A 55,209-nucleotide genomic window follows, 5' to 3' on the forward strand; every position below is an offset into this window, starting at 1 on the left:
CGCTTGCAGACGTCCAGGATCGAGTAGAATCAACGCCATGCGCTTCGTCCAATAAATTTAAACCGGACAGCCGTGGGACAAGCCCGGGCATCCACGTAATAGGCGATCGTTGAGAAGCAAGACGTGGATGGCCGGGACAAGCCCGGCCATGACGAGGATAGCGCCAGATTGACGACTGGAATCCGCACATGCCACATCCGCTCGATAGCTTCTTCGCACCGGCAAGCATCGCGCTGATCGGCGCTTCCCGCGACCACGAGAAGATTCCGGGCCGCCTGCTCGCGATGCTGCGCAGGAACGAGTATCCCGGAAGGATCTATCCGGTGAACCCGAACTGTGCCGATATCGATGGCCTCGCCTGCTACAAGTCGGTCGCGGAGATCGGCGCGCCGGTCGATCTCGCCGTCATCATCATCCCGGCCCGCGCTGTGCTGTCTGCGCTCGAGCAATGCGCCGCCGCTGAGGTCAAGAACGCCGTGATCATCTCCTCCGGCTTTGCCGAAGAAGGCGGCGACAGCGCGGCGATGCAGGATGCAATCGCGGCGCTGGCGAAGCGCACCGGCATGCGGATTTCGGGGCCGAACGCCGAGGGATTTTTCAGCCAGGCGCAGCGGGTGGCGGCGACGTTTAGTCCCGCGGTCGATGTCAAGCCGGGCGTGGTGCCGCTGGTGGCAACGACAAAGCGGATCGGCATCGTCGCGCAGAGTGGCGGCATCGGCTTTGCCTATTATCATCGTGCCAGAGCGTTGGGCGTCGCTGTCAGCTATGTCGTCAGCGCCGGCAATGAATCCGATCTCGGTGCCGGCGAGTTCCTGGACTATATGATCCAGGACGCCTCGACGGATGTGGTCCTGCTGTTCATCGAAGGCATCCGCGACGTCGATCAGTTTCTTGCCGCCGCGCGGCGCGCTGCCGAGTTGAAGAAGCCGGTCGTCGTGACCAAAGTCGGCCGCTCCGGCGCCGGCGAGCGTGCAGCCGCCTCGCACACGGCGAGCATGGCCGGCTGGTCGGCGGCCTATGACGCGGTGTTCGCGAAATATGGCTTCATCGTCTCCAACGATCTCGACGAGGCGCTGACAATCGCGGCGGTGCTGGTGAGCAATCCGCTGCCGAAAGGTGATCGTGTTGCGGTCGTGACCGTCTCGGGGGGCGCCGGCATCTTGGGGGCAGATACGGTGGCGCTGCAGGGCTTGCGGGTACCGGAGCTTTCGGACGCCATCCAGACGGATATCAAAGAGCTGATGCCATCGTACGGCACCGCGCGCAATCCGATCGATGTCACGGCGCAAGGCGTCACATCGGGCGGTTTGCAAAAAAGCGTCGATCTGTTGACGGCCTCCGACGAGGTCGATGCGGTCCTGGTCCTGCTGTCGCTGTCGAGTGAGGTGCGCAGGCCCTTCAAGGAAGCCGAGCTGAAGCCGGTGCTGGCAGCGCAGAAGAAGCCGGTGCTGTTCTATTCCTACACGGTGCCGTCGGATTTCGCCCGGCACGACCTGGCGAAGTCCGGCGTTGTGGTGCTCTCGGGCCTCACGCATGCCGGGGTCGCGTTGCGGCAGATCGTCGACTACGCGAAGTTCAGTCTGCCGAAGCCCGCGGACGACGCACGGCCGCCGGCGCGCGATCTCTCCGCGCACCTGATCTCGCCGGTCTTGTCTGAAGCCGACAGCAAGGCACTGCTCCGCGCCGCTGGAATTGTGCTGCCGGACGAAATGCTGGTGAAGGACAAGAGCGAGCTGGACGCCGCGGTTGGCCGCGTCGGCTTCCCGCTTGTGATGAAGATCCAGTCGCCCGATATCGCGCACAAGAGCGAAGTCGGCGGCGTGCGGGTCAACATCAACACCAAGGGCGAGGTGTTCTTGGCGTTCGAGGCATTGTTGAACAATGCGCGCAAGCACCGGCCGGAGGCGACGATTCAGGGCGTGCTCGTCGGTCCCATGGCGGGGCGCGGCGTCGAGATCATCATCGGTACGATGACGGACAAGACGTTCGGCCCGATGGTGATGGTGGGACTTGGCGGCGTCACCACGGAGCTGTTTCGCGATGTCGCCTATCGCCCGGCGCCGGTGAGTGCGGAGGAGGCCGGCGCGATGCTGGCGGGCCTGAAGGCTGCACCGCTGCTGAACGGGTTTCGCGGAGCAGCGAAGGCAGATGTCGTGGCGCTGGCGCAGTTGATCGCGGATGTCTCAGTGCTCGCTGCGCGGCATGCAAGTGAGATCGCGGAGATCGAGCTCAATCCGGTGCTGGTGCATCAGGAGGGACAGGGCGTGACGATCGTCGACGCGCTGGTGGTGGGAAGGAAGTAAGCCGCCACAACCACTGCCGTCGTCCCGGACAAGCGCAGCGCAGATCCGGGACCCATAACTACAGGGAGTGATTTGGCGAAGGCTCGTGGCGACCGGCTGCGCGCTACAACTTCTCCCTGAGGGTATGGGTCCCGGCCTTCGCCGGGACGACGCGGGAGTTTGTGGAAGCACTAGAGTGACACGGCGAGACGCAGCCGCGATCACCGCCCCCTAAAATTCGCCGCGCGCCGCTCTTCCGTGGCTTTCACGCCTTCCTTGAAATCCTCCGTCGCACGCAGGCGGGTCTGTTCGGCGAGCTCGTGATTGGTCGCGGCCATGACGCGGTCGGCGAGGCCGGCGCGCATCGTGGCGCGGGTGGAGAGGAGGCCGAGCGGCGAGCATTCGGCGATTTCGCCAGCGAGCTTCATTGCGGCAGATTTCACCTGATCCTGCGGCACCAGCTCGTTGGCGAGGCCCCACTTATAGGCCTCTTCGCCTGTGACGCGGCGGCTGGTGTAGAACATCAGTTCGGCGTTGTTCTTGCCGATCAGCTCGGGCAGCGTCGTCGTCAGGCCGAAGCCGGGGTGAAAGCCGAGCTTGGTGAAGTTTGCGGAGAAGCGCGCTTCGGGGCAGGTGACGCGGAAATCCGCCGACACGGCAAGTCCGAGGCCGCCTCCGATGGCGGCACCCTGCACGGCGGCCACGATCGGCTTCTTGGCACGGAAGATGCGCACGGCCTGGATGTAGAGATGGTTGATCGGGCCGAGGCTGTCGGCCGGATCGCCCTTTGCCTTGTTCTGCGCCTCTTGCGCCTCCTGCGCCTGCCGCGCCGGGTCCTGGAAATTGGCGCCGGCGCAGAACGCCTTGCCCTGGGCCGAGAGAACGGAAGCACGGATCTCGATGTCGCGGTCGAACTCGTCGAGCGCATCCGCGATCTGGTTGATGAGCGAGATGTCGAAGAAGTTCAGCGGCGGGCGGCGGATCTCGATGGTGCCGACATGTCCGACCTTCTCGACGCCGATATCGCTATAAGTGCTCATTCTTGTCTCCAGTATCTCAGTAGCGAAGAACCACCTCTCCCATGGGTAGAGGTCGATTTGCGCCGGCGAATCCTGGCGAGGGGATCAGCTCTATCGTGAGATCCTAACCCCTCACCCGGCGCTACGCGCCGACCTCTCCCCATGGGAGAAGAAACGGAGCGCGACGCCAGGATTGCGATCCCATCTAGCGGAGTCCAAGCCCGCGCGCGATGATGCCGCGCAGCACTTCGGTGGTGCCGCCCTGGATGGTGAGTTTCGGCGCGGTCTTGATGGCGAAGTCGAGCTGTCGCTCCAGCGTCTCGCGGTTGGTCGCGGTCTCCTCGACGAAGGCGGCGAGATCGCGCACCCGGTGCGGAAGCTGCTGCTCCCACACCGTGCCGATGTCCTTGACGATGGACGCTTCCACCACCGGCTCCTTGCCGGCCTGCAGCATGCCCGCAACCGAAACCGACATGCGCCGCATGGTGTGGAGCTGTGCAACAAGGCGGCCGATGCCTTCGGCGCTGCGCGTGTCCGGGTTGGGACCAACCGCGCGGACCAGCTCGGTCAGCACGTAATAGGTTTCGAGGAAGCGCTCGGGACCCGAGCGTTCATAGGCGAGCTCGCTCGTCGCCTGCTTCCAGGCGCCGTCGACCTCGCCGAGCACGTGATCGTCCGGAATGAAATGGTCGGTGAACACGACCTCGTTGAACTCGTATTGGCCGGTGATCTGCCCGATCGGATTCACCTTGATGCCGGGCTGCTTCATCTTGACCAGAAACTGCGTCAGCCCGTGGCGGCGGTTTTCCTTGGTCGGTGGCGAGGTCCGGAAGATTGCGATCATGTAGTCGGCGATATGCGCCGACGAGGTCCAGATTTTCGTTCCGTTGATGAGATAGCCGCCATCGGTCTTGGTCGCGCGTGTCTTCGCCGCGAACAGGTCCGAACCCGAGTTCGGCTCGCTCATGCCGATGGCAAAGCAGATCTCGCCGCGACAGATGCGCGGCAGGATGTCCATCTTGATGTGCTCGGGCGCGTATTTCAGCAGCACCGGCCCGCTCTGGCGATCGGCGACGAAGAAGCGCCGGGTCGGCGCATTCGCGACGCGCATCTCCTCGGTCACCACGTAGCGCTCGAGGAAGGAACGCTCCTGACCGCCATATTTCTTTGGCCAGGTCATGCCCAACCAACCCCTGGCGCCGACCTTGCGGGAAAATTCCGGCACGTCGGTGTCTTCGCGGTTGGGTTTGTGCGGATCGAAGGTGCCGCCCGCGATTTCCTCGGCGAGGAAGGCGCGCACTTCCTTGCGCAATTGCTCGCATTTCTCGGGCAGGCGGATCGGATCGAAACGGAGGGCTGCGGTCATGTGTTTCGTTCCCTGATCAGCGCGACGCCACGAGCGGCCACAATTCATCGGCGCCCCTGACGGCGACGAGCTTGCCGAGCTCGACGGCCCAGTAGCTCTCCGAGCCAAAATCGTCGCGCCAGGCGAGCGCCCGCAGCGAATAGCGATGCAGGATGTGCTCAATGGTGAAGCCGATGGCGCCGTGAACCTGGTGCGCGATGCCGCCGCCTTTCTCTGCAGCTTCCGCGCAGCGAATCTTTGCGGACGCGGCTTCGAGATAGACCTCGTCGCCGAAGGATTTTGCATTCGCGATGGCGTCGGCCGCCGATGTCGCGGCCGCAAGCGCGGCGGCGGATTCGCCGGCAAGGCGGGCGAGATTGTGCTGCACGGCCTGGAATTTCGAGATCTTCTTCTCGAAGGCCACGCGCTCGTTGGAATAGCGCACGGAAATGTCGAGCATGGATTCCAGCGCGCCCGCAATCTGAAGGCTGCGCGCAACGCCGCCCATCAGCATCAGCGTGGTCTGGTCAACGCCCTTCGGCGCGGGCTTGACGGTGACGGGCTGGACCTTGTCCAGCGTCACGGTGTCGCTGTGGTCGTAGCCGACATTGAGGCCGGGTTCGGTTCGCACCTTGCTCGCATCGACCAGCGCGATCGAGACGCCGTCCTTGCCATGCGCCAGCACCGCAAAGTGCTTCGCTGCCTTGGCAAAGGGCACGCCGCGGGCGCGGCCAGAGAGCGCGCCGTCGCCGTCAATCGTGATGCGATCCTTGGGAGAGGCCGGTACCACCGTCATCTCGCCTTCGGGCGAGGCGATCCTGGCCTGAGCGAGCAGCCAGCCTGCGAGCATGGTCTCGGCGAGGGGAACCGCGACAGCGAAGCGGCCGGCGGCGTTCAGCAAGGCAAAACCGTCGGCCAGGCTCGCGCCGGAGCCGCCGAGATCGTCAGGCACCCAGGACAGCGGCAGACCGGCTTCGCTCAGCGCCTGCCACAGCGGCGCCTGCCACGAATTCTTCTTGTCGTTGTTGATGGTTTGCGGATCGGCGAGGTCGGCGAAAATCTTCTCCGCGGTCTCGACGACGATGTTGTCACTCTCCACCACAGCGTTCCCCGTGTTTTTCCATTGGCGCGTCCGGTCCCATGGGCGGCGCGCGGTCTCTTTCTTGCGCCCGATGATCTGAAAAAGCCATGGCCCTGACAAGCGTTGATCGCAGGTCAACCTGCGGCGCGGGCATGGGCGGCAAGCTAAATCCGCTTAGCGGAGTTTGCTCGATTTGCAGGGCGCAGCAAACTCGCTAAACAGGGCCGGCTCCAAGAGCCTGCATTCAATCAAGGGGAAGGAAATCCGGATGGCCAAGGACACTTTGTGCGCAATCGTGACGGGGTCCGCATCCGGCCTCGGTGCTGCGACCGCGGAGATTCTCGCTCGGAATGGGGCGCGGCTCGTCATCAACTATTCGTCGAGTCAGAAGGAAGCAGAGGCCACGGCACAGCTCTGCCGCGAGGCCGGCGCGGGGGAAGTGCTGGTCGTGCAGGGCGACGTCTCGAAGGACGAGGATTGCCGTAGAATCGTGGCGGTCGCGAGCAACTGGAGCAAGCTCGACATCCTCGTCAACAATGCCGGCACCACCAAGCATGTCGCCCATGCCGATCTCGACGGATTATCGGCGGAAGATTTTCAGCGTGTCTACGGTGTCAACACTATTGGACCGTTCCAGATGGTGCGTGCGGCGCGCGGCCTGCTCGAAGCCGGTGCGAAGGCTTCGGGGCGTCCATCGGCCGTGGTCAACGTCTCATCCGTCGCTGGCATCAGCGGCGTCGGCTCGTCGATCGCCTATGCCGCGAGCAAGGGTGCGCTCAACACCATGACGCTGTCGCTGTCGCGCGCGCTGGCGCCGCTGATCCGCGTCAACACGGTGTGCCCCGGCTATATCGACACGCCCTGGTTCACCAAGGGCCGCGGCGAAGCACAGGCAAAGCAGGTCCGCGACAGCGTGGTGGCGAGGGTGCCGCTGAAGGTCGCCTCCTCCGCCGAGGATATCGCGCAACTCGTCTGCTTCCTCGCGATGCCGGCTTCCAGCAACATGACCGGCGAGGTCGTGCGCATGGATGCGGGGATGCATTTGCTTACGTGATACTGCACGACGTCATTCCGGGTTCGCGCTTTGCGCGCCCCGGAATGACGGTGGCTACCCCTTGATCACGCCGCTCGCGACCAGCCGGTGCCAGATGAACAGCACCACCACGGCACCGATCGTGGCCATGATGAATCCCGCGCCCTGGTCCGGACCATAATGGCCGATGGCCTGGCCGATGAAGGTCGCGAGAAATGCGCCGACGATGCCGAGGATGGTCGTCAGGATGAAACCTGACGGATTGTTCGGCCCTGGCGCAAGCCAGCGCGCGATGAGGCCGGCGACGAAGCCGACCACGATGATCCACAACAGGCCACCCATGCTCATGTCAGTGCTCCCCTTGCCTGGTCCACGTCAACTCGATTGCGACTAAATTCGTCCCGAGATTTCGTTCTCGGTCGGCAGCCGTCCGTCCGGCGTCAAATGATCGACCACCTGCGGCAGGTACTGGCTGAGGCCGGAAAGCAGTTCGTCGCGCGACAGGCCGCTCTGGGCGGACAGGCTCTCGATCTGGTCCGCGCCGAGCGCATTGGCGAGATCGCCAGGAGCGATCGGCTTGTTCTGACCCTTGCCGACCCAGGTGTTCGCGGTCTCGCCGTGGCCGCCCTGCTGGAGCTGATTGAGGAGATCGCCGAGGCCGCCGCTCAGAACGCTGCCCGCTGCGCCGCCCGCGAGCAGGCCGCCAAGTCCGCCCTTGAGGACATCGCCGAGGCCGCCACCACCGCCCGGCCCCGCATTCACCGGCGGAGGCACAGATGCCGGCGCGGACTGCGGCGTGGCGCCCGGTTGGCCAGCCGTCAGATGCTTGAATGCCTTCCAGGCGAGCAAGCCAAGGATCGCCATGGTCATCGGCGACATGCCGCCGGAGGATTGCTGTGAGCTCGGCGTGCTCGGGCCGCGGGGCCCGTTCTGCATGCCGTTGAGGACGTCGAGTAGACCCATGGTGCTCTCCTTTGGCGTTCTCGTCGGCGAGCTCTCGCCGGTGACAAGCCCCCGGGCAAAAACATATGGGGCTCTCATGACGGTTACAAGGCAGATGCGCCCTGGCCGCGATGGGCCGCCGGCCTCGCCTCTGTCCTTTGCCTCTGCTATCGAAAGCGGGTTTTGAGGGAGCAGTTCAGGTGGTGACGGATCGACCGATCGTGGTGGCCGGCGCGGGCGCCATCGGCTGTTTTGTTGGGGGCCAGCTGGCGGCCGCCGATCGTCGCGTCGCCCTTCTGGCGCGGTCGCGGGTGAAGACCGAGATCGAGCGGTTCGGCCTGCGGCTCACGGATTTTGACGGCTCCGAGAAGAAGCTGGATGCGGGCCGGCTCGCGCTGTCGGAGGATCCCGCCATCTTCCACAGCGCCGGTATCATCCTGGTCACGGTGAAGAGCGCCGACACGGCCGACGTCGCGGATCAGATTGCGCAACACGCGCCTCAGGATGCGGTCATCGTGTCGCTGCAGAACGGTGTCGGCAATGTCGCTGCGCTGAATGAACGGCTCGGCGGCCGGCGCGTGCTCGCCGGCATGGTGCCGTTCAACGTCATCGCGATGGGCGAGGGGCGTTTTCACCGCTCCACGTCCGGCGATATTCATGTCGGTGCTGACGACGCGAATACGGCGGCAGCGCTTTCGGTGCCGGGCCTCGCCATGCGCGCGAGCCGCGACATCACCGGCGTGCAATGGGGCAAGCTGATCATCAATCTCAACAACGCCCTCAGTGCGCTGTCCGACATGCCGCTCGCCGCGCAGCTGGCGAACCGCAACTGGCGACGGCTGTTCGCCGATCAGATGGCCGAAGGCCTGGCCGCGCTGAACGCTGCCGGCATCACGCCGGTCTCTGCAACGCCGATCCCGATGAGCTGGACGCCGACCTTGCTGAGATTGCCCGATATGATCTTCAACGCGATTCTCGGACGCACGATGAAGATCGATCCGGAGGCGCGTTCCTCGATGTGGCAAGATCTGAAGCAGGGCCGCAAGACCGAGATCGACTATCTCCAGGGCGCTGTCATCGCTCTGGCCGAACAAAACGGAGTGGCGGTGCCGCTGATGCGCCGCATTGTTGCGCTGATCAAGGAGGCGGAGATCGCCGGCAAGGGGCCACCAGGGCTTTCGCCGCAGCAGATCCGTGGTGCGGCTTGAGTGTCGACGGTCGATGGAGGAGCGCGATGAAAAAATACATGATGATCGCTTTCACGCTGGCCGCACTCTGCGGCGCCTCCACCCTCGCTGAGGCCCGGCCGCCGACCGTCATGAACTCCCCAGGCTATGATGCGCGCTTGCAGGAGAGCCGCAAGGCGTTGGGCAATTCACAGACGGCAACGGCGCCGGCAAATGCAACGGTGCTCAAACCGAAGCATAGTAAGAAGAAGCAGCCGAACTGACACGGTGCGTGTGCGCCGGTGGTGCCACGTTCTCAGTCGTCGTCCCGGATCTGCGCTTACGCTTGTCCGGGACAACAGCGGAGGGCGTGGTCAGCTCTTCCTCGCCGGCTTGCTTGGTGTCGGGCTGAACAGCTTCTTCAAATCGTTCAGGCTTTCCGACAGCCGCGGCCATTCGCAGGAGAACGAGCCCTTGGTGCAGGGCGTGCCCTTGGCTCGCGCGCCTATGGTCTTCGGCCGCTCGACTGGAACGGGGACACGCTCGACCTCGGTTCGCAGCGCGACCTGCTGGAGCTGCTGAGCTTGCTGTTCCTGCTGTTCGCGCTGCTGGCGCGCCATCGCCTGGGCCGCTTCATTGCTGCGGCGCTGATCGGCGAGATAGGCGGTGTAGGATTCGTCGATCTTCTTCTGTTCTTCCGGCGTCGGGTTGGGACCTGCGATATTGAAAGTGCGATCCTGGAGGAAGTCGTAATAGGTGTAGCCGCCGCCCGGCTTGCGACGGCCGGCGAACTTTGCGTTACAGTCCGCAAGGGCTGACGTTTTCTCGGCTTTGGTCGCGGATTTTTCCGCCGCGTCGGCGCATTCCTCGAAGTCGACCGGCGCGCGCTTCCACCATTGTGCGTGGGCATGCGCCGAGGTCAGCAGAAAAAATCCTGCTGCGGCAACGAGTAGCGGCGCCGCACGACGCGATGGAACTACGTCCGACATTCTACGATAGCATTCCCTGCGAGACTCAACCCGAACCGAGTCGAAACAGATTTTTGCTCCATTATCGCCAATTTGTCACCCATGGAACTCGGGAATTTCATGACTGATTTGCTGACATTTTTTGCTTGACGTGGCTCCGGAGTCACAGCCGCGCGGCACATGATGCGATTAGAGTTTTATCGATTTGGACGTGAGGAGAAATATTGGTCATGAGGGCGCTGAGCTGCTTGGCCGCAATCGGGTTGGCGCTGATCTGCGGCCGCGCGCTCGCCGCAGAGGACGATGCCCCCAACAACAAGCCGGTGAAGGTCGTTGCCGATGCGCGGCTCTCGGTCGGCGGGCAGGGACTCCTGCCGCTCTATCTCTCCAGCGACTGGTCGATGCCGCTGCCGGCGATCTCGCGCGCCGTCATCGTGCTGCATGGCCGCCTGCGCAACGCCGACGAATATTACATCTCGGCTCACACCGCGCAGGTCGCAGCCGGCGACGACGGCAAGAGCGCGCTCATGATCGTTCCGCAGTTCCTGGCCGAAGTCGATATCGAAGCGCACAAGCTTCCCGCCGAGATGCTGCGCTGGACGCCGGAGGGATGGGAGGGCGGCGATGCCGCGCTTGCGCCGAACCCGGTCTCCTCCTTCGAGGCGCTCGATGCGATCCTGGCAAAGCTCTCCGACCGGCGCGTCTTCCCGAACCTGAAGCAGGTTGTGGTCGCCGGTCATTCCGGCGGCGGCCAGGTCGCGCAGCGCTATGCCATTGCCGGCAAGGGCGAGGCGGCGCTGTCGCGCCAGCACATCGATGTTCGTTATGTCGTCGCCAACCCCGCGTCGTATGCGTATTTCAACGCCGAGCGGCCCGCACCCAAGATCGCCGCGTCCTGCCCGGGCTACAACAATTGGAAATATGGCATGGACCAGCGGCCGCCCTATCTCGCGGACGCGGCACCAGCCGCACTGGAGCAACGCTATGTCGAGCGTGACGTGATTTATCTGCTCGGCACGCTCGACACCAAGCCCGCAGCGGACAAGAGCTGCATGGGCGAGGCGCAAGGCCCCAATCGCTACGCCCGCGGCCACGCTTATGCCGATGCGATGGCGAGACGCAATCACGGCACGCCCGGTCACAGGGTGTGGGACGTCGCCGGCGTCGGTCGTGACGGCGACAGGATGATGACCTCGAAATGCGGCCTCGCGGCGCTGTTCGATAGTCCGGGCTGCGGCGCAGAGCGCTGATGCGAGCGCCCTGAAAGCTTGCGCCTTGAAGGTCCAGCCCCGGCTGTTACACTTCGTCCCGCGAAGACCTCATCCTGGGGCGACGCCAAGAAGACGAAGTGGAAATGCCTGATGCTACTGCCCCTGTCGGATGTGCCGCGCTGGTACGCTCAACGTAAACCCGAAGGCACGATCGCCGTCAAACATGGGCAGAATGCGCTGACCTGGGATCAGCTCGAGCGCGGCGCCAACCGGCGCGCACGCGCCTTTGCGGCGAAGGGCGTCAAGCCCGGCGATTTCGTCGCCATCGGATTGCCCAACGGCAATGCGTTTTTCGAGACCACCTTTGCGGTGTGGAAATGCGGCGCGACGCCGACCTCGTTGTCATGGCGGCTGCCGCGCGGTGAAGCTGCAGCCGTGCTCGACATTCTCAAGCCGGCGCTGGTGGTCGGCGGCGAGGCCGATTGGAATGCGCCGAATCGGCTGCCGGCGGATTTCGTGCCGGAAGGGTTTTCCGATGAACAGCTCGACCCGCCGGTCGCGCGCTACTGGAAGGCCATGACATCAGGCGGCTCGACCGGCCGTCCCAAGGTGATCCTCGATCACAATCCCGCCGTCACCGACACGGCCGCAGCGCCACCGCTCAACATGCCCTTCGGAGCCTCGCTGCTGAATCCTGGTCCACTCTACCACAATGCGCCGTTCATCGTGTCGCACTACGCCCTGTTTGGCGGCGGCAAGCTCACCGGCCTCGTCAAGTTCGACGCCGAGGAGACGCTGCGGCAGATCGAGCGCGAGCGCGTGCAATGGGTCAATTTCGTTCCGACCATGATGCACCGGATCTGGGCGCTGCCGGACAACGTTCGCAATGCCTACGATCTGTCGAGCCTGCAGACCGTGTTTCACATGGCAGCGCCGATGCCGCCCTGGCTGAAAGAGAATTGGATCGCCTGGCTGGGGCCGGAGCGGGTCTGGGAGCTCTATGGCGGCACCGAGCGGCAGGGCGCCTGCATCATCTCCGGCACGGAATGGCTGACGCACAAGGGCTCGGTCGGCAAGATCGGCGAGACCGCGAAGCTCCGCATCATCGGCGAGGACGGCAACGACGTCGCGCCGGGCGAGACCGGTGAGATCTACTTCCTCAACAATGACGGCAAGGACGCCACCTATCACTATCTCGGCGCCGAGCCGAAGCGTCGTGCCGACGGCTGGGAGTCGCTCGGCGATATCGGCAGGTTGGACGCCGAAGGCTATCTCTATCTCGGTGACCGCCTCGCCGACATGGTGCTGCGCGGCGGCGCCAACATCTATCCGGCCGAAGTCGAGGCTGCGGTCTCGGAGTGTCCCGGCGTGCGCTCCTGCGTCGTCGTTGGCTTGCCCGATCCGGAGCTCGGCCAGCGCGTGCACGCCATCATCGAACCGGAGGCGAACGCGGATGGACAGGCTATCGCGGACAGCATGGCGGACTTCTTGAAGGACAGGCTCAGCCGCTACAAGCACCCGGAGAGTTTTGAGTTCGTCAGCGCATCGCCGCGCGACGATTCCGGCAAGGTTCGCCGCACCCTGTTACGCGACGAGCGCGCGGCGTGGATGAGGGAAGGCCGCCGGTTTCGCATCGTGCCGAAGGTACAGGCTCACGCCGAGTAGGAATTGACGGAAGGACTGAAATTCATGACGATCACCATCGCAGCGAACAGCGTGCCGAAGCCACCTGCGGATATCATCGAGGGCTTCCGGAATGCCCCAACCTCGATCATTTCAGACAATCTCGGCCGGCTGCCGGGCGCGGTCGGGCTCAAACCCTATCATCGCAGCGGCAGGCTGATCGGCGCGGCCTTCACAGTGCGCACCCGGCCTGGCGACAACCTCGCCATCCACCGCGCGCTCGAACTGGTCGGCCCCGGCGATGTCATCGTGGTCGATGGCGGCGGCGACGAGACCCGGGCGCTGGTCGGCGAGATCATGAAGAACATCGCGCAATGGCGCAAAGCGGAAGGCTACGTCATCGACGGCGCGATTCGCGACGTCGCGGCCTTCGCCGCCGACGACTTTCCCTGCTTCGCCCGCGCGGTGATCCATCGCGGCCCCTACAAGAACGGCCCCGGCGAGATCAATGTGCCCGTGACGATCGGCGGCAGCGTGATCTCGCCCGGCGACATCGTGGTCGGCGACGAGGACGGCGTGGTGTCGTTTCCCGCCGTCGGCGCCGCGGCGTTGCTGGAGGCCGTGCGCGTCCAGATCAAGCGGGAGGACGATACGCTGAAGGCGATCCGCGAGGGCCGCTACCAGGGGGCCTATGGCAAGTCCTGATCGCCCACTTGTTGGTGAGCGAAGGGCTTCCGATTCGGCCTCCGCTTTGATATGTACTGCTCCAGGCAACCCGCCCTATTTGCGGGTTCCGCGGTCCCGTAGCTCAGCCGGATAGAGCGGCGGTTTCCTAAACCGTAGGTCGCATGTTCGAGTCATGCCGGGATCGCCATTCCAAAATGCGGCTTTTCAGAAGCCTCCGCTTGCTCTTTCCTGATCGGACGTCAAGCCCCCAATAAAAAAAGATCGGCTCTGCTTTGCGCGCCATCGTGCTTGCGGAGCAGGGGGCGTATTCACATCTCCGCTCCCGCAATTCTGGGCTGTGGCCTTGGTTAACAAGGCCGCCCGGTTGCGAATTGTGGAGATGAACTATGAACCTCAATGGTTTTGACGGCGCCTGGCTGATCCAGCCGGCGCTGTGGGCCGCGGCAGCGATCGCGTTTGTCATCCTGCTGCGGATGGCCAATATCTTTCGTTACATCCCGAACAACCAGGTCGGCATCGTCGAGAAACTGTGGTCGACGAGAGGATCGATCGACGAAGGCTTCATCGCGCTCAACGGCGAAGCCGGCTACGAGCCGGAAGTGCTGCGCGGCGGCCTGCACGTGTTCTTTCCGTTCATGTACCGGATCCACAAATCGGATCTCGTCACGGTCGGACAGGGCAAGATCGCCTATGTCTTCGCGCGCGACGGCGCGCCGCTCGGCGCCTCGCAGGTGCTTGGCGCCAATGATAGCGACGACAAGTCGGACTTCCAGGACGCGCGGCGTTTTTTGCTCGGCGGCGGGCAGAAGGGGCCGCAGCGCAAGATCCTGCGGGAAGGCACCTATGCGATCAACACGACGCAGTTCGCGATCATCACCGACGATCGCGTCTACGGCCATGCCCTGAGCGAGCAGGAGCGCGGTGTGCTCGACGCCATGCAGCTCACGATCTCCGAACGCTGGGGGTTCACGCCCGTCGTGCTCGCAGCCGATCATGATCTGGTCGGCGTTGTCACCGTGCATGACGGCCCGTCGCTGCCGCCAGGCGAGATCATCGCGCCGGAAGTCGGCACCGATCTGCGCGATGCCGAGATCTTTCACAACAATTTCCAGGAGCCCGAGAAATTCTTAGGCGCCGGCGGCTATCGCGGCCGGCAGCTCCAGATCATCGTCGAGGGCACCTGGTACATCAACCGCCTGTTTGCGACCGTCGAGGCGGTGCCGAAGACCGTGATCCCGGTCGGCAATGTCGGCGTCGTCATCTTCTACACCGGACCGCACAGCGACGACGTCTCGGGTGAGCAATATCGCCACGGCGAGCTGGTCGTGAACGGCGGCCGCGGTGTCTGGAAGGATCCGCTGCTGCCTGGCAAATACGCGTTCAACACCTATGCCGGCAAGATCGAGATCATCCCGACCGTCAACTTCATCCTGAAATGGGTGCGTGGCGAGGTCGGCGCGATGAAGCTCGACGAAAACCTCTCGGAGATCTCGCTGATCACCCGCGATGCGTTCGAGCCGACGCTGCCGCTCTCGGTGGTGATGCATATCGACTACAAGAAGGCGCCGATGATCATCCAGCGTTTCGGCGACGTGAAGAAGCTCGTCGAGCAGACGCTCGACCCCATGGTCAGCGCGTTCTTCAAGAACATCGCGCAGAAGATGACCCTGATCGAGCTGCTGCAGAACCGGGCACAGGTCCAGGAGGAATCGGCTGCCCAGATGAAGGCGAAGTTCGAGAGCTATTCGCTCGACCTCCAGGAGGTCCTGATCGGCACGCCGCGCGCAGCAAGCGGCGACCACACGATCGAGAATATCTTGATCCAGCTCCGCTCGCGCCAGATCGCGCGTGAGCAGATCGAGACCTACCAGGAGCAGGAGAAAGCCGCCGTTCAGGAGCGTGCGCTGAACGAGGCCAAGGCGACGGCGGCGGCGCAATCGGCGCTGACGCAGTCGCTCATCCAGATCAAGGTGAACGAAAACGAAGGCGCGGCGGCGCTGGCCCGCGCGCAGAAGGATGCGGAGACCAGGAAAGTGACGGCCGCCGCCGTCGGCGAGCAATCGCGGCTCGAGGGACAGGGCGAAGCTGATCGCGTGCTTGCGGTCGGCACCGCCAATGCCCAGTCGACCAAACTCTCGGTCGACGCCTATGGCGGCCCCGAGTTCAGGCTGGCCGAGCAGAACTTTGCGAAGTTCGCGGATGCACTGACCAGGATCAATCAGCCCTTGGTGCCGCAATTCCTGATGTCGGGCGCGCAAGGCGCGGAGAGCAACAATGCGGGTCTGATCCCGACTGCGATGCTGAGCTCGATGTTCGGCCGCATGATGCCCGATGCGCTGGAGCGTCTGAAAGAAGAGGCGCCTCGGGCGGACCGCAAGTCCAACGGGCATTGATCACGCGCGCGAATGGGGGCGGGCGGACACGGCCAGCCCCCATTCCCGATCAGAAGCGGGCGTCGATATCGACCACGTCGATCAGCTTGTGGTTGACGAATTCCTTGAGTCCGAGCCCGAGGAGTTCACGGCCATAGCCCGATCGCTTGATGCCGCCGAACGGCAGGTCCGCTTCCACCTTGGTCGGGTGATTGACGAACACCATGCCGGTCGAGATTTTTCGCGCGACTTCCGCGCCGTGTTTAGTGTCCGACGTGAACACCGACCCGCCAAGGCCGAACGGGGAATCGTTTGCGATGCGCACCGCGTCCGCCTCGTTCTTGGCGCGGAACAGCATGGAGACCGGGCCGAAGAACTCCCAATAGCGGGCTGGGTTGTCCTCGCTGACCTCGGTGAGAATCGTGGGCTGAACGAATGCGCCCTGGTTGGGCACCGACGGGCCGATCTCCTCGGCTTTCGCACCCTGCTTCACGGCCTGCTGGATCCTGTCCCGGATCTCGTCGGCAGCGTGTTGTGACGAGAGCGGCGCCAGCGTGGTGTCGGGATCGAATGGGTCGCCCGCTTTGAGAGCGGCAACGCCCTTGCGATAGCGGGCCAGGAATTCGTCGTATACTTCGTCGACGATGATCATCCGCTTGGAGGAAACGCAGACCTGGCCGCCGTTCCAGTGCCGGCCGAAGACCGCCCATTTGACGGTCTTTTCGAGGTCTGCATCGGCCAGGACGACGAACGCGTCGGCGCCGCCAAGCTCCATCGTCGATTTCTTCAGTGCCTTGCCGGCCTGCGCGGCGACGATCGCGCCGGCATCCTCGGAGCCGGTGAGCGCGACGCCATGGACCCTGGGATCGTTGATGATCATCTCGACCTGCGAACGGGTGGCGTAGAGCTTGGTGAAGCATCCTTCCGGCAGGCCGGCCTCACGCATGATGCGTTCGAAGGCTGCCGCGCTTTGCGGTACGTTCGAGGCGTGTTTCAGCAGGATGGTGTTTCCGGCAGACAGTTGCGGCGCGATGATGCGCGCGATCTGGTAGTAAGGAAAGTTCCACGGTTCAATGGCGAGGATCACGCCGAGCGGGTCGTGAACGATCATCGCCTCACCCTCTGCCGGGTCTGCCACCGGCAGCTTCTCCGGCCGCAGCAGATGTTCAGCGTTGAGAACGTAGTATTCGAAGATGCGCGCGCAAAGTTCGACTTCGGCCTTGGCCTCGGCATAGAGCTTGCCCATTTCGAGCGTCAGCAATCTCGCATAGGCATCGCTGTCCCGCCGTAGAATGTCGGCCGCTTTCTGCAGAATCGCCGTACGTGCCGAGACCGGTACCTCGCGCCAGGCGCGAAAGGCTGCGTCGGCCCTGTCGATGGCCGTGCTGACCTCGGCGTCACTTGCGTTTGGAAAGGTCCTCAGAGTCTCGCCAGTATATGGATTGACGGTGGCGTAGCTCATGTCAGCATTCCTTTGGAGCGAGCATGTTGTTGGAAGGCCAGATCACTGCCGGCTTTCCGGTCGATCGGATCATATGGTTGGGCCCGGCTCGGACATTGACATGAATCATGTCGTGATTATCGATGTGCAGGGGGATGCCTGCCTGTCCGAACGATTGATCCCGCCTGCATGTGACCGCGACATCCGGAGACAATGATGCCCTTCGACCTGATCTTGCGCGGCGGCCGTGTGGTTGACCCGTCCCAAAAGCTTGATGCCGTCACGGATGTCGGCTTTGCTGGTGGCAAGGTGGCGGCGGTGGGCAATGGATTGAAGGCGGATCCGGCGACTGAGGTTCGCGACGTCTCGCAGCTCATCGTGACCCCGGGGCTGATCGATCTTCACACCCATGTCTATTGGGGCGGCACCTCGCTCGGCATCGATGCCGAGGAGTTCTGCCGCACCTCCGGCGTCACCACCTCGGTCGATACCGGAAGCGCCGGGCCCGGCAATTTCGCGGGCTTCCGCAAGCACGTGATCGAGCCGAGCCAGGTCCGCATCCTCGCGTATTTGCACGTCTCGCACGCCGGCATCTTCGGCTTCTCGCACCGGATCATGGTCGGCGAGAGCGAGGAGTTGCGGCTGATGAATCCGATCGATGCGGCCAAGGTCGCCGATGCCAACCGCGATCTCATCGTCGGCATCAAGGTGCGCGTCGGCCTGCACTCCTCGGGTACGTCGGGGACCGTTCCGCTCGACATCGCGCTTCAGGTTGCCGACGAAGTCGGCATGCCCCTGATGGCGCATATCGACCATCCGCCGCCGAGCTATGAGGAGGTGCTGGCCCGCCTTCGCCCCGGCGACGTGCTGACCCATGCGTTCCGTCCCTTCCCGAACACGCCGGCGACCGCACAGGGCACGGTGAAGAAGGCGGTGCTGGACGCGCGCGAGCGCGGCGTGCTGTTCGATATCGGCCACGGCAAGGGCTCGTTCGCATTCAAGACCGCGCGTGCGATGCTCGCCAACGGCTTCTATCCGGACACCATCTCGTCGGACATCCATCAGCTCTGCATCGACGGCCCGGCATTCGACCAGGTGACGACCATGTCGAAATTCCTTTGCATGGGCATGTCGCTGTCGAACGTGATCGCGGCGTCGACGGAGAATTCCGCGATGGCACTGCGGCGTCCCGAGCTCGGCAGCCTCAAGCCGGGCAGCGTCGGCGACGCCACGCTGATCTCCGTCAAGCAAGGCCAGTTCGACTACGAGGACGTTGTCGGCGAGCACCTCATCGGTGACAAGAAGATCGTGTCGGAGGGCGTCGTCATCGGTGGCCGCTGGTGGCATCCGAACTGAGCGGATCAAGCCTGCTCGCGATAGAATTGCAGCAGCCGCGCGCCTGCGGGTGAGAGCCAGTCGGGCGCACCGGCGATGTAGCCTTCGACGCGACTGCTCGTTCCGACGAGATAGGTGATGGGCATGCCGATGATTGGGAACATCTCGGTCGATGCTTGCGCGGCTGCCCCATAGGCATCGACATAGCAGGCGAGGTCCTTCACGGTGAGGCTGCCCAGAAACGCGCGAACCTTGCGCAGATCCTTGGTGTCCGTGCAGATCGCGACGATGTCGAGCCGGTCGGACCGCGATCCAGCAAGGCGCGCCAGCGTGGGCAGATCGAGCCGGCAGGCCGGACACCAGGTGGCCCAGAAGTTCACCAATGTGATGCGGCCCGGCTTCGGCGTCACGACGGCATCCCGGCCGTTCGGGTCCTGAAGCCTGAGCTGCGGCATCGGCGCCTGTGGACGCACCACCGTGAACTGGCTGCGGCCGGCTTCGAACACCGGCGGCCAGCCATCTAGCGCACAGATCGCGCGCGTCGAGGCTAGAAGTGCCGGCGCGGCCATCAGGAACGATCGCCGCGACAACGCACGAGACCTCTCACGCATGAATATAGGCCCAGCCCTTGAGTTGCAGATCGACGACGCGTCCGATGCCGAACGGCACGAGGCTCGCGCCTGAGACCAGCGGGATCGAGACCTGCTCCTTGGCTTCTGCGATCGCCTTCGACGACGCGCACATGCTGTAGGTGAGGTTGGGCAGCGAGTGACGCAGCGTCGCAAGCGGCTCGATCAGCGGCGTTTTGTCCGCGCGGAAGACGTCGATGCCCTTGCCGTTGGCGACGACCTCGATCAGCAACCGCGCGCCCTTGTCGGCAAAGTGTCTTGCCAGGTTGGCCGAATAGCTGATGGCGTGTCCCATCACATAAGGCTCGTTGCTGTCGATCAGGATCACGACGCCGTCAGCGAGGCGATCCTCCTTGGCGGCGGCTGCGCCGCCGGCCGTGAGGATCGCGGTGCCGGCAAGCAGGCCTCTGCGGGACCATCCGTTGCCAGAGATCATGGCCGCGGCATTCCGCGGGTCAGAGCTGACGCGGCGCGATCGGCGCCTTGCTATTGCGCCCCCACAGCACGAACAGGCTGAGAGCCAGCAGGACCACGTTCAGCGGCGTCACCTCGGCCTCGCCGCGCGAGAGGTGGAAAGCGAGCGCAAGCACCTGCAGCACGGAGCAGCCCAACGCGGCCAGCACGGTCAGCCGCGGCAGGATCCGCGTCAGGGCGGGCAGGAGAATGCCGATTCCGCCGGCGAGATCGATCAGCGCGATGGAGCGAACGAAGGTTTCGGAATACTGCCCGGCCCACGGCATCATCGCGGCAAGCTGGGGAATGGGTGTGGTGAGCTTGACCAGCCCCGCCCCGATGAAGGCAAAGGCGATGAGGAACTGCGCGGTCCAGAGGCCGATCCGAAGGGTGCGGCCGGGTGCGGCGGTTTCGAAGGTGGTGGTCGACATGGTGGTTCTCCAAAATGTGAGGGTTGCCACCATTTGATAGTTTCTCCATTTTTGATCATTATCGGTTTCGGGATTAGTTCATTTCCTGAATGTTGATGATCGCATGGATTCCTTGGTCAGCATGAGGGTGTTTTGCCTGGTTGCCGAGCTGAAGAGCTTCGCAACCGCGGCGCAGCGCCTACGCATCTCGCCCGCGATGGTGAGCAAGCACGTGATGCAACTCGAGAAGCGGCTCGGCACGCGGCTGCTCAACCGGACCAGCCGGCGCGTCAGCCTGAGCGAGAGCGGCGCAATCTATTTCGAGCAGGCGCGGCAGATGCTCGATTCGCTCGACGAGATCGAGGCCGCCGTCGGTAACGCGACCGTCGTGCCGCATGGCACCCTGCGACTCACGGCGCCGGTGTGGATGGCGAATACGATGTTCGCGGGCGTGCTGGCGGATTATCAGGCGCGCTATCCGGAGGTGCGGCTCGACGTCGATCTCAGTGGACGGCTGGTCAATCTGGTCGAGGAGGGGTTCGATCTCGCCCTGCGTGCGACCGGCGCGCCGGACGAGGCGTTGATCGCGCGCCCCATCACCAGCGTCCCGTTCTACATGGTGGCCGCTCCCGCCTTCATCAAACGCGCGGGCCGCCCGGCGACCTTCGCCGATCTCGCTGGCCAGGCCCTGTTGCACTACGCGCTCTATCCCGGCGAAAGCTTCTCCTTCACCGGTGAGCACGGTCCCGAGACCGTCAAGCTCAATCCGGTGCTGCGCAGCGGCAACGAAACGCTGCTGCACATGGCCGCGCTCGAGGGCATGGGCCTTGCCTTCCTGCCGAAATGGCTGGTCGCCGAGGACATCGCCAGCGGACGGCTCGAGCACGTCATGCCCGAGCACATCATATTCGTTGGAAAGCTGTTCGCGGTCTATCCCAGCCGCAAATATCTCTCCGCGAAGGTGCGGACCTTCATCGACTTCATCGCCGCCGACAAGCGGATGAAATAGCCCTCAGCCCGACGCGCGCGAGCTAGTCACGTCCTGCCTCCATGATCGCTTCGGCGAGACGCGCCGGATCGGAAAAGCACAACTCGTGGCTTCCCCGCACCTGCACCAGGCGGAACAAGCCAAGCTTCTCCGACAGCCGCGGATGCCAGCTATAGCTGTGCGGCAGTGCAGTGTCCTCGGTGCAGTTGATATAGGACTTCGCCAGCTGCATCTCGGCCGGATTGGCCTTGAGCGCGATCTTGTCGCTGAAGGTCGCCAGCGGATGCGGATTAAGGACGTCATAGGCCCGCTGCGCCGTTTCGAGATCGGCATCGTTGATGAAGGCCTCACGCCAGATCGGAAACGGCAGCACCACCGAGCCGTCGCCGCGCTCGGCCGCGATCGCGTCGAACAGCCCGACATAGTGCGGCGGCACCATGTCGTTGAGGCTCTCGCCGTTGTTGGGCACGAAGGCATTCCAATAGACCAGGCGGCGGATGCGCTCGGGTACGAGGTCGGCGACACCGGTGATGATCATGCCGCCATAGGAATGGCCGAGCAGGATGACGTCCTTCAGGTTGTTCTCGGCGAGATAATCGGCGATCGACTGGATCGCTTCCTTCAGTCCCGTCGTCTTGGCATCACCCGGGCGGTTACCCCGGATCGTCGGCGTGTAGACCTGATGGCCGGCGGCGCGGATCGGGGCGGCGACGGGCTCGAACTCGGCACCGGTGTGCCAGGCGCCATGGACGAGAACGTAGGTCGACATGTTGTGGCTCCTCCCGGGGGTGTGGTTAGATCGGCGCAGGGGCGTATCGCCGCGGGGCCAATCTGGACCACCGACGGATTTGGCGCTTGGCTGGAAGTGAACCGGATTGGTCTCGGAGTGAACCGATGCAGGAAATCGCGCGCCCCGCTCCGCCACGGCAATCGGCTTGGCACACGGCGGATACGCGAACGAGCGAGCAGTTCGCCTACTACCGCGAGGCGATCTGCCAGGCCTTCATGAACCTGACGCCGGAGCCGGCGGCGGCCTCAGGCTTTGCCGCCAGCGTCGAACACATCCGCCTCGGCGAGGCCGCGATCAACCGCGTCAGCTTTCCCGAGCATGTGGTGCGCCGCTCCGCGGCCGATATCGCTGCATCGGACCGCAGCTGCTTCTATCTCAATCTGAAGCTGGCCGGCCGTTGCCGCATCCGGCAGGATGACCGCGAGATCAGCCTGTCGCCCGGACAGGTCGGCATCTTCGACAGCGATCGGCAATTCGCGCTTCTGCATGATCGCGGCCGGCAGTTGCAGGTGGCGTCGTTCTGGGTGCCGGCGGAGGCCTTACGTGAGCGGTTGCCGGCGTCGTTCGACGTCACCGCGGCGCGCGTCTCGGACGATCCATTCGTCGGCCACCTCATTGTCGAGACGGCGCGTACGCTCAGCGACGGAGCGCTGCGCATGACCGAAGACGACGGCGTGCATCTGTTCCGGGCGTTGATCGAGCTGGTCGCGATGAGCCTGTCGCGGCAAAGCCGCGCGCGCACCGTAGAGGCCGACAGCCTGACCGATGCGACCCTGCTGGCGCTTAAGCGGGCCATTCACCGGCGGCTGCGCGAGCCGGGCCTTGCGGTTGTCGATGTGGCCGAGGCCGTCGGCATCAGCGAGCGCTATGTGCACAAGCTGCTGGCGCGGTCGGGATCTTGCTTTACCGATTATGTGATCGAGCGCCGCCTCGATGGCATCGCCAGGGATCTGAGTGAGCCCGCAATGGCGGATCGTGCGATTGGCTCTATCGCCTTCGACTGGGGTTTTTCGGACCTCTCCCACTTCACGCGGCGCTTCAAGCAGCGTTTTGGCTGCCGGCCGCGGGATTGGAGGGGGCGGTAGCGACGCCCCTACAGCGACCGCGCGATCAGCAGCTTCATGATCTCGTTGGTGCCGCCGTAGATCTTCTGGATGCGGGAATCGATGAAGATGCGCGAGATCGGATATTCCTGCATGTAGCCGTAGCCGCCGAACAGCTGGAGGCATTCGTCGGCGGTCTGCACCTGCTTGTCCGAGCACCAGTATTTCGCCATCGACGCGGTGACGGTGTCGAGATCCCCGGCGACGAGGCGCTCGATGCACCAGTCGACGAAGACGCGCGCGATCATGGCTTCGGTCTTGCGCTCGGCGAGCGTGAAGGCGGTGTTCTGGAAATCCATCAGCGGCTTGCCGAACGCTTTCCGCTCCTTGGTGTACTCGGTGGTAAGCTTGACCGCGCGCTCCATCGAGGCCACGGCGCCGACTGCCAGCGCGAGCCGCTCCTGCGGCAATTGCTGCATCAGCTGCACAAACCCCTGGCCTTCCTCCTTGCCCAGCAGGTTTTCCGGCGGCACGGTCACGTTGTCGAAGAACAGTTCTGACGTGTCGGAGGCATGCAGGCCGATCTTGTCGAGGTTGCGCCCGCGCTTGTAGCCATCAGCGCTTTCAGTCTCGACCACGATCAGCGAAATGCCTTTGGCGCCGGCTTCGCCGGTGCGCGCCACCACGATGACGAGATCGGCGGCCTGGCCGTTGGTGATAAAGGTCTTCTGGCCGTTGATGACGTAGGAATTGCCCTGCTTCTTCGCCGTAGTCTTGACCGCCTGCAGGTCCGAGCCGGTGCCGGGCTCGGTCATGGCGATGGCTCCGACCATCTCGCCCGAGGCCATCTTCGGCAGCCAGCGCTTCTTCTGCTCCTCCGAGCCGTAATTGAGGATGTAATGCGCGACGATGGCGCTGTGCACGGAGACGCCAGTCGTCAGCTCCGGCACCGTGCTCTCGAGATCGTCCAGCACCGCCGCGTCATAGGCAAAGGTCGCGCCCAGCCCGCCATATTCCTCCGGCACGCTCGCCAGCAGTGCCCCCATCTCGCCGAGCCCGCGCCAGGCGAAGCGGTCGACCATCTTCTGCTCGCGCCATTTCTCGGCGTGCGGCGCCAGATCCTTGGCGAGATATTTCCGGAACTGATCGCGGAAGACGTCGAGCTCTTCGGTCATCCAGGAGGAGCGATAGGACATGGGTATACCTCGGTTGATGCGGCTTGCCGGCTTGGTAAGCCAGGCGGGCGCAGCAATTATTGTGTTTTCAGGCTGCGCCGGTGACGCTACCAAGGCGGCCGGAAACGCGTCTGTAGGGATGTCTGATTGTGGCCGTCAAAACCAAAGAGCTCAAGCTCGACATCAACAACATCGGCACGGTCTCGGCGATCCTGACGCAGCCGGACAGCGCGCGCGCCTGCTACGTCCTGGCGCATGGCGCCGGCGCCGGGATGCGGCATGCATCCATGGACAAGATCGCGGAAGGGCTAGCGAAGCGCGGCATCGCGACGTTCCGCTTCAATTTTCCCTACATGGAAAACAAGCAGGGACGTCCCGATCAGCCAGCGGTGGCGCATGCCGCCGTCCGCGCGGCAGTCGAGGAGGCGGCACGGCTGTGCCCGGGATTGAAGGTTGTCGCCGGCGGAAAATCGTTCGGCGGACGCATGACATCGCAGGCGCAGTCGAAGGCACCGTTGCCTGGAGTCAAAGGGCTCGCTTTTCTCGGCTTTCCCCTGCATGCCGCCAAGAAGCCGTCGTCCGAGCGTGCCGAGCACCTTGGTAGCGTCGCTATTCCAATGTTGTTTCTCCAGGGAACCCGAGACGGACTCGCCGACCTCAGTCTTCTCAAGCCCGTCGTCGCGGCACTCGGGGAGAAAGCGACGCTGCATGAGATCGAAGGCGGCGACCACTCCTTCGCGGTGCTGAAGAAGTCGGGCCGCACCAACGACGAGGCGCTTGCAGAGGTGCTCGACACGCTTGCGGGCTGGATCGATCAACGCGCCTGAGGCTCAGGCCGAATACAGCCCCTTGTCGCGCGCCTTCTGGATCGCGAGCGCCGCAATCAGGTCGAGCGTCGGCGTCGACAGACCGGCGGCGCGCGCGAAGGCGGCGGGCGCCTTCACCAGCACGTCGATCTCCATGGCGCGGCCGAGCTCGTAGTCCTGCAGCAGCGACGGCTTGTGGTTGGGCGCGGGACCGCTGCGCGTCACGCGCTTGACCTCGGGGATGAAGTGCTGGGCGATGTCGTTGGCCTCGTTCAGCATGCGCGGAATGACCTCGGCAAACGCGGGATCGTCACGCACGCCGCGCGCGGTCTGGCCGGTGAGCAGGCACAAAACCGATAGCGACATGTTCGTCAGCAGCTTCGACCAAATCGCCTCACGGATCTCGGCCACCGGCGGTGATTCCAGCCGCGCGTCGTTGAAGATGCCACGAAGCTTCGTGATGCGCTCGCAATTGCGGTCGTCGCATTCGCCGATCAGGAGGCGGTTTCGGTCCGGGGTGACGTTCTGCACCACGCCGGGCGCGGTGACCTCGTTGGAGGAGAAGATGACGCCGCCGATGATCCGTTCCTTCGGGATGCACGCGCGCAGGCGACCGCCCGGATCGAGGAAGGAAATGTCCGGCGGCGCCGGGTGTCGCGGCGGCAGGCCGATATCGTACCACCAGGGAATGCCGTTTTGCGCGAATACGATGGCGGTATCGCCCTGAAGCAGCGGCTTGATGCTGGCGAGCAGCCCGGTGAGCGCCGTGGCCTTCAGCGTCGAGATCACCACGTCCTGCGGCCCGAGCTGCGCCGGATCGCCCGAGGCGTTCACCTTGGCGGAGACCTCGGAATCGCCGACCCGCAGCTTGAGACCATGGGCTCTGACCGCCTCGAGATGTGCCCCCCGCATCACGCACGAAACGTCATGACCGGCGCGCGCCAGCCGTACCGCAAGATGGCTGCCGACGGCGCCCGCGCCGAAAATGCAGATGCGCATAATGATTCCGTCCCTGAACTGGAAGTGCCGCCCGGCGCCAGCATGACACAAGCCGCCATGCGATGGGCGCGACCGCCCCACGCCGGAAAGATATGGATCGCGGTGCGTCGCCTCGTCCATAGTACGAGGTAATCAATCTGACCGGAGGAACGCCGATGACTGCCAGCCCCGTCCTATGGACCCTTGATGAGCGTGGGGTTGCGACCGTCACGTTGAACCGGCCGGAGGTGAACAACGCCTATGACGGGGCCTTGATCGCGGGCGTGCTCGCGGCCATGGACGAGCTCGGAAAGAGGCCCAACCTTCGTGTCGTCGTGCTCAGGGGCAATGGCAAGCATTTCCAGGCCGGCGCCGACCTCAAATGGATCAACGGCGTGCGGCCGCAATCCGCCGAGGCCAACGAGGCGGCGTCGCGGGCGACGTTCGAGGCCGTGCAGCGGCTCAATACCTTGCCCATTCCGACCGTGGCGCTGGTGCAGGGCGGCTGCTTTGGTGGCGGCACCGGCGTGATCGCGGCCTGCGATGTGGTGATCGCCGCCGACAACGCCCTGTTTTCCATCACCGAAGTGCGCTGGGGCCTGACCGCCGCCATCATCATTCCCCAGCTCTGCGACGCCATTGGTGTACGGCAAGTCCGCCGCTACGCACTTACCGGGGAACGCTTCGGCGCCGAAGAGGCCCGCCGCATCGGGCTCGTGCATGACGTGGTCCCGCTCGCCGATCTCGAAGCCGCCGGAGCCAAGGTGGTCGAGCAGCTGCTCGCCAATGGCCCGGAGGCCTTGGCCGAGACCAAGCGGTTGGCGCTGGAGAGCTCGTTCGGCGGCATGGCGGTGGACGATGCGGCGTACACGCGGCTCGTCCAGCTGCATTCGCTCAAGCGGCAGAGCGCGGAGGCGGCGGAGGGTCTGGCCTCGTTTGCCGAGAAGCGGGCGGCGAAGTGGGGAGCGGGGAAGGGCTGAGCGTCAGCAGCCGCGGCAGATGCCGTGGATGCTGCGATAAACGGCGTCGTCGTCCTGCCGCATCTGGCGTAGCGATTCGAGTGACTTGCTCTCGTCAGTTGCCACTGGCTTAGGCTTGTTACGCTTCGCAGCCAGCTCTTCTTCCTGCTTCTCGTAGCAGGCTTCGCGATCGGCCTTGGCTTGGATGAAGCGGCAGTTCTGCTCGAGAGCTGCGGCGGGGGCCGCTGAGATCGCGAGGGCAGCCAGGGTGGCGAGAGCGAATTTAACGGGCATCGAATCCATCGCGGCCCTTCTCTCAGGTCCGCTGATCGAGGGCAACCGTCATGTTGTGGCTTACAGCGACGACGCGAGCGACGTTTTTAGCAAAGTCAGCAGCGCCTGCACCGCGGCGGCGTTGCGCCGCCGCTCGGGAATCGCCGCCTTCACCCATAATTCCGGAATCGGAAAGTCGCGCAGCACCGGCTTCAGCGTGCCGTCGCGCAAGGCATCCGCGACGAGATAATGCGAGATCAGCGTGATGCCGTTGCCCGCGATCGCACTGCGCGTCAGCACATGTCCCTCGTTCGACGATAGCAGTGGACTGACCTGGATGCTGACGCGGCCGCGCGGCCCGTCAAAGATCCATTCGGGGCCGGTCGGCATGAAGCTGAGGCAGCGATGCTCGACGAGGTCGCGCGGATGCTTTGGCGTGCCGTGCTTCTTCAGGTACGCGGGCGAGGCGCAGAGCAGCCGTTTCAGCGAACATAGCGGCTCGTCGATCACGCCGCCGAAGGAATGCGGGAAGGCGCCGATCGCGATATCAAAACCTTCCGTGACGGGATCGACCGGTCGATCGATCAGCACGATCTCGAGTTTTAGCCGCGGGTTCTGGGTTTGGAATACGCTGAAGGCATCTGCAAGCCGCGCCACCGTCAGCGAGGTCGGCGCCTTGATGCGGAGGTGATCGACCAGATCGTGACCCTTCTCGCCCATGCGCGACAGCAGGTCCGTTGCGTCAGTGACGACGCCGCGAGCGCGATGCACGTAGCGTTGGCCGGCCTCGGTCAACCGCAATTGCCGGGTCGAGCGATGAAACAGCGGCGTGCCGATCCGTGCCTCCAGCTGCGTGACGCGTTTTGCCACGACCGAGGTCGAGACATTGAGTTGTCGCGCGGCGGCGGAGAAGCCGGCCGCGTCTGCGGTGGCGAGGAAGGCCTGAAGGTTCACCAGGATGTCCATGTTGATCTTTCTCGATTCGCGAAAGCTGATCGCGTATTTTGGTGGATTGTAGCTCAGGCCGCGTTAATTCATAGTCGCCCCAATCAAGGGAAACCGGGAAGGACGCGCCATGCGGGCCACGACGATCGATGAACCAGCGCGCCAGGTGCCGCTTTACGGCGAATATGAAGTCGTGGTGCTCGGCGGCGGCCCGGCCGGCATTGTCGCGGCCGCGTCAGCAGCACGGGCCGGGCGGAAGACGCTACTGATCGAGCGCTACGGCTTTCTCGGCGGCATGGGGACCGCCGCCGGTGTCACCAATTTCTGTGGCTTGCATGGCAATGTTTATGGCGAGGCCGTGCGGCTGGTGCAGGGTCTGGCGTCAGACCTGCTGGCGCGGATCGATCATCTGAATGGGCTTAATTCGCCGCATCTGATCCTCGGCAAGGTCTTTGCGCAGGCCTATGACACCGCCGCCTACAAGATCGCGGCCGACGAACTTTTGGCCAGCCACAAGGTGCATATCCTTTTCCATGCCCTCGGCGCCGGCGTCGTGATGGGCGATGACCGCCGCATCGATGCGCTGATGGTCGAGACCAAAGCCGGCCGGCAGGCGGTGCGATCGGAGATCTTCATCGATTGCTCCGGCGACGGCGATCTCGCAGTCTGGGCCGGCGCGCCCTTTGAAATCGGCGATGAACACGGCCATCCGATGTACCCGTCGATGATGCTCCGCCTCAACGGCATCGATCCCGCAAAGGCGGGCGACGCCTGGCGCACCATCCCGCAATTGATGGAAGCGGCCCTAGCGGCCGGCACGCACACATTCCCGCGCAAAAGCGCGATCGTGCGCCCGCAGAAATCCGGCATCGAATGGCGGGTGAATTTTACCCAGGTGGCGCGCGAGGACGGCCACGCCATCAACGGCGTCGAGCCCGACGACCTCACCCGTGGCGAAATCGAGGGGCGCAAGCAGGCGCTCGCGGCCTTCGAGTTCCTGCGCACCGTGCCCGGCTTCGAAAAGTCCTACATTGTCGACCTGCCACCGCAACTCGGCATCCGCGAGACCCGCCGAATCAAGGGCGGCTACCAGCTCAGCGGCGAGGACGTGCTCGGCTGCGCCTCGTTCGAGGATTCCATCGGCGTCAATGGTTGGCCGATCGAGGCCCATGTTGCCGGCGATGTCATCTTCACCTTCCCGCCGATCCCGGAATCGCGCGGCTATAACGAGCTGCCGTACCGGATGCTGGTGCCCGAGGGCGTCGACAATCTCCTGGTCGCCGGCCGCTGCGCCTCGATGACTCATGAAGGGCAGTCGGCGGCACGGGTTTCCGGGGCCTGTTTCGCGATGGGGGAGGCCGCCGGTTCCGCGGCTGCCCTGGCGCTATCCGGAAACCGGATCCCGCGTGACATCCCCATTGAAAAATTGCAGGAAACGTTGAAACAACAGGGCGCCTTCATCGGACGGGATCAACCCGTGCCAAAGGGCCTGTAACGGACTGCAAAAAGCGAATTATTGGAGGAAGCGGGATGATCGGGATTGCGCGGGTCGCGGCACTTAGCCTTTTGGCTATGATGGCGATGGGCACGGCCAGGGCCGAGGATGCGCTGAAGGCCAAGGTCGGCGTGCTCCGGCTGTCGTCCTCCGCGCCGGTCTTCATCGCGCAGGACAAGGGCTATTTCCGCGAGGCCGGTCTCGACATCGAGCTGAAATTCTTCGACGCCGCGCAGCCGATCGCGGTCGCCACCACTTCGGGCGATGTCGATTTCGGCGTCACGGCCTTCACTGCGGGCCTCTACAATCTCGCCGGCAAGGGGGTGTTGAAGGTGATCGGCGGCATGAGCCGCGAGAAGGCCGGCTATCCCCTGATCGGCTATTTCGCCAGCAACAATGCCTATGCTGCTGGCTTGAAGACACCGAAGGATCTTGCGGGCAAGCGCATTGCGATGACCCAGGTCGGATCGAGCTTCCATTATTCGCTCGGTCTGCTCGCCGACAAATACGGCTTCAAGCTCTCCGAGGTGAAGATCGTGCCGCTGCAATCGCTGTCGAATGCGGCCGCTGCGCTGAAGGGCGAGACCGTCGATGCCGCGCTGCTGCCGATCTCCACCGCGCGAAAGCTGATGGACGACGGCGGAGCGAAGTTTCTGGGCTGGGTTGGCGATGAGACGCCCTGGCAATTGGGTGCGGTGTTCGCCGCGCCGAAGACGCTGACCAACAAGGCGCTGGTGACGAAATTCCTCGGTGTGCTCGCGAAGGCCGATCGCGAATATCACGACGTCATCCTGGCTTCGATGAAGGACGGCGTCGCCCCGATCAACGACAAGACCAAGCCGTTGCTCGAAATCATCGCCAAATACACCAACCTGCCGGTCGAGCAGGTGGTCGGCAACTGCGCCTATATCGATCCGGACGGCAAGCTCGACGTCAAGAATGTCGACAACCAGATCAAATGGCTCCAGGAGCAGGGTTTTGCCGACAAGGGCTTTGATGCCGATACGATCATCGCCAAGGATTATGTGAAGGCTGATTGATGCGGCGCGCACCCCTCGCACTCCGTCATCCCCGCGCAACGGCGAAGCCGTTGTCGCTGGCAGTGCTCGCGAAGCGAGCCTCGAAGGATGCTCGGTCCGGATGGAGCGGGGCCGTCGCTGTTGCCAGGCCCCCAGCGTCGTCCCGGCGGAGGCCGGGACCCATGCGCCGGGTGGGAGTTGTGGCGCAAGGTGATTGTTGCCTGTCTTCGCCAAATTCAGTTCGGTGGTTATGGGTCCCGGCCTTCGCCGGGACGACGCTGAGGTCGTAGTATGGACCTGATCGCCAACCACATCAGTCACCACTTCGGCGATCTCGCCGTGCTGGACGACGTCTCGTTCACGGTGAGCGCGGGCGAGGTGGTGGCGATCGTGGGGCCCTCCGGCTGCGGCAAGAGCACTTTGCTGTCCATCCTTGGCGGGCTGTTGCAGCCGACCTCCGGCGCGCCCGAGCTGCGCGGTGCGCCGCCGGCGGACAGTTTCAATCCGCTGACATACGTGTTCCAGGACTTTGCGTTGCTGCCTTGGGCGACGGTCGAGGAGAACGTCGAATTCCCGCTGCTGCACACCCAGCTCTCGACCGCGCAGCGCCGCGCGCTGGTCGATGATGCCCTGCGCCGCACGGGCCTGACCGATTTCAGCAAAACCTATCCAAAGCAGCTGTCCGGCGGCATGCGCCAGCGCGTCGGCATTTCGCGCGCGCTGGCGGTCAAGCCCGCCATCCTGCTGATGGACGAGCCGCTCTCGGCGCTGGATTCGCAGACGCGTGAGCTGCTGATGGAGGATTTCGTCCGCCTGCTCGCCGATGGCGGCATGGGCGCGGTCTATGTCACCCACAATCTCGAAGAGGCCGCGCGCCTTGCCGACCGCATCGTGGTGCTGTCGCGCCGGCCCGGTCGCATTCGCGAGGTCGTCTCTGTGCCGATGACGCGCGCTGAACGTGGCGAGGTGGCCGCACGCGAGAAGCTGCTGGCGCTCCAGAACCAGATCTGGTCGCTGATCCGCAACGAGGCGATCGACGCCGAGCGCGAGGTCCAGCATGCTTGATCGCGCGGTGGACACATCAGCCAAAGCTGAGGCGACGCGGCGCGTCCGCTTCCGCGGCGCAGGCTTCGTACCTGCGTCCAGCCGCTTCGGCGGCTGGATTGCACTCGCACTCGTCATCGCGCTCTGGCAGGCGGCCGGCAGCACGGGCCTTGTCAATCCGCTGTTCCTGCCGGCGCCGTCGGCGATCGTGCGGGCGATCTATGAGCTCGCGATGTCGGGTGCGCTTTGGCAGCACTTGTCCGCCTCGCTGCTGCGCATCGGCGTCGGCTGGCTGCTTGGCACTGCGGCCGGCGTGGTGGTCGGCTTTGCCATCGGTCTGTCGCGGCTCGCGCGCAGCGTCGGCATCACCTTCATCTCGGCGCTGTTCCCGATACCGAAGATCGCGCTGCTCCCGCTCTTGATCCTCTGGCTCGGCATCGGCGAAGAGCCGAAGATCGCGACCATCGGGCTCGGGGTGTTCTTCTCGACCGCGATCTCGGTCTATAGCGGCGTCGATGCCGTGCCGCGCAATCTCATCCGCATGGCGCAGAGTTTTAATGTTCCGTTCGCGACCATCGTGCACAAGGTGGTTTGGCCTGGCGCGCTGCCCGCGATCCTCGCCGGCTTTCGCATCACCGCCTCCGTCGCGCTGCTGCTCGTCGTCAGCGCCGAGATGATCGGCGCCCAATATGGCATCGGCGCGTTCGTGCTGCAGGCCGGTAATCTCATGCAGACCGATCAGCTGCTCGCGGGCGTGGTGATCCTGTCGGTGTTCGGGCTTGTGGTGGGGAAGGTGATCGGCTGGCTGGAGACGCGGTTGCTGCACTGGCGATAAATTCCGCTGTCGTCCCGGCGAAGGCCGGGACTCACCGCGTGATCTATCGAGGAGGGGCGCTCTTCGTACCAACGAAGATAACGACGTGTCTTCGTCAGACTCCTCCCTGGGGGTATGGGCCCCGGATCTGCGCTTCGCTTGTCAGGGACGACACCGAGTGTGAGGCCAATACCCGTCGCTTCACGCGTTGCCGCGATCCTCTCGGAACAGATCGAGCTTCTGCTGCACCGGCCGGTCCGAGAAGCTGAACAGCACGGCATCCTCATCCGCTTCGTGCGTCACCCATTGCCAGCTCGGCACCACGAACAGATCGCGTGGGCCCCATTCGAAAACGGTGTCGCCGATCCGGCTGCGGCCCTTGCCCTCGATCGGGCAGAACACCGTCGCGTCCGTCGCGCGATAGCGCGCGGTCTTGAAACCCTTCGGCAGCAGCTGGATGAAGGTGCCGATGGTCGGCATCGCGAAGTCGCCGGTCTCGGGGTTGCTGAACTTCAGCTTCAGCCCGTGGCAGGCGTCCCATTCCTGGCCCGTCCTGGCTTTCTCCAGTGCTTCGCGGGTGTAGGCATAGGGATAGCTGAAGATCGGCGAGGTCTTCGATGACCGCTTCGCGTCGACCGGCAGCAGATTGTGGCCGTAGCGGGCAAAGCTGTCGCCCGCCGGTTTTGTGATCTTCTGCTGGTCCTCCTTGGAGCCTTCCGCAAACGAGCAGTCGAAGAACTGCACCAGGGGAATGTCGAGGCCGTCGAGCCAGAACATCGGCTCGCTGGTCTCGTTGGAATGATCGTGCCAGGTCATCGACGGCGTGATGATGAAGTCGCCGGGCTCCATCGCGGTGCGCTCGCCGTTGACGGCGGTGTGGGCGCCCTTGCCTTCGAGCACGAAGCGTAGCGCCGACTGGCTGTGCCGGTGCGCGGGTGCGACGTCGCCGGGCACCACCATCTGCACGCCGGCATAGAGCGATGTCGTGATCTTGGACTGGCCGCGCAGGCCGGGATTCTCCAGCACCAGCACGCGCCGCTCGGCTTCCTTGGCGGTGATCAGCTTGCCGGCTTCCGTCATGTAGTCGCGGATGATGTCGAACTTCCAGAGGTGAGGGCGGCACGCGCTCTTCGGTTCCGGCGTGATCAGGTCGCTCATCACCGTCCATAGGGCAGTGAGATTTTCGCCGTCGATCTTCCGGTAGAACGCCTCGCGTTCCGGTGTCTTGGTCACGGCTTCCATGGTGCGGCTCCCGATCGTTTTGTTGATTGACAGTATACTTACGATCTAGGTAGCGTCAACGTGGCAGGCGACAATCATTGTCGTCATTCCGGGGCGATGCGATAGCATCGAACTATGGTGCGTACTTGCGCGCCTGGGATCTCGAGATTCCGGGTTCTCGCTTTGCGAGCCCCGAAACGACAAAATGAGGGAGGGTTTCGATGAAGCTGCACGGCTATTTCCGCTCCAGCGCCGCTTACCGCGTGCGTATCGCGCTCAATCTCAAAGGCCTTGGCGCCGAGCATCTGCCGCATCATTTGCGCAAGGGCGAGCAATGCGCGCCCGCTTATCTCGCCATCAATCCGCAGGGCCTGGTGCCTGCGCTGGAAAGTGACACGGGAGTGGTGCTGACCCAATCGGTCGCGATCATCGAGTGGCTCGATGAAACACACCCCAATCCGCCATTGCTGCCAAAAGATCCGTTGCAGCGCGCCAGGGTGCGAGCCTTCGCGCTGGCGATCGCCTGCGACACCCATCCCGTGCAGAATTTGAAGGTACTGGCGCGGCTGCGTGAGCTTGGTCTGCCCGAGGAGAAAGTCCAGGAGTGGGCCGCCTGGGTCAATCGCGAAGGGCTGTCGGCCTGCGAGACGCTGGTCAAGGACGAGCCGGGGCCGTTCTGCTTCGGCGATACGCCGACGCTCGCCGATCTCTGCTTGGTGCCGCAGCTTGCGAACGCGCGCCGCTTCGGCGTCGATGTTGCGGCCTACCCGCGCTTGCTCAAGGCAGAAGCCGCCGCGAAGGCGTTGCCCCCCTTCGCCAATGCGGCACCGGAGAAGCAGCCTGATGCCGAGTAAGGCTCTTCCCCCGATCACGATGGAGGCGGTCTATGCCGCGCCGGGCTATCTGTTCCGGCGCATGCAGCAGATCGCGGTCTCGATCTTCATGGAGGAGTGCAAGGCGTTCGACCTGACGCCGGTGCAATATGCGGCGCTGATCGCGATCCACACCCACCCCGGCATCGATGCGACGCGGCTGTCGGCCGTGATCGCGTTCGACCGCTCCACGCTCGGCAGCGTGATCGAGCGTCTTCAGGCAAAGGATCTCGTCGAGCGCAAGCCGGCGCCCGAGGACAAGCGAATCAAGCTGCTCTATCTGACCAAGCAAGGCGCCGTGATCCTGCGCGACATTATCCCAGTGGTCGAACGCGCCCAGGCGCGCATGCTGGAGCCGCTCAAGCCTGCCGAGCGCAAGGCGCTGATGGGGTTGATGACGCAGCTCGTGGATCTCAACAACGAAGCGTCACGCGTGCCGCTGCGGGCCGAGGATGCGCTGGAGCATTTGGGGAAGGCGGGGTGAGCGGGTGAGGCGGTGCGCCACTCTCCGCCGTCGTCCCGGACAAGCGAAGCGCAGATCCGGGACCCATACGCCGCAGCAGCAGTTTGACGAAGACAGGCAATGACCATCGCGTGCAATGATTAGTGCTGCGGTGTATGGGTCCCGGCCTTCGCCGGGACGACACCTATTTTGTAGCCCCGTCCTCGCCTTAGATCCGCAGCAGCGCCTGCCGGTCGATCTTCCCCGTGCCCGTCTTCGGCAATTCGTCGATGAAGATCACCTCGCGCGGATATTTGTAGGGCAGCAGCTTGCCCTTGACGTAGTCCTGCAGCCGCCGCGTCGCCTCGCTCTGGTCGGTGGCGCGGGTGTTCATCACCACCACCGCCTTCAGCGTCATGCGTCGGTCCGGCAACTCGGCCGCGAACACGGCGCATTCTCGGATGTCGGGGTGATCGGCGAGGCATAGCTCGACCTCGAGCGGGTAGACCCACTGGCCCGAGATTTTTATGAGATCATCAGCGCGGCCGCGGAAGAAGTGGAAGCCGTCGCCATCGCGGACGAAGCGGTCGCCGGTGTAGATCCAGCCGCCCTCGCGAATGGTCTCGGCGGATTTGTCGGGTCGGTTCCAGTATAGCGGCGTGTTGGAATCGCCGCGTACCCACAGAATGCCCTCCTCGTTGTCGCCGACGTCGCGGCCCTCCTTGTCGCGCAGCGCGACCTCGTAGCCGGGCACGCGCAGGCCAGCGGCGCCGAGCTTCTTCTGCTCGGGACGGTTGGAGAGATAAATGTGCAGCACCTCGGTCGAGCCGAGGCCTTCGACGATCTCCAGCCCGGTGAGCGTCTTCCAGCCGTTGAAGACTTCGGCCGAGAGAACCTCGGCGGCCGAGAGCGCCATGCGCAGAGACGAGAAGCTTGTCTTGGCTGCGCCCTCCGCCTTGGTCAGCGAGGTGTAGAGCGTCGGCAGGCCAAAGAAGACCGTCGGCCTGTACTGCTCGATCGCAGCGAAGATCGACGCTGGCTTCGGCTGGCCCGGCAGCAGCAGCGTTGCCGCGCCGGCCGAGAATGGGAAGGTGACGGAATTGCCAAAGCCATAGGCGAAGAAGATCTTCGGCACGGAGAAGCAGATGTCATCGGGTGTCAGCTTCAGCACGTTCCGCGCAAAGGCGAGCTCGCTATAGACCATGTCGTGCTGGAGATGCACGATGCCCTTGGGCCGGCCGGTCGAGCCGGAGGAGTACATCCAGAACGCCATCTCGTCGCGATGCGTCGGAGCTTCCGCCAACTCGGTCGAGAATTGCGTTAGCCAGTTTGCAGCGGCGAAGGCCTCCGGTGCCGCGTGATCGCGGGCGTCGCCATTGACGACGATCAGCGTGTGCAGCTGCGTGTCCTTGCAGGCCTCGGCATTGAAACGCGCGCAGAACTCGGCATCAGCCACAGCAACGGCCGCGCCGGAATCGGCGAGATAGAATTGCAGCAGGTCCGGCGGCGTCAGCGTGTTGATCAAGAGCGGCACGAAGCCGGCACGCACGGCGCCAAAGAAGGCGGCGGGATAGGCCGGGGTATCGTCGAGGAACAGCAGCACACGGTCGCCGCGCGTCAGTCCCAATGAGGCAAATCCGTTGCCCCAGCGGCAAGCTTCCGCACAGAGCTCGGCATAGGTCCGCGACCCCGCCGGGCCAATCAGCGCGAGCTTGTCGCCGTATCCCTTGCGGAGATTGTCGAACAGCATACGGCTGGCGTTGTATTGTTGCGGAACGGCAAAGCCGATCTCGCGTGCCCCAGGACTGTCCGCGGGCACCTGGTCGCGAATCTCGTTGCTCATGCCGTCGCCTCGCCGATCGCGTCTCCGCCGTTCTTCTCGGCTTCGTAGCGGGCCATGAAGACCGGCGACATCGCGCGCAGCCGGGAATCGTCGATGCGGCCGGAGCGGGTGATGTAGCTATAGGCGAAGTCCATCAGGTCGAGCTGCATGTGCTGGGCAAAATGCTCGTACCAGAACGCGCTGGTGCGTGCGGCATTGACGAGCTTCTGCACCACGGGCTTTCGCGCGGCCTGGTAGCGGTGCAGTGCGGTCGACAGATGCGCATCCGATTCCAGCGCCTTGACCAGCGCGATCGCGTCCTCGATCGCAAGCCGCGTGCCGGAGCCGATCGAGAAATGCGCCGAGTGCAGAGCGTCGCCGATCAGCACCATGTTCTTGAACGACCAGTGCTCGTTCCAGACCCAGGGAAAGTTGCGCCAGACCGATTTGTTCGAGACCAGCGAGCGGCCGCCGAGCGTGTCCGCGAACACCTCCTCGCAGACGCCCTTGGACTGCTCGACATCCTTATAGGCAAAGCCATAGGCCTGCCAGGTCGCGTGGTCGCATTCGACCAGGAAGGTGCTCATGGTCGGTGAGTAGCGGTAGTGATGGGCGTTGAAGGCGCCGCGGTCGGTCTTCACGAAAGTTTGCGACAGCGTGTCGAAGCGCTTCGAGGTGCCGTACCAGACGAATTTGTTGGAAGAGTAGGACAGCGAGGTGCCGAAATCGCCCTCGAAGGTGCGGCGGACCAGCGAGTTGAGCCCATCGGCGGCGACGATCAGATCGTGGCCACCCAGCTGATCGATCGTCTGGATCTGGGTGTCGAAACGTGGAGTGACGCCGACATCGAGGGCGCGCTGCTGCAGGAACTGCAAGAGTTCGAGTCGGCCGATCGACGAGAAGCCGACGCCGTCGATGGCGACGCTGTCACCGCCGAGGTTCAGCGTGATGTTCTCCCAGCTCTCCATATGCGGCGCGATCGCATCGACCGTTTCGGGGTCGTCGCCGCGCAGGAATTCCAGGGCCTGGTCGGAAAACACGACGCCAAAGCCCCAGGTCGCGTCGGCCGGGTTCTGTTCGAACAGGTCGACTTGATCCTCAGGGTGACGCTTCTTCCAGAGATAGGCGAAGTAGAGCCCACCGGGCCCCCCACCAATCACGGCGATCCGCAACGTCGGCCTCCCTAATTGACAGTATACTTACTATCTCAGGGTAGACTATTAGGCTCCGGCCTCCCCCGCCAGCGGAATTATCGACAAGGCGAGGTGCGCCGCAGGACAGCTGCGGGCACCCGCTTTGCGCGTGCCCGGAACCGTCAGTTGGGAATCATAGCCAAACCGCGCCGGATTGGCCACATGCGCGTCAGACGCAGCGCTTCACGTAAACCCCGTTCACCAGCACCCTGGTACAGCGGACCACCGGCACCGGCTTGCGGACCACGACCGCGCCGTTCGGCCCGGCGCAGCCGGCGCGGTAGACACCGCGGCCGCAGACCACCGCATTGGCGTCGGATGTCGCGAAGGTCATGGTCGCTGCGAAGGCGAGCAGCGCGGAAGCAGTGAGTAGGAATGCACGCATGTTTCTCTCCCGGTCTTGTCCTGGTTGAAATCGGACTGGCAAAGGATTTGTCGCGGCAGGCGCGCGAAAATTCATTCGCGTGCGCTGCCAAATGTTCGCGTCCGGCCGCGCGAGTTGCGGATCGCCTATCGCGCCGCGAAGGGAGCGAGGACTTCCTTGCACGCGGGCGATAGCGACGCGGCGTTGCCGGCGATGCACTGCACGATGCGGCCACCTCCAGGCGCGACGCCGGCGCAGAGCGAGCGGATGTCGGCGCCGCAGGCGGAGCGGGCGATGAATAGCTCTTCGCGCGGCCGCAGCGGACGGAGAACGATCACGGCAGGCGCGGCCGCCGGGGCTGCTGCGGCTGCGGGGGCTGCACCAGCTGCCGGCGCTGCCGCAGCTGCTGCGCCGCCGCCACCGGCCGCGGCGGTCAGGGCTTTCTCGCATGCGGGTGAAACCTTGGCCTTGTTCTTTTCCAGGCATTCGAGTGCGGGAGCGCCGCCCGGCGGAACGCTGGCGCAGACTTTGGGATAATCGCCGCGGCAAGCGCTCTTGACTGCAGCAACTTGTGCGCTGCTCGGCTGCTTGGCTGCCGCAGCTTTCGGCGCGGCTTCGGCAGCCGGCTTTGCTGCTGGTGCGGCGGCTGGCGCCGCTTCAGATTTGGCAGGTTCAGATTTGGCGGGTTCAGGCTTGGCTGGCTCAGACTTGGCGGGCGCAGCTTCGGTCTTCGGCGCGGCAGCCGGCTCGACGGCGCGAACGGCGGTCTGGCATCCCGCCGACAGGCTCGACATGTGGCTCTGCAAGCATTGATACGCCTCCACTCCACCGGGCGTCACACTCGCGCAGTGCGCCATGAAGTCCGAGCGGCAAGCGGAGCGGATGGCGCTCTTCTGGGCCTCGGTCGGGGCCTGCGCGAATGCGCTTGTTGCAATTGCGAAGAGTGCTGCGGCGAGCAACGCGTGACGCGTTGACGTATGTTTCAACGTGTTGATCATTGGGATGAATTCCTGCCCTATCGGTAACGCCGACGCTTTATCAAAAGTGATGCAAACAATCGTCGCGGGTGATGCCGCGTGCGGCATCATTGGCCACCGCGACCTCTACCGCAAGTAGATAATGTCTCTGCAATTGCGACGTAACTGAGAGCATGACCCGGGAAAGTGCGCAGCGGTTTTCCCTCGCGACAAACGTGGAATACGTTTGCGCGGCGGTCATGCTCAAACAAACAACACGTCGTTAGAGCTTGACCATGCGCTTGCCGCGGTTCTCGCCCGCGAGCAATCCGATCAGCGCCTTCGGCGTGTTTTGCAAGCCATCGATGATGTCTTCCTGCACCTTCAGCTTGCCGGCCTTGACCCAGGCCTGGAGATCGGCGAGCGCGCGCTGGCTGTCCTTCATGTAGTCCATGACGATGAAGCCCTGCATCACGAGCCGCTTCACCACGATCAGGCCGGGCACGCCGCGCGGGCCGTGCGCCGACGGCGCGCCGTCATATTGCGAGATCGCGCCGCAACAGGCGATGCGGCCGTAATTGTTCATCTGCGGCAGGCAGGCTTCGAGAATGTCGCCGCCGACATTGTCGAAATAGACGTCGATGCCCTTTGGGGCCGCCGCGCGCAGCGCCTTGAACACCGCACCGTCCTTGTAATCGACGGCGGCATCGAAACCGAGTTCGGAGGTCAGCCAGTTGCACTTGTCCGCGCCGCCGGCAATGCCGACAACGCGGCATCCCCTAATCTTGGCGATCTGTCCAACGATCGAACCGACCGAGCCCGCGGCGGCCGAGACCACGACGGTCTCGCCCTCCTTCGGCTTGCCGACTTCGAGCAGGCCGAAATAGGCGGTGAGGCCGGCGATGCCGAACACGCTGAGCAGATGTGTCATCGGCTCGAGCTTCGGCATCTTCGTCAAATGCTTTGCGGGGACCGCGGCAAACTCCTGCCAGCCGGTGTCACCAAAGACGATGTCGCCGGGCGCCAGCCCCGGCGCCTTCGAGCTCATGACCTCGGCAATGGCGCCGCCGGCCATCACACTGTTGGCCTCGACGGCCGAACGGTAGGTCGCGCCGTGCATCCAGGCGCGGTTGGCGGCGTCGAGCGAGATGTAACGCACGCGCAGCAAGGCCTCGCCTTCCTTCGGTTCCGGCGTCGCGCTCTCGACCATCTTGAAATGCTCGAGACCGAGCTTGCCGCTGGGTTTTTCCACCAGGAGAATTTGGCGATTGATGTTGGCGGTCATGGCGTTCCCTCTCGGATTGTTTGACGATTATTGGTGCATTTGCCGCAAACAAAACGTGCAAGCCGCATTCGTTGTGCGCTGCATGAAGGCTAGATCGCTGCGCCCGGTTTCGCAACGGGAACATCGAGCTCGAGCGACTGCACGCAAAGCGTGTTGCGTCGCTGTCATATCTGCGACATCATGAAGCGGCCGGTGTGGTGGGGGTCTCAATGTCGAACAGGTTTACGCAATACATTCTGGCGGCGATGGTGCTCGGCATCATCATGGGCTCGGCGATCTACAATTTCCTGCCCGACACGCGGGGCGACTGGGCCTCCTCCATCAACCTGATCGCCGTGATCTTCCTGCGCCTGATCAAGATGATCATCGCGCCGCTGGTGTTTGCGACCCTGGTCGGCGGCATCGCCCATATGGGGTCGGGCTCCAAGCTCGGGCGCATCTTCGCAAAGACCATGGGCTGGTTCGTCAGCGCATCCTTTGTCTCGCTGATGCTCGGCCTCATCATGGTCAACCTGCTCCAGCCCGGCGCAAACTTCCCCGGCACGCTGCCCGACAAGGCGCAGTCGACCGGCTTGCCGGTTTCCGCCTTCTCGATCGAGAAGTTCCTGACCCATCTGATCCCGACCTCGATCGCGGATGCGATGGCGCAGAACGAGATCCTCCAGATCGTGATCTTCGCGGTGTTTTTCTCGGTGGCGATGGGCGCATTGCCCGAACGCTCCAAGCAGATCCTGTCGCTGATCGACGATCTCGGTCACATCATGCTGAAGGTGACGAGCTATGTGATGATGTTCGCGCCGTTTGCGGTGTGGGCTGCGATCACCGCCACGGTGGCCAAGAACGGTCTCCTGGTGCTGTGGAAGCTCATCGTGTTCATGGGCGGCTTCTATCTGTCGCTTTTCATCCTCTGGGGCATCCTTGTGGCCGTCGGCTTCATCGTGATCGGGCCGCGTTACGGCCATCTGTTGCGGTTGATCCGTGAGCCGTTGATGATCGCGTTCTCCACCGCGAGCTCGGAGGCGGCCTACCCGAAGACGCTCGAAGGCCTCAACCGCTTCGGGGCCTCGTCGCGGATCTCGAGCTTCGTGCTGCCGCTCGGCTATTCCTTCAACCTCGACGGCACGATGATGTACTGCACCTTCGCCAGTATCTTCATCGCGCAGAGCTACCACATCGACATGCCGCTCGGCACGCAGCTCGCAATGCTGGCGACCTTGATGATCACCTCGAAGGGGGTGGCCGGCGTGCCGCGCGCCTCCCTCGTCGTGATCGCCTCGACGCTGTCGCAGTTCAACATTCCCGAAGCGGGGCTGTTGATGATCATGGGCATCGACACCTTCCTCGACATGGGCCGCAGCGCCACCAACGTGATCGGCAACACGCTGGCGACCTCGGTCGTGGCGAAGTGGGAGGGCGAGCTCGGGCCCGAGCATGCGCTTGGACCGGGCGACGTCGTGCCCGGCGACATGGTCCCGGGCGAAGTGCCTGTGATGGCCGGCCATTGACGGGAGTGCGTCATGCGCCCTTTGACGGCGATTTCGAGCGGTTTGTTGCTGGCCGCGTGCCTGCTGGCAACGGACGCCTCCGCCCAGACCGGCGGCAGCGAAGGGCTAAGCCCGACGCTGTCAGCCATCAAGACCACGCACACCGTGCGGCTCGGCTATCGTGAAAGCTCGCCGCCGTTTTCCTTCCTCGACCAGGCCAACCGGCCGATCGGCTACAGCCTCGAACTCTGTGAAGCCATCGTCGAGGAGATCGGCGTCGAGGTCGACGATCCCAATCTGAAGATCGACTACGTCAAGGTCACCTCGGATGACCGTATCGATGCCGTGCTGCAGAACAAGATCGATCTGGAGTGCGGCTCGACCACGGCCAATTCCGAGCGCGGCAAGCGCGTCGCGTTCTCTCCGCTGATGTTCGTCGCCGGCACCAAGCTGATGGTGCCGAAGAGCTCCAGCGTCCAGTCCCTGACCGATTTGAGGGGCAAGACCATCGTGGTGACGAAAGGCACCACCAACGAGCAGGCGATCCAGGCGGCGGACAAGAAGTCTTCGCTGGGCTTGAACATTGTCGTCGGCCCGGACCACGAGCAGTCGTATCAGATGCTGGTCGACGGCAAGGCGGACGCGTTTGCGACCGACGACATTCTGCTCTCGGGCCTGATCGTGCGCCACAAGGCGCAGGACAAGTTCCGCGTCGCCGGCGACTACCTGTCCTACGATCCCTACGGCATCATGTTCCGCAAGGGAGAACCGCAATTGTCAGCCGTGGTCGACCGCACCTTCCGCAAGCTCGGCTCCAACCACGATCTCGTGCCGCTCTACAACAAATGGTTCATCGCCCGGATGCCGACCGGCGAGAAGATGAACGTGCCGATCTCGCTGCAGTTGGAAGAAGCCTTCAAGGCAATGGACGATTCCGCGAGCGCGAATAATTGACCCTTACTTCCTTCTCCCCTTGTGGGAGAGGGTGCAGCCGGTTCGCGGCTACGAATTTGTCCCAAACACCCGGTCCAGCGCCGCGTCGTACGTCGCCTGCACCAGCTCCGGATGCAGCTTCGCCAACGCTTCCATCATCACGCCGGAATTGATCTCGAGCACGCGCCAATCACCGTCGACGCGTACCACGTCGATGGACGCGAAGCGGATGCCGATGGCGTTCGCGGCGGCAATGGCGAGTTTCGCGCACGCCGTACGAATCTCGCCGTCCTCCAGCAGCACCGGCTTGGCGCCGGCATCGAGATTGTGCCGCCAATCGGTGCCACGCTGCTTGCTGTAGACGACGAGGGGCGCATCATCGAGCAACACCACACGGACCTCGTCCTCGATCACGACATAGGGCGAGATCACGAGCCCGGTGCTCATCGCAAAGACCTCGCCAACCGCGTGGTCGAGTTCCGCCTCCGTCGTCACCCTGAACACCGAGCGCCCCGATGTCCCCTCGTTCGGCTTCACCACCACGCCTTGCGGATGGTCGTGAAACAGCGCGAGCATCGCATCGCGCCAGTTGGGGCCTACAACGTTCCTGCCCAGCTTCGGGTTGAGGAAGAGGTGATGCGGAATGCTGGCCACGCCCCGAAGCGACAGCGCCTCGGCGGTTGCCGATTTGTCATTGGCGAGCCGATGGGCGATCGCGCTGTTGAGGCCGATATCGTAGCCGAAGGCGAAGCGGCGCGTCTCGCCACGGCGCATCGCGATCAGCCAGCCGCCGGAGCGGACATCGACCTCAATGCCATGGCGAGCGGCATAGGCCCTGATCGCCTGGACGAAGATCCGCTCGCTGGTGGTCATGTCTTGATCGTTCCAGTCACCAAAAGCCGCAAAAACGCGGGCAGTGGCACCAAGCAGGAGTGAAAATCAGAGCTATTCTTAATGAAATTCTCGCGAGCAAGACGGAAATTAAGTGCTGCTTTCGCGCCCGAAAGGGAAAAGAAATTGCCCTGTCTGCGCCCCGGACAGCAGATCCATTAATGATGCAGCCATTTCCGCCGCAAATGCAGACTTGACCCGCGTCAATTACAGCCGGAACGAGGTTGATTATTGGTCTCAATGGCGTAGATCACACACGCGAAATCCTCCGCCATGGCAATGGTGTCCGCCCCGTTTCGGGGCCGGGCAACGCTTTTGCCCTAAAACCGCAATTATTCGGAATATCGAAAATCATGAGCGCGTTTTACCGAGAGAAGGTTCTTTCCGTCCAGCACTGGACCGACACGTTGTTCAGCTTCCGCGCCACGCGCGACACCGGCTTCCGCTTCCAGAACGGCCAGTTCGCCATGATCGGCCTCGAGGTCGATGGTCGCCCGTTGCTGCGCGCCTACAGCATGGCGAGCGCCAATCACGAGGAAGAGCTCGAGTTCTTCTCGATCAAGGTGCAGGACGGTCCGCTGACCTCGCGCCTCCAGAAGATCAAGGAAGGCGACACCATCCTGGTCGGCCGCAAGGCGACCGGCACGCTGATTACCGACAACCTCATCCCCGGCAAGCGGCTGATGCTGCTCTCGACCGGCACGGGCCTCGCGCCGTTCGCCAGCCTGATCAAGGACCCCGAGGTCTATGAGCAGTTCGAAAGCATCGTGCTGGTGCATGGCTGCCGCCAGGTCTCCGAGCTCGCCTATGGCGAGAAGCTCGTCGCGAACCTGCGCGAGGACGAGCTGTTCGGCGAGCTCCTCGCCGACAAGCTGATCTATTATCCGACCGTGACCCGCGAGCCGTTCCGCAATCGCGGCCGCATCACCGACCTGATCAACTCCGAGCAGATCTTCAACGACATCGGGCAGTCGCCGCTCAACATCGAGACCGACCGCATCATGATGTGCGGCAGCCCGGCGATGCTGGAAGAGCTGAAGCTGATGTTCGAAGGCCGCGACTTCGTCGAGGGCAGCGGCAACAGACCCGGCCATTTCGTGATCGAGAAGGCGTTCGTCGAGCGCTAAACTCTGTTGAAGATGTGGCTTGATCGCGCGCCACGCTCAACCCGTCGTCCCGGACAAGCGCAGCAAAGCTGAGCGCAGATCCGGGACGCGTAGCCACAGGCCGTGGCTATGCGAAGGCTCGGAGTGACAGCTTCCCGGCCCGAAAATGCTGCGGTTATGGATCCCGGGTCTGCGCCACGCTTGCCCGGACGACAGCTGGGGGCACTCCGCCCGTCCCATATCAGCCCCTGCTGCAGTGCAGCAGCCCGCCCATCGGGCTGATTGATTTGTCTCGGCCGAATTCGCTAGCCTGAAACAACCGCCGCGTCATATCCGTATGACAGGCGTAGGCGTATCGTACCGCCTCATGCTGGCGAGAGGGTGGCAATCGTGGCCGACGACAACAAGACGCAGGAATCTCCCAAACGGCTGGCGCTGGCGGAAGAAGGGATCGCCGAAATCCTGCTGCTTCCGTTCTCGCCGCGCTTCATCGTCCTGACGATCTGCGCGGTCGTCACGGCGCTGCTGGTCGGCATCGGCATCGCCGACCGCAAGATCTTCGACATCCTGCTGGTCCCGATCCTGATCTTCGGCGCCCTGACCCTGCTCGGCGTCCGCGATCTCATGCAGAAGAGCCACGCGGTGCTGCGCAACTACCCGATCTCGGCGCATATCCGCTTCCTGCTCGAAGAGATCCGCCCGGAGATGCGGCAGTATTTCTTCGAGAGCGAGAAGGACGGCATGCCGTTCTCGCGCGACACCCGCGCGGTGGTCTATCAGCGCGCCAAGATGCAGCTCGACAAGCGTCCGTTCGGCACCCAGGAGGACGTCTACCGCGAAGGTTACGAGTGGATGCATCACTCGGTGTCGCCGAAGGCGCATGCCGAAGAGAAGTTTCGCGTCACGATCGGCGGCCCGGACTGCGCAAAGCCCTATTCAGCCTCGGTGTTCAACATCTCGGCGATGAGCTTTGGCGCGCTCAGTCCGAACGCGGTGCGCGCGCTCAATGCCGGCGCCAAGAAGGGCGGCTTCGCCCATGACACGGGCGAGGGTGGCTTCAGCCCCTATCACCGCGAGATGGGCGGCGACATCATCTGGGAGATCGGCTCCGGCTATTTCGGCTGCCGCCATCTCGACGGCACGTTCGATCCGGAGGCGTTCGCGCGCGTCGCGAGCCACGACCAAATCAAGATGGTCGAGCTCAAGATCAGCCAGGGTGCCAAGCCCGGCCATGGCGGCGTGCTGCCGGCGGCGAAGGTCTCCGAGGAGATCTCCAAGATCCGCGGCGTCGCGATGGGCGAGGACTGCATCTCGCCGGCCTCGCATCGCGTCTTCTCGACACCGACCGGCATGATGCAGTTCATCGCCGAGATGCGGAAGCTCTCGGGCGGCAAGCCGGCCGGCTTCAAGCTTTGCATCGGCCATCCCTGGGAGTTTCTGGCGATCTGCAAGGCGATGCTGGAGACCGGCATCTATCCGGATTTCATCGTCGTCGACGGCAACGAGGGCGGCACCGGCGCTGCGCCGCTGGAATTCATGGACCATCTGGGCATGCCGATGCGCGAGGGCGTCAACTTCGTCCACAATGCGCTGGTCGGTATCAACGCGCGCGACCGCATCAAGATCGGCGCGTCCGGCAAGATCGCCACCGCCTTCGACATGGCGCGCGCGATGGCGATCGGCGCCGATTGGTGCAATTCGGCGCGCGGCTTCATGTTCTCGCTCGGTTGCATCCAGTCGCTGAGCTGCCACACCGACCGCTGCCCAACCGGGGTTGCGACCCAGGACCCGACGCGGGCGCGCGCGCTCTACGTGCCGCTCAAGATCGATCGCGTGCACAATTATCACCACGCCACGCTGCACTCGCTGACCGAGCTGATCGCCGCGGCGGGCCTGGAGCACCCGCAGCAGCTGCGCCCGATCCACTTCACCCAGCGCACCTCGACGACCGATGTGAGGTCCTTCGCCCAGCTCTATCCGGCGCTGCGTCCGGGCGAGCTGCTCGAAGGTACCGAAGACCCGCGGTTCCGCGACGCCTGGCGGATGGCCCAGGCCGCGTCGTTCCAGCCGGCGCCGTGAGTGCGCAGGTTGCATAAATTCCTTGCGAGCGGGGCTGGCACTTAAGGTTTGGTTCAACTTTGGGTGTAAATTGTGCCCATGAACGAGCGGCGCAACAAGGCCAGGCATCGCGTATTGAAAGCCGGAACCATCGAGTTCGGTGGCGGCGCGATCGACTGCACCGTCCGCAACTTCTCCGACACCGGCGCCGCGCTCGACGTCACCAGCCCGGTCGGAATTCCCGAACACTTCACCCTCACCATCAAAGCCGACGGCGCGCACCTCGCCTGCACGGTGGTGTGGCGCAAGGAAAAGCGGATCGGGGTGCAGTTCGGGCGAGGGATGTAGCGTAAGCTCGGTGCGCAGGTAGCAGTACCGCGCAACTACCAGTCTTCACCAAACTCAATTCGGTGGTTATGGGTCCCGGCCTTCGCCGGGACGACGAGTGGAGAGACCGCCGCTCGTTCATCCCGTCTCCACCTCACCCAGACGGCGCGCCAGGATCTTGTCGATCCTGCGGCCGTCGAGATCGACCACCTCGATATGCCAGCCGCTGAGGTCGAAGGCATCGCCGACATTGGGCAGCACGTTGAATTGCTGCAGAACGAGGCCAGCGACCGTGTTGTAGCGGTGATGCGGCGGCAGCTCGATGCTCAGCAGCTCGCCGAACTCGTCGACCGGCATCCAGCCTGAGACGAGCAGCGACGAGTCCGCGCGCCTGACGTAAGCCGGCTCCGGCGGTCCTTCCTCGGAATGGAAGGCGCCGACGATCGACTCCAGAATATCCGCGGCCGTGACCACGCCTTCGAAGGCGCCGTATTCGTCGTAGATGAAACCGACGTGGACCGGCGCAGCCCTCAGGATTGCCAGCACATCGCGGGCATCGGCGGATGCGGGAATGCTTGGCGCTTCGCGGACGAGTGCCCGCAGATTCGGCGTGCGTTCGTTCATGTACGCGACCAGCAGGTCCTTCGCCTGGAGCACGCCGATGGGCGCGTCGCGATCGCCGTCAGAAACAGGAAAGCGCGAATGCGGGCTCTTTGCGATGATCGCCTGAATGGCTTCCGGAGCATCGTTCAAGTCGATCTCGTCGACCTCGGTGCGCGGCGTCATCACGGCGCCGACCGGGCGGTCGCCGAGCCGCATCACGCCGGCGATCATCTCCTTCTCGCCGGGCTCGAGCACGCCGGCGCTCTCGGCTTCGTTGACGAGATGATGGATCTCGTCCTCCGACACTTTCTCCTCGGCCTTGCCGCCGCGGCCGAGCAGGGTCAGGATCAGCTTGCCGGAGACGTCGAGCAGAAACACGAGCGGCAGCGAGACCCGCGCCAACACGTGCATCGCGGGCGCGACCTTGACTGCGATGCTCTCGGGATCTCGCAGCGCCACCTGCTTCGGCACCAGCTCGCCGACGATCAGGGTCGCATAGGTGATGAGCGTGACGACGATGCCGACGCCGACGATGTCGGCAATGCCTGAGGACAGGCCGAGCTCGACCAGCCATTGCGTCAGCCGCTGCCCGAGCGTGGCGCCGGAGAAGGCGCCCGAGAGCACGCCGACCAGCGTGATGCCGATCTGCACCGTCGAGAGGAATTTACCGGGATCGGCGGCCAATGTCAGTGCCCGCTCGGCACCGCGCACGCCCCTGGCGGCCAGCAGCGACAGCCGCGCCGGGCGCGATGACACCACGGCCAGCTCGGACATGGACAAGAGGCCGTTGATGACGATCAGGACGACGACGATGATGAGTTCGACGGAGAGCATTGATGTTCCGGGAGCAGCGAGTGTGGCTGCGGATCGCAGCACACACGTTAATATAGGTATTCCCCGAGGAAGTTCCGGCCATCCTGTCGCATACGCCACGGCGAGGGAACCTCGCGGCTGGCCGCCCGTCGGGGCGGCCCTGCGACGACCTGACACTCCGCGGAACTACGGACAGATGCTTAACGGGCCCTTAGTGGCCGCCAGCTAGGTTTTCGGCATTTGCAGGAACATATCGGGGCCCACGATGCGGATCGGGAAGCTTTTCGCGCTGTCGATGCTGACGGTGACGGTTTTTGCGGTCGTTCTTGGCGCCGAGGTGCTGATACCGCAGGCGCGCATCTTCACGAACCGCTCCGATGCGATCAAGACGGTCGATGCTTTTGGCGCGATGCTGATGGTCAGCCAGCAGGTCGCCGGCCTTCGCGCTCCCTATATCGGACCGATCTTCCAGGAAACCGCTGCGACGCAAGCGCAGATCGATGCGGCCGCGAAAGCTGCGAAGGCGGCCGAAACCGCATTCGACGGTGCAAGGCGTGCCATCCTGGTGCTCGATGACGGCGCAGCGATGGCAGAGAAGCTCGACCGTGCCGCACGCCGGCTGAGGGAGGTCAACACGGCGGCGGATCGCGCGATGAGCGTGCCTCTGGCCGCGCGCGACAATGCCGCCATCAAGAGCTTCCTGCCCGGCGTCGCCGACGTCCTCGGCAGCATCGAGCCGATCATGAACCGGCTCGAAGCCAAGGTGGTCAACGCCGATTCCTCGCTTGCGGCGCTCCTGAGCCTGGCGCGAACGGCGCAGGATTTGCGGGTTGCCGCCGGCAGCCGTGCCGCCACCTTGTCGCCGCCGCTGTCGGCCCGCCGGCCGGTGACGGTCGCCGAAGCCTCGTTGATGGATCGCATGCAGGGCCGCGTGGAAGCCGACCGCGAGCGCATCGAGGCCGGCATCGATCAGCTCGGAAATCCGCCCCGCATCGCCGCCGCGTTCAAGGCCGCGACCGAGTCCTATTTCGGGAAAGCGGCTCCCGTCGTCGAGAAGGAGATGCCGGCGGCGCGCAGCGACGGCAAATACGGTATCGGCTCCGACGATCTGGCGAGCGTGATCGTGCCCGCCATCCAGATGTTCTACGGCGTGCGCGACGCCGCGCTGGCGGAAGCAGCCGAGCGTGCGTCGGCGGCGCGCGATGGCGCACTGGCGATGCTCGCGCTTGCAGGCGTTGCGGTGCTGGCGCTGCTCGGCACGCTCGGCGGCGTGACCATGATGCTACGCAGCCGCGTGGTGACGCCGTTGGCGCGGCTCGCCGACGTGATCGGCACGCTCGCCGCCGGACAGCATGAAGTCGAGATTCCCGCCACGGGCCGCAATGACGAGATCGGCCAGGTCGCCGGCTCGCTGCAACATTTCAAGGATTCGCTCGTCGCCCAGAAGGCCGCCGATGCAGCCGCCTCGGTCGAAGCCGAGACGAAGCTCCGGCGCAGCCAGCGCATGGACCAGATCGCGCGCGACTTCGAGGCCATGATCGGCGACGTCATCAACACCGTCTCGTCGGCCTCCTCGGAGCTGGAGGTCTCGGCAGGAACGCTGACGAGCAGCGCCGACCAGTCGGAAAAGGTCACGACGACCGTCGCGGCCGCCTCCGAACAGGCCTCCACCAACGTGCAGACTGTCGCCGCGGCGGCCGAGGAGATGGCCTCGTCGGTGGACGAAATCAGCCGGCAGGTCCAGGATTCCGCGCGTATCGCCGGGGAGGCGGTGCAGCAGGCAGGTCGGACCAACGATTATGTCGGCGAGCTCGCCAAGGCCGCCGGGCGGATCGGGGACGTCGTCGAGCTCATCAGCCAGATCGCGGGCCAGACCAATCTTCTCGCTCTCAACGCCACGATCGAGGCGGCGCGCGCCGGCGAGGCCGGCCGCGGCTTCGCCGTCGTCGCCTCCGAGGTCAAGGCGCTCGCCGAGCAGACCGCCAAGGCGACCGGCGAGATCAGCCAGCAGATCACGGGAATCCAGACCGCGACGGAGGATTCCGTCGGTGCCATCAAGGCGATCGGCGATACCATCACCCGAATGTCCGAGATCGCGTCTGCAATCGCCTCGGCGGTCGAAGAGCAGGGCGCGGCGACGCGGGAAATTTCCCGCAACGTGCAGCAGGCCGCACGTGGCACCCAGCAGGTGTCCGCCAGCATCGTCGACGTGCAGCGCGGTGCGAGCCAGACCGGATCGGCCTCCGCCAACGTGCTCGCCTCGGCCAAATCGCTGTCCGGCGAGAGCACCCGTCTCAAGGTCGAGGTCGGAAAATTCCTGGACGCGATCCGCGCTGCGTAGGAGCGAGCGGCGGACGCGCTCAGAACTCGCCGTGCAGCCGCCCCGAAAACACCGAGACCGGTCCGCGGTCGGCGTTGTAGGCGGGGTTGGTGATGAGCTGGTAGTCGGCGGTGAAGGTCAGCGCCTTGTTCAGCGCATAGGCATAGTAGGTTTCCAGCACGCGCTCGCGGCGGTAGTTGAGCTGTCCGTCGCCGATGAGGGGGCCGAGCCCGCCGGCCGCGATGAAGTCGCGATGATCCTGTGACAAGCCGTTGATGGCGCCCGCAATACCGACGACGTCGTCGGGCCGGCCCCATTTGGTGCCCTTGATCGAGGTGCCAAGCGACAGGCTGCGATCGATGTCGGTGAAGGCCATGATCTCGCTGCGGCCGTCGTTCCAGCTCCAGCGGCCGAACACGCCGATGTCGTCGGTGATGGCCTGTTCGAGATTGAGCGCGTAGCCGTATTTGATGCGGCCGCGGCGGGTCTGGCTGATGTCCACGCCGAAGGCGGGATTATCCAGCGTCTCGCGATAGCTGCCGGAATAGGCGCTGTTGACGAAGCCGAGCGTGCGCAGCTTGCCGGGCTGGCCGAACAGCGAATAGCGGGTCTCGAGCTCCATCACATATTCGCCGCGGCGGCCGACGTTCATGTCGAAATTGCTCGAGTTGGAAACGGCGTCCATCAGGAAATAGCCGCCGCGCAGCGCCCATTGCTTCTGGTTCAACTCGGCGGTCGCGCCGTAGCCGAGACCGAGCTTGTCGGCAGCATAGTCGAAGGCGCCGGACGCCCAGATCGACCAGTTCATGAAATCCTTGCGCGGGTCATGCGCGTAGGAATTGCCGTCGAACACATCGACCACGGAGAATTTGCCGACCTGCAAGGTCAGGCGCGAGACGTCAACCTTGCTCGCGAGCTGCAGCTGGCCGCTGGCAAGCTCCTCCTGCTCGCCGCCGAAACCAAAGGTCTGGCGCACGAACAGTCGCGAGGCGTTGAAATGCGGATAGGGAAAGCCGGACTTTTGCGCTTCGCCGTTCGGAAAGCCTGCAGCGCCCGTCGTGTTGTTGAAGCCGAAGCCCTGCAGCAGCTCGGGATTGAAATAGACCTCGCCGCCGTCCCACAGCCGCGCATTGAGATAGAGCGAATTGCTCCAGGTCTGCTGAAAGTCCGGCGTCGGGAGCAGACTGTTCGGTCCGGTATAGGGCGCGTGGAACGCGGGGTAGCCCTGTCCGAGCACGGTCGACTGGCCGTGAATCTCCCAGCGGCTCGATTCGGTGTCGGTGACATCCGATTTCGCATTGTAGGTCGGCACGCCCGGCCAGTCGATCTTGCGATTGAGGCCGATGCGCAGGCTCTGGAAATCCATCGACGACGAATATTGCGCGCCGGAGGGGAAGGTGACGCCCGCGTTCTCGAACTTGCTGTAGAGATATTCGAGCCGCGCGCTCCAGTGCGGCGCGAAGCCATATTCGACGCCGCCGCCGGCAGTCCAGCCGAACCGCGTGTGCAGCACCTTCTCTTCATTGCCGCCGGTCGGCGTCGAAAGAAATCGCTCGCCGGTGAAAGCCGCGCCGCCCGTCGCGTAGAACAGCCAGTTGCCGCTGGTGTAGCCGAGCCGCGCGCGCAGGCTCGCGACGTAGTCCCACCGCTCCTCTGCGCTCGATAGCGCGGTCACCGCCGACGACACGACGTGGTTGGAGGGCAAATAGTTCGGGAAGGAGATGTCGCCTTCGACGCCGAGCAGAAGGCCCGAGCTGAGGCGCCAATTGTAGCCGGCCTGGACGCCACCGGTCGCGCCGGTGAAGACGTTGTTGTTGGTCGCGACCGCGGGATCGATCAGCGTCGCGGAGGATGTGCCGCGGGTGAATCCGGTATGCGCCCCGATATAGAGCCCGGTCCAGTCATAGACGGCTCTCAGCGCCGGCGCCTTGAGCGGCAGGTCGGCCGCACGGCCGGTGGCGGGAAATGCCAGCACGCCCGAGGCAATCGCCGCGGCCGTCCGCAAATACCTGTAACGGTGACTTCTCAACGTCAAAACGCACGCCCCCAAACGCGAATATGTCCCACCCGCCGCGACATCCCTGCCAATTCGCAGCAGTCCTGTCATCAGGGTCTTGGATGCTCCCGCGACCGGACGAGATCAGCCGTCCTTGCGCGATTCACCCCCAAAGTCTGCCAAGTCCCTGAGCTTGTTGCGAACCTTATTGCTAGTAATTCGCAATAGCAACTAGTCCGGAATGTCGCAGAGGATGGGTCGCATCGTTATGTGACGGGACTGCAACAAACTCCTGGTGCGAAAAAAGGATGACCCGCCCGGGGGGACAACCGGGCGGGTCGGGGGCACGACACGGGGTGGATGAGGCGCCCGTGTCGGACGCAGGATCCACGTAAGATCGGCCTCAGATACCTAAATCAGTAGCAGCTACGAACGCGGCCGACGTACTGGCCGAAGGCGTTGTACTGGGCGACCCAGCCGCAGCGGTGATAGCCGTAGTAATAGGGTTCGTTGCTGGCGGCGATCGCGGTGCCGACGATGGCGGCGGTGGCGATGCCGGCGCCCACACCCCAGCCCCAGCCGAGCGGCTTCGCTTCGGCCTGCGAGGTGGTGGCCGCGATGCTGCCGGTGACGGCAAGAGTGGCGAGAGCGAGTGCGGCAAGCTTGGTCTTGATCGACATGTGAAACTCCATCCGGGTTGAGGCGGTCCGTTGTGGTCCGCGTGCCCAATTGGACGGAGGCTTGCCGTATCAGGTTCGAAAGTGCCTCAGGCAGCCTGAATAATCGGATCTTTCTTGAATAATTTCAGGGAGATGAAGGCTAGCCGAGGGGGCCCTTGGCGAGCCTGCTCACGTCGAAGTTATCGACCTCAGTCAGCAATTCGCAGAACGCGCGTGCGCCCTGGTCGATCAACTGCTCACCTTTGGCGGCGACGGCGAGCGTTGCATTGCCCACAGCGCCGCTGGCGTTGAGATCCTGCGCCTGCCAGGCAAAGGGCGCGGGCCGCTGCGTCGAGAGCCAGCGATATTGTTGCTCCATCGCGATGCTGCTCGCGGGAAAATCCGCGATCGCATCTTTGCGCACCTGCCCGGGATAGCGCGCCAGCATGATCGAGGTCTCGACTGCGCCACCGTGAATGCCGTGGCGCACTTCATCGGCCGGGAACAATTTCTCCGCAGCCGACAGGCGCGACCACGACGTCGTCACCACGAACATTTTTTGATGCGCGCGAAGATCCTGCGCCACCAGCATCATTGCCGCGCTGTTGCCGCCATGGCTGGTGATGATGACGAGCTTCTTCACGCCGCGCCGCGCGACGTCCCGGCCGATTTCGGTCCAGCGCTTCAGCGCTAGCTCGGTCGGCAGCGTCTGCGTGCCCGGATAGTCGATATGCTCGGTGGAGATGCCTACGGGTTCAATGGGCAGGAACGTCGCCGGCAGCGTCGCCGGCAGCACCTCCCGCACGCGCGCAAGATAGGCCTCGGCAATCAGCACGTCGGTCTCGAGCGGCAGATGCGGGCCGTGCTGCTCGGTCGCCGCCAGCGGCAGCACCGCGATCCAGCGCGACACATCCGCAGGAGCGGCATCGGTCCAGCGGATCTCGCTCCAGTCGCGGGAAGGCGTCATCAAGGTTTCTTTGCCTGAATTTGTCACGTAGTTTGGGGTTATCAGGGGACGCGGGCCCGGCCGGCCAGCGTCCCCTGATCTCTTGCGGTTTTATCGCGTTGTTCTCACATCGGCCAGACTCGATCGACGGAGTGCATTCATGAGCCCATCCCATCTGCGGCGAGCGTTAACGGCGGGCTTGCTGGCCACTGTGGTGTCGATCCTGCCGGCGCGCAGCGAGACCCTGGACAAGGTCACTTTCGGCACCAACTGGGTCGCCGAGGCCGAGCATGGCGGCTTCTTCCAGGCGGTCGCCGACGGCACCTACAAGAAATACGGGCTCGACGTCTCGATCGTTCCGGGCGGTCCGAACGAGAACAACCGCATGCTGCTGATCGCCGGCAAGATCGATTTCTTCATGGCCGCGAACACGCTGATGTCGTTCGACGCGGTCGCCAACAACGTCCCGGTCGTGACCATCGCTGCGGTCTTCCAGAAAGATCCGCAGGTGCTGCTGACGCAGCCGGATGCGAAGGTCGCCAAGATCGAGGACCTCAAGCCGCTGACGCTGTTTGTCTCCAAGGAGGGCATG

General features: G+C 64.2%; 52 protein-coding genes and 1 tRNA gene (1 of these 53 only partly in view). 27 read left to right on the forward strand and 26 right to left on the reverse strand.

What is annotated here, in order from left to right; genetic code table 11:
• The first annotated feature begins 188 nt into the window (after positions 1–188).
• Positions 189–2,303, forward strand: coding sequence for an acetate--CoA ligase family protein (locus JQ587_RS30960; RefSeq protein ID WP_212427863.1), 2,115 nt, complete (start codon positions 189–191; stop codon positions 2,301–2,303).
• 200 nt (positions 2,304–2,503) lie between these two features.
• Here the strand turns inward: JQ587_RS30960 and JQ587_RS30965 are convergent, their stop codons facing one another.
• The 3 genes from JQ587_RS30965 to JQ587_RS30975 all read right to left on the reverse strand — a co-directional run bounded on the left by JQ587_RS30965 (position 2,504) and on the right by JQ587_RS30975 (position 5,748).
• Positions 2,504–3,322: an enoyl-CoA hydratase/isomerase family protein gene (locus JQ587_RS30965; protein WP_212427864.1), complete on the reverse strand. Its 819-nt coding sequence runs from the start codon at positions 3,320–3,322 to the stop codon at positions 2,504–2,506.
• Between the two features lie 184 nt (positions 3,323–3,506).
• On the reverse strand, positions 3,507–4,667 hold the full coding sequence (locus JQ587_RS30970) for an acyl-CoA dehydrogenase family protein (RefSeq protein WP_212427865.1): 1,161 nt from the start codon (positions 4,665–4,667) through the stop codon (positions 3,507–3,509).
• 16 nt (positions 4,668–4,683) lie between these two features.
• Complete coding sequence (locus JQ587_RS30975; RefSeq protein ID WP_212427866.1) at positions 4,684–5,748, reverse strand: acyl-CoA dehydrogenase family protein; 1,065 nt, start codon at positions 5,746–5,748, stop codon at positions 4,684–4,686.
• A 247-nt stretch (positions 5,749–5,995) separates the two neighbouring features.
• On the opposite strand from JQ587_RS30975, the gene JQ587_RS30980 reads away from it, so the two are divergent.
• Positions 5,996–6,781, forward strand: a complete 786-nt coding sequence (locus JQ587_RS30980) for an SDR family NAD(P)-dependent oxidoreductase (RefSeq protein ID WP_212427867.1) — start codon at positions 5,996–5,998, stop codon at positions 6,779–6,781.
• 54 nt (positions 6,782–6,835) lie between these two features.
• On the opposite strand, the gene JQ587_RS30985 is transcribed toward JQ587_RS30980, so the two are convergent.
• Together JQ587_RS30985 and JQ587_RS30990 are read right to left on the reverse strand one after the other, a co-directional pair.
• Positions 6,836–7,108 (reverse strand): GlsB/YeaQ/YmgE family stress response membrane protein, encoded by a 273-nt coding sequence (locus JQ587_RS30985; protein WP_212303528.1) that lies wholly within the window; start codon positions 7,106–7,108, stop codon positions 6,836–6,838.
• Positions 7,109–7,150: 42 nt separating this feature from the next.
• Positions 7,151–7,723 carry a YidB family protein gene (locus JQ587_RS30990; RefSeq protein ID WP_212427868.1) on the reverse strand — a complete coding sequence of 191 codons (573 nt, stop codon included), beginning with the start codon at positions 7,721–7,723 and terminating at the stop codon, positions 7,151–7,153.
• Between the two features lie 179 nt (positions 7,724–7,902).
• Here JQ587_RS30990 and JQ587_RS30995 point away from each other — a divergent pair, with 179 nt between their 5' ends.
• Entirely contained in the window at positions 7,903–8,910 is a 1,008-nt protein-coding gene (locus JQ587_RS30995) for a 2-dehydropantoate 2-reductase (RefSeq protein WP_212427869.1), read from the forward strand.
• A 26-nt stretch (positions 8,911–8,936) separates the two neighbouring features.
• Positions 8,937–9,152, forward strand: a complete 216-nt coding sequence (locus tag JQ587_RS31000; protein ID WP_212303525.1) for a hypothetical protein — start codon at positions 8,937–8,939, stop codon at positions 9,150–9,152.
• A gap of 90 nt (positions 9,153–9,242) precedes the next feature.
• Here JQ587_RS31000 and JQ587_RS31005 read toward each other — a convergent pair whose 3' ends face one another.
• A complete protein-coding gene (locus JQ587_RS31005; RefSeq protein WP_212303524.1) occupies positions 9,243–9,857 on the reverse strand; it encodes a hypothetical protein in 615 nt (204 codons plus the stop codon).
• 209 nt (positions 9,858–10,066) lie between these two features.
• On the opposite strand from JQ587_RS31005, the gene JQ587_RS31010 reads away from it, so the two are divergent.
• The 5 genes from JQ587_RS31010 (at position 10,067) to JQ587_RS31030 (ending at position 15,750) form a co-directional block, all read left to right on the forward strand.
• Entirely contained in the window at positions 10,067–11,086 is a 1,020-nt protein-coding gene (locus tag JQ587_RS31010; protein ID WP_212427870.1) for an alpha/beta hydrolase, read from the forward strand.
• Positions 11,087–11,197: 111 nt separating this feature from the next.
• The gene (locus tag JQ587_RS31015) at positions 11,198–12,712 is read left to right on the forward strand and encodes an AMP-binding protein (RefSeq protein ID WP_212427871.1); all 1,515 of its coding nucleotides are present in this window, start codon (positions 11,198–11,200) and stop codon (positions 12,710–12,712) included.
• Positions 12,713–12,736: 24 nt separating this feature from the next.
• Positions 12,737–13,375 (forward strand): RraA family protein, encoded by a 639-nt coding sequence (locus JQ587_RS31020; RefSeq protein ID WP_212427872.1) that lies wholly within the window; start codon positions 12,737–12,739, stop codon positions 13,373–13,375.
• A gap of 92 nt (positions 13,376–13,467) precedes the next feature.
• Positions 13,468–13,544, forward strand: a tRNA-Arg gene (locus JQ587_RS31025).
• A 199-nt stretch (positions 13,545–13,743) separates the two neighbouring features.
• Entirely contained in the window at positions 13,744–15,750 is a 2,007-nt protein-coding gene (locus JQ587_RS31030) for an SPFH domain-containing protein (protein ID WP_212427873.1), read from the forward strand.
• Positions 15,751–15,799: 49 nt separating this feature from the next.
• On the opposite strand, the gene JQ587_RS31035 is transcribed toward JQ587_RS31030, so the two are convergent.
• Positions 15,800–17,191, reverse strand: coding sequence for an NAD-dependent succinate-semialdehyde dehydrogenase (locus tag JQ587_RS31035; RefSeq protein WP_212427874.1), 1,392 nt, complete (start codon positions 17,189–17,191; stop codon positions 15,800–15,802).
• Between the two features lie 195 nt (positions 17,192–17,386).
• On the opposite strand from JQ587_RS31035, the gene JQ587_RS31040 reads away from it, so the two are divergent.
• Positions 17,387–18,526 (forward strand): amidohydrolase/deacetylase family metallohydrolase, encoded by a 1,140-nt coding sequence (locus tag JQ587_RS31040; protein ID WP_212427936.1) that lies wholly within the window; start codon positions 17,387–17,389, stop codon positions 18,524–18,526.
• Positions 18,527–18,531: 5 nt separating this feature from the next.
• Here JQ587_RS31040 and JQ587_RS31045 read toward each other — a convergent pair whose 3' ends face one another.
• The 3 genes from JQ587_RS31045 to JQ587_RS31055 are packed head-to-tail and all read right to left on the reverse strand — an operon-like array spanning position 18,532 to position 20,018.
• On the reverse strand, positions 18,532–19,116 hold the full coding sequence (locus tag JQ587_RS31045) for a TlpA family protein disulfide reductase (RefSeq protein ID WP_212427875.1): 585 nt from the start codon (positions 19,114–19,116) through the stop codon (positions 18,532–18,534).
• On the reverse strand, positions 19,109–19,570 hold the full coding sequence (locus JQ587_RS31050) for a DsrE family protein (protein WP_212303517.1): 462 nt from the start codon (positions 19,568–19,570) through the stop codon (positions 19,109–19,111). The genes JQ587_RS31045 and JQ587_RS31050 overlap by 8 nt, the downstream gene beginning before the upstream one ends.
• A 19-nt stretch (positions 19,571–19,589) precedes the next feature.
• Complete coding sequence (locus JQ587_RS31055) at positions 19,590–20,018, reverse strand: DoxX family protein (protein WP_212303516.1); 429 nt, start codon at positions 20,016–20,018, stop codon at positions 19,590–19,592.
• Between the two features lie 103 nt (positions 20,019–20,121).
• Between JQ587_RS31055 and JQ587_RS31060 the strand changes: the two genes are divergently transcribed.
• Complete coding sequence (locus JQ587_RS31060) at positions 20,122–21,006, forward strand: LysR family transcriptional regulator (RefSeq protein ID WP_212303515.1); 885 nt, start codon at positions 20,122–20,124, stop codon at positions 21,004–21,006.
• 22 nt (positions 21,007–21,028) lie between these two features.
• Here the strand turns inward: JQ587_RS31060 and JQ587_RS31065 are convergent, their stop codons facing one another.
• Positions 21,029–21,754, reverse strand: a complete 726-nt coding sequence (locus JQ587_RS31065) for an alpha/beta hydrolase (protein ID WP_212427876.1) — start codon at positions 21,752–21,754, stop codon at positions 21,029–21,031.
• Between the two features lie 125 nt (positions 21,755–21,879).
• Here JQ587_RS31065 and JQ587_RS31070 point away from each other — a divergent pair, with 125 nt between their 5' ends.
• Positions 21,880–22,860 carry a helix-turn-helix domain-containing protein gene (locus JQ587_RS31070; protein ID WP_212427877.1) on the forward strand — a complete coding sequence of 327 codons (981 nt, stop codon included), beginning with the start codon at positions 21,880–21,882 and terminating at the stop codon, positions 22,858–22,860.
• An 8-nt stretch (positions 22,861–22,868) separates the two neighbouring features.
• Here JQ587_RS31070 and JQ587_RS31075 read toward each other — a convergent pair whose 3' ends face one another.
• Entirely contained in the window at positions 22,869–24,014 is a 1,146-nt protein-coding gene (locus JQ587_RS31075; protein WP_212427878.1) for an acyl-CoA dehydrogenase family protein, read from the reverse strand.
• 128 nt (positions 24,015–24,142) lie between these two features.
• Between JQ587_RS31075 and JQ587_RS31080 the strand changes: the two genes are divergently transcribed.
• Positions 24,143–24,820: an alpha/beta hydrolase family protein gene (locus JQ587_RS31080; protein ID WP_212427879.1), complete on the forward strand. Its 678-nt coding sequence runs from the start codon at positions 24,143–24,145 to the stop codon at positions 24,818–24,820.
• A gap of 3 nt (positions 24,821–24,823) precedes the next feature.
• Here JQ587_RS31080 and JQ587_RS31085 read toward each other — a convergent pair whose 3' ends face one another.
• Positions 24,824–25,798 (reverse strand): ketopantoate reductase family protein, encoded by a 975-nt coding sequence (locus JQ587_RS31085; RefSeq protein WP_212427880.1) that lies wholly within the window; start codon positions 25,796–25,798, stop codon positions 24,824–24,826.
• Positions 25,799–25,953: 155 nt separating this feature from the next.
• On the opposite strand from JQ587_RS31085, the gene JQ587_RS31090 reads away from it, so the two are divergent.
• Positions 25,954–26,757, forward strand: a complete 804-nt coding sequence (locus JQ587_RS31090) for an enoyl-CoA hydratase-related protein (protein ID WP_212427881.1) — start codon at positions 25,954–25,956, stop codon at positions 26,755–26,757.
• Positions 26,758–26,760: 3 nt separating this feature from the next.
• Here the strand turns inward: JQ587_RS31090 and JQ587_RS31095 are convergent, their stop codons facing one another.
• Positions 26,761–27,030, reverse strand: coding sequence for a hypothetical protein (locus JQ587_RS31095; protein WP_249154615.1), 270 nt, complete (start codon positions 27,028–27,030; stop codon positions 26,761–26,763).
• 60 nt (positions 27,031–27,090) lie between these two features.
• Complete coding sequence (locus JQ587_RS31100) at positions 27,091–27,975, reverse strand: LysR family transcriptional regulator (protein WP_212427883.1); 885 nt, start codon at positions 27,973–27,975, stop codon at positions 27,091–27,093.
• A gap of 109 nt (positions 27,976–28,084) precedes the next feature.
• Here JQ587_RS31100 and JQ587_RS31105 point away from each other — a divergent pair, with 109 nt between their 5' ends.
• The 4 genes from JQ587_RS31105 (at position 28,085) to JQ587_RS31120 (ending at position 32,347) form a co-directional block, all read left to right on the forward strand.
• Entirely contained in the window at positions 28,085–29,449 is a 1,365-nt protein-coding gene (locus JQ587_RS31105; protein WP_212427884.1) for an FAD-dependent oxidoreductase, read from the forward strand.
• 35 nt (positions 29,450–29,484) lie between these two features.
• On the forward strand, positions 29,485–30,489 hold the full coding sequence (locus tag JQ587_RS31110) for an ABC transporter substrate-binding protein (RefSeq protein WP_212427885.1): 1,005 nt from the start codon (positions 29,485–29,487) through the stop codon (positions 30,487–30,489).
• Positions 30,490–30,759: 270 nt separating this feature from the next.
• Positions 30,760–31,533: an ABC transporter ATP-binding protein gene (locus JQ587_RS31115; protein WP_212427886.1), complete on the forward strand. Its 774-nt coding sequence runs from the start codon at positions 30,760–30,762 to the stop codon at positions 31,531–31,533.
• Complete coding sequence (locus JQ587_RS31120) at positions 31,526–32,347, forward strand: ABC transporter permease (protein ID WP_212427887.1); 822 nt, start codon at positions 31,526–31,528, stop codon at positions 32,345–32,347. The genes JQ587_RS31115 and JQ587_RS31120 overlap by 8 nt, the downstream gene beginning before the upstream one ends.
• A gap of 180 nt (positions 32,348–32,527) precedes the next feature.
• On the opposite strand, the gene gtdA is transcribed toward JQ587_RS31120, so the two are convergent.
• The gene (gene gtdA / locus JQ587_RS31125; protein WP_212303502.1) at positions 32,528–33,568 is read right to left on the reverse strand and encodes a gentisate 1,2-dioxygenase; all 1,041 of its coding nucleotides are present in this window, start codon (positions 33,566–33,568) and stop codon (positions 32,528–32,530) included.
• Positions 33,569–33,768: 200 nt separating this feature from the next.
• On the opposite strand from gtdA, the gene maiA reads away from it, so the two are divergent.
• Together maiA and JQ587_RS31135 are read left to right on the forward strand one after the other, a co-directional pair.
• Positions 33,769–34,401, forward strand: coding sequence for a maleylacetoacetate isomerase (maiA, locus tag JQ587_RS31130; RefSeq protein ID WP_212427888.1), 633 nt, complete (start codon positions 33,769–33,771; stop codon positions 34,399–34,401).
• Entirely contained in the window at positions 34,391–34,903 is a 513-nt protein-coding gene (locus tag JQ587_RS31135; RefSeq protein WP_212427889.1) for a MarR family winged helix-turn-helix transcriptional regulator, read from the forward strand. The genes maiA and JQ587_RS31135 overlap by 11 nt, the downstream gene beginning before the upstream one ends.
• Before the next feature lie 187 nt (positions 34,904–35,090).
• Here JQ587_RS31135 and JQ587_RS31140 read toward each other — a convergent pair whose 3' ends face one another.
• From JQ587_RS31140 to JQ587_RS31160, 5 genes are all read right to left on the reverse strand, one after another.
• Positions 35,091–36,704 (reverse strand): benzoate-CoA ligase family protein, encoded by a 1,614-nt coding sequence (locus JQ587_RS31140; RefSeq protein WP_212427890.1) that lies wholly within the window; start codon positions 36,702–36,704, stop codon positions 35,091–35,093.
• Positions 36,701–37,855, reverse strand: coding sequence for an FAD-dependent monooxygenase (locus tag JQ587_RS31145; RefSeq protein WP_212427891.1), 1,155 nt, complete (start codon positions 37,853–37,855; stop codon positions 36,701–36,703). Before JQ587_RS31145 ends, JQ587_RS31140 begins: the two co-directional genes overlap by 4 nt.
• 190 nt (positions 37,856–38,045) lie before the next feature.
• Positions 38,046–38,261: a hypothetical protein gene (locus tag JQ587_RS31150; protein WP_212303497.1), complete on the reverse strand. Its 216-nt coding sequence runs from the start codon at positions 38,259–38,261 to the stop codon at positions 38,046–38,048.
• 125 nt (positions 38,262–38,386) lie between these two features.
• Positions 38,387–39,238 (reverse strand): cysteine rich repeat-containing protein, encoded by an 852-nt coding sequence (locus JQ587_RS31155; protein ID WP_212427892.1) that lies wholly within the window; start codon positions 39,236–39,238, stop codon positions 38,387–38,389.
• Positions 39,239–39,479: 241 nt separating this feature from the next.
• Positions 39,480–40,481: an NADP-dependent oxidoreductase gene (locus JQ587_RS31160; RefSeq protein ID WP_212427893.1), complete on the reverse strand. Its 1,002-nt coding sequence runs from the start codon at positions 40,479–40,481 to the stop codon at positions 39,480–39,482.
• Between the two features lie 209 nt (positions 40,482–40,690).
• Here JQ587_RS31160 and JQ587_RS31165 point away from each other — a divergent pair, with 209 nt between their 5' ends.
• Together JQ587_RS31165 and JQ587_RS31170 are read left to right on the forward strand one after the other, a co-directional pair.
• The gene (locus JQ587_RS31165; RefSeq protein ID WP_212303494.1) at positions 40,691–41,986 is read left to right on the forward strand and encodes a dicarboxylate/amino acid:cation symporter; all 1,296 of its coding nucleotides are present in this window, start codon (positions 40,691–40,693) and stop codon (positions 41,984–41,986) included.
• A gap of 12 nt (positions 41,987–41,998) precedes the next feature.
• Positions 41,999–42,919 carry an amino acid ABC transporter substrate-binding protein gene (locus JQ587_RS31170; protein WP_212303493.1) on the forward strand — a complete coding sequence of 307 codons (921 nt, stop codon included), beginning with the start codon at positions 41,999–42,001 and terminating at the stop codon, positions 42,917–42,919.
• A 48-nt stretch (positions 42,920–42,967) separates the two neighbouring features.
• Here JQ587_RS31170 and JQ587_RS31175 read toward each other — a convergent pair whose 3' ends face one another.
• The gene (locus JQ587_RS31175) at positions 42,968–43,771 is read right to left on the reverse strand and encodes an ATP-grasp domain-containing protein (protein ID WP_212427894.1); all 804 of its coding nucleotides are present in this window, start codon (positions 43,769–43,771) and stop codon (positions 42,968–42,970) included.
• Between the two features lie 371 nt (positions 43,772–44,142).
• Here JQ587_RS31175 and JQ587_RS31180 point away from each other — a divergent pair, with 371 nt between their 5' ends.
• The 3 genes from JQ587_RS31180 to JQ587_RS31190 all read left to right on the forward strand — a co-directional run bounded on the left by JQ587_RS31180 (position 44,143) and on the right by JQ587_RS31190 (position 47,301).
• Positions 44,143–44,916 carry a ferredoxin--NADP reductase gene (locus tag JQ587_RS31180; protein ID WP_212427895.1) on the forward strand — a complete coding sequence of 258 codons (774 nt, stop codon included), beginning with the start codon at positions 44,143–44,145 and terminating at the stop codon, positions 44,914–44,916.
• Between the two features lie 369 nt (positions 44,917–45,285).
• Positions 45,286–46,974, forward strand: a complete 1,689-nt coding sequence (locus JQ587_RS31185; protein ID WP_433995283.1) for an FMN-binding glutamate synthase family protein — start codon at positions 45,286–45,288, stop codon at positions 46,972–46,974.
• A 78-nt stretch (positions 46,975–47,052) separates the two neighbouring features.
• Positions 47,053–47,301 carry a PilZ domain-containing protein gene (locus tag JQ587_RS31190; protein ID WP_212427896.1) on the forward strand — a complete coding sequence of 83 codons (249 nt, stop codon included), beginning with the start codon at positions 47,053–47,055 and terminating at the stop codon, positions 47,299–47,301.
• A gap of 117 nt (positions 47,302–47,418) precedes the next feature.
• On the opposite strand, the gene JQ587_RS31195 is transcribed toward JQ587_RS31190, so the two are convergent.
• Positions 47,419–48,717: a hemolysin family protein gene (locus JQ587_RS31195; protein WP_212427897.1), complete on the reverse strand. Its 1,299-nt coding sequence runs from the start codon at positions 48,715–48,717 to the stop codon at positions 47,419–47,421.
• Between the two features lie 244 nt (positions 48,718–48,961).
• Here JQ587_RS31195 and JQ587_RS31200 point away from each other — a divergent pair, with 244 nt between their 5' ends.
• The gene (locus JQ587_RS31200; RefSeq protein WP_212303487.1) at positions 48,962–51,037 is read left to right on the forward strand and encodes a methyl-accepting chemotaxis protein; all 2,076 of its coding nucleotides are present in this window, start codon (positions 48,962–48,964) and stop codon (positions 51,035–51,037) included.
• Between the two features lie 19 nt (positions 51,038–51,056).
• On the opposite strand, the gene JQ587_RS31205 is transcribed toward JQ587_RS31200, so the two are convergent.
• The 3 genes from JQ587_RS31205 to JQ587_RS31215 form a co-directional block, all read right to left on the reverse strand.
• A complete protein-coding gene (locus tag JQ587_RS31205) occupies positions 51,057–53,021 on the reverse strand; it encodes a carbohydrate porin (RefSeq protein ID WP_212427937.1) in 1,965 nt (654 codons plus the stop codon).
• Between the two features lie 407 nt (positions 53,022–53,428).
• The gene (locus tag JQ587_RS31210; RefSeq protein WP_212303486.1) at positions 53,429–53,692 is read right to left on the reverse strand and encodes a hypothetical protein; all 264 of its coding nucleotides are present in this window, start codon (positions 53,690–53,692) and stop codon (positions 53,429–53,431) included.
• Positions 53,693–53,831: 139 nt separating this feature from the next.
• Entirely contained in the window at positions 53,832–54,638 is an 807-nt protein-coding gene (locus tag JQ587_RS31215; RefSeq protein WP_212427898.1) for a creatininase family protein, read from the reverse strand.
• 139 nt (positions 54,639–54,777) lie between these two features.
• On the opposite strand from JQ587_RS31215, the gene JQ587_RS31220 reads away from it, so the two are divergent.
• On the forward strand, positions 54,778–55,209 hold the start of the coding sequence (locus JQ587_RS31220; RefSeq protein ID WP_212427899.1) for an ABC transporter substrate-binding protein. The gene runs 591 nt beyond the window's last position; 432 of the gene's 1,023 nt are visible here — the first part of the coding sequence; the start codon lies at positions 54,778–54,780; its stop codon lies beyond the right edge, outside the window.

The organism is Bradyrhizobium manausense (assembly GCF_018130615.1).
GTDB lineage: Bacteria > Pseudomonadota > Alphaproteobacteria > Rhizobiales > Xanthobacteraceae > Bradyrhizobium > Bradyrhizobium manausense_A.

What these genes read in the sequence shown, in the direction of transcription:
- JQ587_RS31050 (WP_212303517.1), bottom strand. Translation starts at nt 19,570, where the DNA reads ATGATCTCTGGCAACGGATGGTCCCGCAGAGGCCTGCTTGCCGGCACC.
- JQ587_RS31160 (WP_212427893.1), bottom strand. Translation starts at nt 40,481, where the DNA reads ATGACCGCCAACATCAATCGCCAAATTCTCCTGGTGGAAAAACCCAGC.
- JQ587_RS31015 (WP_212427871.1), top strand. Translation starts at nt 11,198, where the DNA reads ATGCTACTGCCCCTGTCGGATGTGCCGCGCTGGTACGCTCAACGTAAA.
- maiA (WP_212427888.1), top strand. Translation starts at nt 33,769, where the DNA reads ATGAAGCTGCACGGCTATTTCCGCTCCAGCGCCGCTTACCGCGTGCGT.
- JQ587_RS31180 (WP_212427895.1), top strand. Translation starts at nt 44,143, where the DNA reads ATGAGCGCGTTTTACCGAGAGAAGGTTCTTTCCGTCCAGCACTGGACC.
- JQ587_RS31155 (WP_212427892.1), bottom strand. Translation starts at nt 39,238, where the DNA reads ATGATCAACACGTTGAAACATACGTCAACGCGTCACGCGTTGCTCGCC.
- JQ587_RS31020 (WP_212427872.1), top strand. Translation starts at nt 12,737, where the DNA reads ATGACGATCACCATCGCAGCGAACAGCGTGCCGAAGCCACCTGCGGAT.
- JQ587_RS31075 (WP_212427878.1), bottom strand. Translation starts at nt 24,014, where the DNA reads ATGTCCTATCGCTCCTCCTGGATGACCGAAGAGCTCGACGTCTTCCGC.
- JQ587_RS30985 (WP_212303528.1), bottom strand. Translation starts at nt 7,108, where the DNA reads ATGAGCATGGGTGGCCTGTTGTGGATCATCGTGGTCGGCTTCGTCGCC.
- JQ587_RS31100 (WP_212427883.1), bottom strand. Translation starts at nt 27,975, where the DNA reads ATGGACATCCTGGTGAACCTTCAGGCCTTCCTCGCCACCGCAGACGCG.
- JQ587_RS31035 (WP_212427874.1), bottom strand. Translation starts at nt 17,191, where the DNA reads ATGAGCTACGCCACCGTCAATCCATATACTGGCGAGACTCTGAGGACC.
- gtdA (WP_212303502.1), bottom strand. Translation starts at nt 33,568, where the DNA reads ATGGAAGCCGTGACCAAGACACCGGAACGCGAGGCGTTCTACCGGAAG.
- JQ587_RS30970 (WP_212427865.1), bottom strand. Translation starts at nt 4,667, where the DNA reads ATGACCGCAGCCCTCCGTTTCGATCCGATCCGCCTGCCCGAGAAATGC.
- JQ587_RS31030 (WP_212427873.1), top strand. Translation starts at nt 13,744, where the DNA reads ATGAACCTCAATGGTTTTGACGGCGCCTGGCTGATCCAGCCGGCGCTG.
- JQ587_RS31195 (WP_212427897.1), bottom strand. Translation starts at nt 48,717, where the DNA reads ATGCTCTCCGTCGAACTCATCATCGTCGTCGTCCTGATCGTCATCAAC.
- JQ587_RS31115 (WP_212427886.1), top strand. Translation starts at nt 30,760, where the DNA reads ATGGACCTGATCGCCAACCACATCAGTCACCACTTCGGCGATCTCGCC.
- JQ587_RS31170 (WP_212303493.1), top strand. Translation starts at nt 41,999, where the DNA reads ATGCGCCCTTTGACGGCGATTTCGAGCGGTTTGTTGCTGGCCGCGTGC.
- JQ587_RS31190 (WP_212427896.1), top strand. Translation starts at nt 47,053, where the DNA reads ATGAACGAGCGGCGCAACAAGGCCAGGCATCGCGTATTGAAAGCCGGA.
- JQ587_RS31200 (WP_212303487.1), top strand. Translation starts at nt 48,962, where the DNA reads ATGCGGATCGGGAAGCTTTTCGCGCTGTCGATGCTGACGGTGACGGTT.
- JQ587_RS31120 (WP_212427887.1), top strand. Translation starts at nt 31,526, where the DNA reads ATGCTTGATCGCGCGGTGGACACATCAGCCAAAGCTGAGGCGACGCGG.
- JQ587_RS31085 (WP_212427880.1), bottom strand. Translation starts at nt 25,798, where the DNA reads ATGCGCATCTGCATTTTCGGCGCGGGCGCCGTCGGCAGCCATCTTGCG.
- JQ587_RS31165 (WP_212303494.1), top strand. Translation starts at nt 40,691, where the DNA reads ATGTCGAACAGGTTTACGCAATACATTCTGGCGGCGATGGTGCTCGGC.
- JQ587_RS31110 (WP_212427885.1), top strand. Translation starts at nt 29,485, where the DNA reads ATGATCGGGATTGCGCGGGTCGCGGCACTTAGCCTTTTGGCTATGATG.
- JQ587_RS31060 (WP_212303515.1), top strand. Translation starts at nt 20,122, where the DNA reads ATGGATTCCTTGGTCAGCATGAGGGTGTTTTGCCTGGTTGCCGAGCTG.
- JQ587_RS30990 (WP_212427868.1), bottom strand. Translation starts at nt 7,723, where the DNA reads ATGGGTCTACTCGACGTCCTCAACGGCATGCAGAACGGGCCCCGCGGC.
- JQ587_RS30965 (WP_212427864.1), bottom strand. Translation starts at nt 3,322, where the DNA reads ATGAGCACTTATAGCGATATCGGCGTCGAGAAGGTCGGACATGTCGGC.
- JQ587_RS31045 (WP_212427875.1), bottom strand. Translation starts at nt 19,116, where the DNA reads ATGCGTGAGAGGTCTCGTGCGTTGTCGCGGCGATCGTTCCTGATGGCC.
- JQ587_RS31175 (WP_212427894.1), bottom strand. Translation starts at nt 43,771, where the DNA reads ATGACCACCAGCGAGCGGATCTTCGTCCAGGCGATCAGGGCCTATGCC.
- JQ587_RS31210 (WP_212303486.1), bottom strand. Translation starts at nt 53,692, where the DNA reads ATGTCGATCAAGACCAAGCTTGCCGCACTCGCTCTCGCCACTCTTGCC.
- JQ587_RS31135 (WP_212427889.1), top strand. Translation starts at nt 34,391, where the DNA reads ATGCCGAGTAAGGCTCTTCCCCCGATCACGATGGAGGCGGTCTATGCC.
- JQ587_RS30980 (WP_212427867.1), top strand. Translation starts at nt 5,996, where the DNA reads ATGGCCAAGGACACTTTGTGCGCAATCGTGACGGGGTCCGCATCCGGC.
- JQ587_RS31040 (WP_212427936.1), top strand. Translation starts at nt 17,387, where the DNA reads ATGCCCTTCGACCTGATCTTGCGCGGCGGCCGTGTGGTTGACCCGTCC.
- JQ587_RS31215 (WP_212427898.1), bottom strand. Translation starts at nt 54,638, where the DNA reads ATGACGCCTTCCCGCGACTGGAGCGAGATCCGCTGGACCGATGCCGCT.
- JQ587_RS31150 (WP_212303497.1), bottom strand. Translation starts at nt 38,261, where the DNA reads ATGCGTGCATTCCTACTCACTGCTTCCGCGCTGCTCGCCTTCGCAGCG.
- JQ587_RS31140 (WP_212427890.1), bottom strand. Translation starts at nt 36,704, where the DNA reads ATGAGCAACGAGATTCGCGACCAGGTGCCCGCGGACAGTCCTGGGGCA.
- JQ587_RS30960 (WP_212427863.1), top strand. Translation starts at nt 189, where the DNA reads ATGCCACATCCGCTCGATAGCTTCTTCGCACCGGCAAGCATCGCGCTG.
- JQ587_RS31010 (WP_212427870.1), top strand. Translation starts at nt 10,067, where the DNA reads ATGAGGGCGCTGAGCTGCTTGGCCGCAATCGGGTTGGCGCTGATCTGC.
- JQ587_RS31070 (WP_212427877.1), top strand. Translation starts at nt 21,880, where the DNA reads ATGCAGGAAATCGCGCGCCCCGCTCCGCCACGGCAATCGGCTTGGCAC.
- JQ587_RS31005 (WP_212303524.1), bottom strand. Translation starts at nt 9,857, where the DNA reads ATGTCGGACGTAGTTCCATCGCGTCGTGCGGCGCCGCTACTCGTTGCC.
- JQ587_RS31090 (WP_212427881.1), top strand. Translation starts at nt 25,954, where the DNA reads ATGACTGCCAGCCCCGTCCTATGGACCCTTGATGAGCGTGGGGTTGCG.
- JQ587_RS31095 (WP_249154615.1), bottom strand. Translation starts at nt 27,030, where the DNA reads ATGCCCGTTAAATTCGCTCTCGCCACCCTGGCTGCCCTCGCGATCTCA.
- JQ587_RS31105 (WP_212427884.1), top strand. Translation starts at nt 28,085, where the DNA reads ATGCGGGCCACGACGATCGATGAACCAGCGCGCCAGGTGCCGCTTTAC.
- JQ587_RS31065 (WP_212427876.1), bottom strand. Translation starts at nt 21,754, where the DNA reads ATGTCGACCTACGTTCTCGTCCATGGCGCCTGGCACACCGGTGCCGAG.
- JQ587_RS31055 (WP_212303516.1), bottom strand. Translation starts at nt 20,018, where the DNA reads ATGTCGACCACCACCTTCGAAACCGCCGCACCCGGCCGCACCCTTCGG.
- JQ587_RS31000 (WP_212303525.1), top strand. Translation starts at nt 8,937, where the DNA reads ATGAAAAAATACATGATGATCGCTTTCACGCTGGCCGCACTCTGCGGC.